46 protein-coding genes (2 of these 46 only partly in view) are annotated in these 57,671 nt (G+C 57.0%); 32 read left to right on the top strand and 14 right to left on the bottom strand.

The features are described 5' to 3' along the window. The 10 genes from FQB27_RS11935 to lpxB all read left to right on the top strand — a co-directional run. Window positions 1-395, top strand: the 3' portion of a protein-coding gene (locus FQB27_RS11935; RefSeq protein WP_169561262.1) for a phosphatidate cytidylyltransferase. The gene continues 418 nt to the left of window position 1, outside the view; 395 of the gene's 813 nt are visible here — the last part of the coding sequence; its start codon lies off the left edge, out of view; it ends in the stop codon at window positions 393-395. Between the two features lies 1 nt (window position 396). Beyond that, window positions 397-1,602, top strand: a complete 1,206-nt coding sequence (dxr, locus tag FQB27_RS11940; RefSeq protein WP_169561263.1) for a 1-deoxy-D-xylulose-5-phosphate reductoisomerase — start codon at window positions 397-399, stop codon at window positions 1,600-1,602. Between the two features lie 27 nt (window positions 1,603-1,629). Then, window positions 1,630-2,781: an RIP metalloprotease RseP gene (gene rseP / locus FQB27_RS11945; protein ID WP_169561264.1), complete on the top strand. Its 1,152-nt coding sequence runs from the start codon at window positions 1,630-1,632 to the stop codon at window positions 2,779-2,781. Window positions 2,782-2,867: 86 nt separating this feature from the next. Next, complete coding sequence (gene bamA, locus FQB27_RS11950) at window positions 2,868-5,123, top strand: outer membrane protein assembly factor BamA (RefSeq protein WP_206374611.1); 2,256 nt, start codon at window positions 2,868-2,870, stop codon at window positions 5,121-5,123. A 1-nt stretch (window position 5,124) separates the two neighbouring features. After that, the gene (locus FQB27_RS11955; RefSeq protein WP_169561265.1) at window positions 5,125-5,694 is read left to right on the top strand and encodes an OmpH/Skp family outer membrane protein; all 570 of its coding nucleotides are present in this window, start codon (window positions 5,125-5,127) and stop codon (window positions 5,692-5,694) included. Between the two features lie 2 nt (window positions 5,695-5,696). After that, complete coding sequence (gene lpxD, locus FQB27_RS11960; protein ID WP_169561266.1) at window positions 5,697-6,725, top strand: UDP-3-O-(3-hydroxymyristoyl)glucosamine N-acyltransferase; 1,029 nt, start codon at window positions 5,697-5,699, stop codon at window positions 6,723-6,725. Beyond that, window positions 6,722-7,186, top strand: coding sequence for a 3-hydroxyacyl-ACP dehydratase FabZ (gene fabZ, locus FQB27_RS11965; protein WP_169561267.1), 465 nt, complete (start codon window positions 6,722-6,724; stop codon window positions 7,184-7,186). The genes lpxD and fabZ overlap by 4 nt, the downstream gene beginning before the upstream one ends. Window positions 7,187-7,297: 111 nt before the next feature. Further along, window positions 7,298-8,083 (top strand): acyl-ACP--UDP-N-acetylglucosamine O-acyltransferase, encoded by a 786-nt coding sequence (lpxA, locus tag FQB27_RS11970; RefSeq protein WP_169561268.1) that lies wholly within the window; start codon window positions 7,298-7,300, stop codon window positions 8,081-8,083. Then, the gene (locus tag FQB27_RS11975) at window positions 8,046-8,966 is read left to right on the top strand and encodes an LpxI family protein (protein ID WP_169561269.1); all 921 of its coding nucleotides are present in this window, start codon (window positions 8,046-8,048) and stop codon (window positions 8,964-8,966) included. Before lpxA ends, FQB27_RS11975 begins: the two co-directional genes overlap by 38 nt. Further along, window positions 8,963-10,120: a lipid-A-disaccharide synthase gene (gene lpxB / locus FQB27_RS11980; RefSeq protein ID WP_169561270.1), complete on the top strand. Its 1,158-nt coding sequence runs from the start codon at window positions 8,963-8,965 to the stop codon at window positions 10,118-10,120. Before FQB27_RS11975 ends, lpxB begins: the two co-directional genes overlap by 4 nt. A 202-nt stretch (window positions 10,121-10,322) precedes the next feature. Here the strand turns inward: lpxB and gltA are convergent, their stop codons facing one another. Both gltA and gltX read right to left on the bottom strand, forming a co-directional pair. Next, a complete protein-coding gene (gltA, locus tag FQB27_RS11985) occupies window positions 10,323-11,627 on the bottom strand; it encodes a citrate synthase (RefSeq protein ID WP_169561271.1) in 1,305 nt (434 codons plus the stop codon). A 112-nt stretch (window positions 11,628-11,739) separates the two neighbouring features. Then, window positions 11,740-13,155: a glutamate--tRNA ligase gene (gltX, locus tag FQB27_RS11990; RefSeq protein ID WP_169561272.1), complete on the bottom strand. Its 1,416-nt coding sequence runs from the start codon at window positions 13,153-13,155 to the stop codon at window positions 11,740-11,742. A 150-nt stretch (window positions 13,156-13,305) separates the two neighbouring features. Here gltX and FQB27_RS11995 point away from each other — a divergent pair, with 150 nt between their 5' ends. Continuing rightward, entirely contained in the window at window positions 13,306-15,393 is a 2,088-nt protein-coding gene (locus FQB27_RS11995; protein WP_169561273.1) for a ComEC/Rec2 family competence protein, read from the top strand. A gap of 112 nt (window positions 15,394-15,505) precedes the next feature. Here the strand turns inward: FQB27_RS11995 and lexA are convergent, their stop codons facing one another. The 6 genes from lexA to FQB27_RS12025 all read right to left on the bottom strand — a co-directional run bounded on the left by lexA (window position 15,506) and on the right by FQB27_RS12025 (window position 20,486). After that, window positions 15,506-16,276, bottom strand: coding sequence for a transcriptional repressor LexA (lexA, locus tag FQB27_RS12000; protein WP_169561274.1), 771 nt, complete (start codon window positions 16,274-16,276; stop codon window positions 15,506-15,508). A gap of 92 nt (window positions 16,277-16,368) precedes the next feature. Further along, a complete protein-coding gene (locus FQB27_RS12005) occupies window positions 16,369-17,583 on the bottom strand; it encodes a molybdopterin molybdotransferase MoeA (protein ID WP_169561275.1) in 1,215 nt (404 codons plus the stop codon). After that, window positions 17,580-18,056 (bottom strand): cyclic pyranopterin monophosphate synthase MoaC, encoded by a 477-nt coding sequence (moaC, locus tag FQB27_RS12010; protein WP_169561276.1) that lies wholly within the window; start codon window positions 18,054-18,056, stop codon window positions 17,580-17,582. Before moaC ends, FQB27_RS12005 begins: the two co-directional genes overlap by 4 nt. 11 nt (window positions 18,057-18,067) lie before the next feature. Continuing rightward, complete coding sequence (gene trpC, locus FQB27_RS12015; protein WP_169561277.1) at window positions 18,068-18,859, bottom strand: indole-3-glycerol phosphate synthase TrpC; 792 nt, start codon at window positions 18,857-18,859, stop codon at window positions 18,068-18,070. After that, window positions 18,856-19,893 (bottom strand): anthranilate phosphoribosyltransferase, encoded by a 1,038-nt coding sequence (gene trpD, locus FQB27_RS12020; protein WP_206374613.1) that lies wholly within the window; start codon window positions 19,891-19,893, stop codon window positions 18,856-18,858. Before trpD ends, trpC begins: the two co-directional genes overlap by 4 nt. After that, window positions 19,893-20,486: an anthranilate synthase component II gene (locus tag FQB27_RS12025; RefSeq protein ID WP_169561278.1), complete on the bottom strand. Its 594-nt coding sequence runs from the start codon at window positions 20,484-20,486 to the stop codon at window positions 19,893-19,895. Before FQB27_RS12025 ends, trpD begins: the two co-directional genes overlap by 1 nt. A 388-nt stretch (window positions 20,487-20,874) precedes the next feature. Here FQB27_RS12025 and FQB27_RS12030 point away from each other — a divergent pair, with 388 nt between their 5' ends. Then, the gene (locus FQB27_RS12030) at window positions 20,875-21,921 is read left to right on the top strand and encodes a divergent polysaccharide deacetylase family protein (RefSeq protein ID WP_338090307.1); all 1,047 of its coding nucleotides are present in this window, start codon (window positions 20,875-20,877) and stop codon (window positions 21,919-21,921) included. On the opposite strand, the gene trpE is transcribed toward FQB27_RS12030, so the two are convergent. Both trpE and FQB27_RS12040 read right to left on the bottom strand, forming a co-directional pair. After that, complete coding sequence (gene trpE / locus FQB27_RS12035) at window positions 21,918-23,435, bottom strand: anthranilate synthase component I (RefSeq protein ID WP_169561280.1); 1,518 nt, start codon at window positions 23,433-23,435, stop codon at window positions 21,918-21,920. The genes FQB27_RS12030 and trpE overlap by 4 nt on opposite strands. Before the next feature lie 3 nt (window positions 23,436-23,438). Then, window positions 23,439-25,325, bottom strand: a complete 1,887-nt coding sequence (locus tag FQB27_RS12040; protein ID WP_338090305.1) for a SurA N-terminal domain-containing protein — start codon at window positions 25,323-25,325, stop codon at window positions 23,439-23,441. A 201-nt stretch (window positions 25,326-25,526) separates the two neighbouring features. Here FQB27_RS12040 and tpiA point away from each other — a divergent pair, with 201 nt between their 5' ends. The 16 genes from tpiA to FQB27_RS12120 all read left to right on the top strand — a co-directional run bounded on the left by tpiA (window position 25,527) and on the right by FQB27_RS12120 (window position 49,951). After that, complete coding sequence (gene tpiA / locus FQB27_RS12045; protein ID WP_169561282.1) at window positions 25,527-26,285, top strand: triose-phosphate isomerase; 759 nt, start codon at window positions 25,527-25,529, stop codon at window positions 26,283-26,285. A 122-nt stretch (window positions 26,286-26,407) separates the two neighbouring features. After that, window positions 26,408-26,728, top strand: coding sequence for a preprotein translocase subunit SecG (secG, locus tag FQB27_RS12050; protein ID WP_169561283.1), 321 nt, complete (start codon window positions 26,408-26,410; stop codon window positions 26,726-26,728). Between the two features lie 85 nt (window positions 26,729-26,813). Then, window positions 26,814-28,445, top strand: a complete 1,632-nt coding sequence (locus FQB27_RS12055; protein ID WP_169561284.1) for a CTP synthase — start codon at window positions 26,814-26,816, stop codon at window positions 28,443-28,445. A gap of 24 nt (window positions 28,446-28,469) precedes the next feature. Next, window positions 28,470-29,300 carry a 3-deoxy-8-phosphooctulonate synthase gene (gene kdsA, locus FQB27_RS12060; protein WP_169561285.1) on the top strand — a complete coding sequence of 277 codons (831 nt, stop codon included), beginning with the start codon at window positions 28,470-28,472 and terminating at the stop codon, window positions 29,298-29,300. 39 nt (window positions 29,301-29,339) lie between these two features. Next, the gene (eno, locus tag FQB27_RS12065) at window positions 29,340-30,611 is read left to right on the top strand and encodes a phosphopyruvate hydratase (RefSeq protein WP_169561286.1); all 1,272 of its coding nucleotides are present in this window, start codon (window positions 29,340-29,342) and stop codon (window positions 30,609-30,611) included. A 154-nt stretch (window positions 30,612-30,765) separates the two neighbouring features. Then, on the top strand, window positions 30,766-33,234 hold the full coding sequence (locus tag FQB27_RS12070) for an ATP-binding protein (RefSeq protein ID WP_169561287.1): 2,469 nt from the start codon (window positions 30,766-30,768) through the stop codon (window positions 33,232-33,234). A 737-nt stretch (window positions 33,235-33,971) separates the two neighbouring features. Continuing rightward, the gene (locus tag FQB27_RS12075; protein WP_169561288.1) at window positions 33,972-36,248 is read left to right on the top strand and encodes an autotransporter family protein; all 2,277 of its coding nucleotides are present in this window, start codon (window positions 33,972-33,974) and stop codon (window positions 36,246-36,248) included. A gap of 211 nt (window positions 36,249-36,459) precedes the next feature. Then, window positions 36,460-39,636 carry an autotransporter family protein gene (locus tag FQB27_RS12080; protein ID WP_169561289.1) on the top strand — a complete coding sequence of 1,059 codons (3,177 nt, stop codon included), beginning with the start codon at window positions 36,460-36,462 and terminating at the stop codon, window positions 39,634-39,636. 283 nt (window positions 39,637-39,919) lie between these two features. Beyond that, complete coding sequence (locus tag FQB27_RS12085) at window positions 39,920-42,424, top strand: autotransporter family protein (protein ID WP_169561290.1); 2,505 nt, start codon at window positions 39,920-39,922, stop codon at window positions 42,422-42,424. A gap of 210 nt (window positions 42,425-42,634) precedes the next feature. Further along, window positions 42,635-42,949: an FtsB family cell division protein gene (locus tag FQB27_RS12090; RefSeq protein WP_169561291.1), complete on the top strand. Its 315-nt coding sequence runs from the start codon at window positions 42,635-42,637 to the stop codon at window positions 42,947-42,949. 296 nt (window positions 42,950-43,245) lie between these two features. Continuing rightward, window positions 43,246-44,262: a pyruvate dehydrogenase (acetyl-transferring) E1 component subunit alpha gene (gene pdhA / locus FQB27_RS12095; protein ID WP_169561292.1), complete on the top strand. Its 1,017-nt coding sequence runs from the start codon at window positions 43,246-43,248 to the stop codon at window positions 44,260-44,262. Window positions 44,263-44,311: 49 nt separating this feature from the next. Continuing rightward, window positions 44,312-45,709 carry a pyruvate dehydrogenase complex E1 component subunit beta gene (locus FQB27_RS12100; RefSeq protein WP_169561293.1) on the top strand — a complete coding sequence of 466 codons (1,398 nt, stop codon included), beginning with the start codon at window positions 44,312-44,314 and terminating at the stop codon, window positions 45,707-45,709. A gap of 13 nt (window positions 45,710-45,722) precedes the next feature. Then, window positions 45,723-47,033 carry a pyruvate dehydrogenase complex dihydrolipoamide acetyltransferase gene (locus FQB27_RS12105; protein WP_169561294.1) on the top strand — a complete coding sequence of 437 codons (1,311 nt, stop codon included), beginning with the start codon at window positions 45,723-45,725 and terminating at the stop codon, window positions 47,031-47,033. Between the two features lie 10 nt (window positions 47,034-47,043). Further along, window positions 47,044-48,447, top strand: a complete 1,404-nt coding sequence (gene lpdA, locus FQB27_RS12110; RefSeq protein ID WP_169561295.1) for a dihydrolipoyl dehydrogenase — start codon at window positions 47,044-47,046, stop codon at window positions 48,445-48,447. A gap of 46 nt (window positions 48,448-48,493) precedes the next feature. Further along, window positions 48,494-49,444: a lipoyl synthase gene (lipA, locus tag FQB27_RS12115; protein ID WP_169561296.1), complete on the top strand. Its 951-nt coding sequence runs from the start codon at window positions 48,494-48,496 to the stop codon at window positions 49,442-49,444. Window positions 49,445-49,480: 36 nt separating this feature from the next. Then, window positions 49,481-49,951: a type II toxin-antitoxin system RatA family toxin gene (locus FQB27_RS12120; protein ID WP_169561297.1), complete on the top strand. Its 471-nt coding sequence runs from the start codon at window positions 49,481-49,483 to the stop codon at window positions 49,949-49,951. On the opposite strand, the gene FQB27_RS12125 is transcribed toward FQB27_RS12120, so the two are convergent. The 4 genes from FQB27_RS12125 to FQB27_RS12140 form a co-directional block, all read right to left on the bottom strand. Further along, window positions 49,928-51,175 (bottom strand): APC family permease, encoded by a 1,248-nt coding sequence (locus FQB27_RS12125; RefSeq protein WP_169561298.1) that lies wholly within the window; start codon window positions 51,173-51,175, stop codon window positions 49,928-49,930. The genes FQB27_RS12120 and FQB27_RS12125 overlap by 24 nt on opposite strands. 93 nt (window positions 51,176-51,268) lie before the next feature. Beyond that, window positions 51,269-51,769: a CinA family protein gene (locus FQB27_RS12130; protein ID WP_169561299.1), complete on the bottom strand. Its 501-nt coding sequence runs from the start codon at window positions 51,767-51,769 to the stop codon at window positions 51,269-51,271. Continuing rightward, window positions 51,766-52,245, bottom strand: a complete 480-nt coding sequence (locus tag FQB27_RS12135) for a phosphatidylglycerophosphatase A family protein (protein WP_169561300.1) — start codon at window positions 52,243-52,245, stop codon at window positions 51,766-51,768. Before FQB27_RS12135 ends, FQB27_RS12130 begins: the two co-directional genes overlap by 4 nt. Then, window positions 52,242-53,384 (bottom strand): bifunctional 2-C-methyl-D-erythritol 4-phosphate cytidylyltransferase/2-C-methyl-D-erythritol 2,4-cyclodiphosphate synthase, encoded by a 1,143-nt coding sequence (locus FQB27_RS12140; protein WP_169561301.1) that lies wholly within the window; start codon window positions 53,382-53,384, stop codon window positions 52,242-52,244. The genes FQB27_RS12135 and FQB27_RS12140 overlap by 4 nt, the downstream gene beginning before the upstream one ends. 130 nt (window positions 53,385-53,514) lie before the next feature. Between FQB27_RS12140 and dusB the strand changes: the two genes are divergently transcribed. From dusB to FQB27_RS12160, 4 genes are all read left to right on the top strand, one after another. Further along, window positions 53,515-54,501: a tRNA dihydrouridine synthase DusB gene (gene dusB / locus FQB27_RS12145; RefSeq protein WP_169561302.1), complete on the top strand. Its 987-nt coding sequence runs from the start codon at window positions 53,515-53,517 to the stop codon at window positions 54,499-54,501. A gap of 1 nt (window position 54,502) precedes the next feature. Then, window positions 54,503-55,639 carry a two-component system sensor histidine kinase NtrB gene (locus FQB27_RS12150; protein ID WP_169561303.1) on the top strand — a complete coding sequence of 379 codons (1,137 nt, stop codon included), beginning with the start codon at window positions 54,503-54,505 and terminating at the stop codon, window positions 55,637-55,639. A gap of 2 nt (window positions 55,640-55,641) precedes the next feature. Further along, window positions 55,642-57,087, top strand: a complete 1,446-nt coding sequence (gene ntrC / locus FQB27_RS12155; RefSeq protein ID WP_169561304.1) for a nitrogen regulation protein NR(I) — start codon at window positions 55,642-55,644, stop codon at window positions 57,085-57,087. Between the two features lie 113 nt (window positions 57,088-57,200). Further along, window positions 57,201-57,671 carry the beginning of a sensor histidine kinase NtrY-like gene (locus FQB27_RS12160; protein WP_240953507.1) on the top strand. The gene runs 1,731 nt beyond the window's last position, so 471 of the gene's 2,202 nt are visible here — the first part of the coding sequence; it begins with the start codon at window positions 57,201-57,203; its stop codon lies off the right edge, out of view.

Below are 57,671 nucleotides of genomic sequence, written 5' to 3' on the forward strand. Positions count from 1 at the left end.
CCTCGCTGTTTTTCATCATCTGGGCAACGGATATCGGGGCCTATTTTTCCGGCAAGACCATTGGCGGCCCGAAAATCATGGTTTCCATCAGCCCCAACAAGACGTGGGCGGGCCTGATTGGCGGTATGACCTCTGCCGCTGTGGTGGCGGTTTTGTGCCTGCAAATGCTGGATACGGTTCCCTTCAATGCGGTGGAAATGGCCTTGGCAGGTGCCGCCATGGCGGTTTTGGCCCAGATTGGTGATTTTTCGGAATCCGCATGGAAACGTCATTTCGGCGTCAAGGATGCCAGCAACCTCATTCCGGGACACGGGGGCGTTCTTGACCGGCTGGACGGCGTGCTCTTTGTCGCGCCTGCACTATATGGTCTGGTAGTGCTTGCAAATGGGAACTGACATGAATATTGCCACGCCGCATCCCCTTGCCGTTGCCGAGGAGGGGACGACCCCCCGGAAAATATCCGTGTTTGGGGCGACCGGCTCCATCGGGGTCAGTACCCTGAACCTGATCCGGGAGCGCCGTTCCGCGTTTCAGGTGGAAGTCCTGACGGCCCATCGCAATGTGGATTTACTGGCAGAGCAGGTCCGGGAATTCTGTCCGCGACTGGTGGTGATCGGGGATGACGCACGGTTTCAGGACCTGAAGGATCGGCTGGATGGTTTCCCGGTCGAGATCGCCGCGGGCAGGGAGGCTGTTATCGCCGCCGCCCGGGAGCCGGTTGACTGGTTCATGTCGTCCATCGTTGGTGCGGCCGGACTGGCCCCGACCCTTGCGGCGATCCAGACCGGAACGACAGTGGCGCTTGCCAACAAGGAGTCGCTTGTTTGCGCCGGGGATATCATGCTGTCCAATGTGCAGAAATACGGTGCGACCCTGCTGCCCGTGGACAGCGAGCATAACGCCATTTTCCAGGTGCTGGACGATACCCAGATGGACAAGGTGGAACGCCTGATCCTGACCGCGTCAGGCGGCCCGTTTCTGGATCGCAGCCGGGCGGACATGGCGAATGTGACGCGGGAACAGGCACTGGCCCATCCCAACTGGGATATGGGGGCCAAGATCTCCATTGATTCCGCGACCATGATGAACAAGGGCCTTGAACTTATTGAGGCCGTTCACCTTTTTCCCGTTGGCGGCGATCAGGTGGATATCATCGTTCATCCGCAATCTGTCATTCACAGCATGGTCGAGTATCGCGACGGGTCTGTTCTGGCCCAGATGGGAACCCCGGACATGCGGACCCCGATCTCCTATGCGCTCGGCTGGCCGGAACGCCATGCTTTCAAGTCGGAGCGGCTGGATTTCAGGACCCTTGGTTCGCTTGAATTCCGGGACCCGGACCCGGTGCGCTTTCCCGCCCTGCGTCTGGCCCGTGAGGCGTTGGAGGCCGGCGGATCGGCACCGACCATCCTGAACGCTGCCAATGAGGTGGCGGTTGCAGGGTTCCTTGCAGGCGATATCGGGTTCCTGCAAATTGCGGAAGTGGTTGAAAGAACGCTGCAAAAGACAGAAATTATCGAGTATTCGGAAATAGATGACATATATAGTCAGGATAGAAAGGGGCGGGAGGCCGCCCTGCAAGTCATAAAGACACTTTCCTGACCGCTAGAAGAAAGAACGGACTGACATATGGGGTTTCTTGCTGAAAACTGGATTTATCTGCCGGCATTTGTCGCGGTTATCACCGTATTGGTCTTCGTTCACGAATACGGCCATTACAAGGTGGCGCGGCTGTGCGGTGTGAAGGTGGATGTGTTTTCCATCGGTTTCGGCAAGGAGCTGTTTGGCTGGTATGACCGCAATGGCTGCCGCTGGAAGGTCAGCGCCATTCCCTTTGGTGGCTATGTGAAGTTCCACGGCGATGCCGGGGTTGCCAGCAATGCCGACAAGGACATTGCCGACATGCCCGAGGAAGAGCGCCGTATTTCATTTCACTTCAAGCCGCTTTGGCAGCGGGCGGCCATTGTTGTCGCTGGTCCGGCAGCCAACTACCTGTTTGCCATTGTTGCCATGGCCATCCTGTTCATGGCCTTGGGGCAGGCCCAGACACCTGCGGTTGCCACCAGTGTTCTTGAGGACAGCGCCGCCGCCGAGGCTGGCTTGCTGCCCGGGGATCGCATCCTGTCCGTGGATGGTGATGACATTCACAGCTTCGAGGAACTGCGCCAGCATGTGATGGTGGGACTGGACGAGCCGCTATCCATGGTTGTTGAGCGGGGCGGGGAAACCCTGACCCTGAGCGTGACCCCGAATGTCATCGAATATACGGATGGGGACGGCAATACCCAGAAGGTCGGGCAGCTTGGCATTCGGTCCGATCAGCGGGAATTTGTCCAGCATGGTCCCATTTCCGCCCTGTCCAGTGCGGTGGACCAGACCTGGTTCGTCACCACGGCGACCCTGAAAGGGGTCGGGCAGATGATTTCCGGCGCCCGTGATACCTCGGAACTGAGCGGTCCGCTTGGTATTCTGAAGATGTCCGGCGATGCGGCCAAGCGCGGGGAAAGCCTGACGGACAACCTGTTGTCCCTGTTCAACTTCATGATTTTTGTTTCCATCAGCCTTGGTCTGATCAACCTGTTCCCGGTTCCCATGCTGGATGGCGGACACCTTGTATTCTATCTGTTCGAAGCCGTTCTCGGAAAACCGGTCAGTGAAAAATATATGGAATTCGGTTTCCGTATTGGACTAACCCTTGTTCTAATGCTAATGATATTCGCCACGTGGAATGACCTGAATAAACCATGGATCAAGGATTTCTTTACGGGGTTGTTTTCTTGATCTTTCAGGCACCTGAAACGATCAAAAAGTTATAGTTCAGTATCCGCTTGGGGGGTGGAGAATTGCGAGTATTCCTTACTGCTTGTTTGCTTCTGGTTACAGGGGCGACAGCAACGCACACAGACCGCGTTGCCTACGCTCAGACTGCCGGTACCATTTCCGAAATTCGGGTTGAGGGAAACCGCAGGATCGAGGCATCAACAGTCCGTTCCTACCTTCTGTTCTCCGTCGGATCTCCCTATCAGCGTGGCCGTGTTGACCAGTCCCTGAAGGCCCTGTTCAATACCGGCCTGTTTGCCGATGTGTCCATCGCACGGGACGGCAACGCCGTGGTCGTCAAGGTCATTGAAAACCCCATCATCAACCGTCTGGCCTTTGAGGGTAACCGCCGTATTCAGGATGATGTCCTGAACGCCGAGGTGCAGCTTCGCCCCCGCGTTGTCTATACCCGTGCACGCGTCCAGAATGACGTACAGCGGATCATCACCGTTTATCGGCGCAGCGGACGTTTCGCCGCCGTGGTGGAACCCAAGGTTATCCAGTTGCCGGAAAACCGCGTTGATCTGGTGTTCGAAATCAACGAAGGCGAGGAAACCGGCATCAAGAAAATCCGGTTCGTGGGCAACAAGGTTTTTCCTGACAAACGCCTGCTGAGCCAGATTTCAACCGATGAGTCCCGCTGGTACAACTTCCTGTCGGATTCCGATACCTATGATCCGGACCGTCTGACCTATGACCGGGAATTGCTGCGTAAATACTATCTCAGCAAGGGCTATGCGGATTTCCGTGTTGTGTCCGCCATTGCCGAACTGACGCCGGACCGGGATGGGTTCTTCATTACCTTTGCCTTGGATGAGGGGCAGCAATACCGCTTTGGCAAGATTGACGTGGCCAGCGAGATCAAGGATCTGGAGCCGGAGGTTATTCGCTCCCTGCTGACCACCTACGAAGGCGAGACCTATAACGCCGATGCCATCGAGGAAAGCATCCAGAACATCACCTTCGAGCTTGGCAAGCTGGGCTACGCCTTTGTGAATATTCGTCCCCGTGTCGATCGGGACAAGGATAACCTGACCATTGGCCTGACCTATGAAATCAACAAGGGCCCGCGGGTTTATGTGGAACGGATCAATATTACGGGGAACGTACGGACCCTTGATCATGTGATCCGCCGCGAATTCAAGCTGGCCGAAGGCGATGCGTTCAATACATCGCTGCTGCGCCTGTCCCGTTCCAAGATCCGCAGCCTCGATTTCTTTGAAAAGGTCGAGATCACACAGGACGAGGGGTCATCCCCGGACAAGACCGTGATCAATGTGGATGTGCAGGAAAAATCAACGGGTGAACTGAGTATCGGTGCCGGTTTCTCTACGGAAGATTCTATCTCTGGTGACCTTCAGATCCGGGAGCGGAACCTGCTTGGCCGCGGTCAGGACCTGCGTTTCAAAATCTCGCTCGGCGCCGAGAACCAGCAGATCGACCTGGGCTTTACCGAACCGCACTTCCTTGGCAAGGACCTGCAGGCCGGTTTCGATATCTACAGCCTGCGCCGGGATTTGCAGAACCAGAGTAGCTATGATCTGGAACGGACAGGGATCAACCTGCGTACAGGGTTCCCCATCAAGGATCATATCACTGCCGGTTTGCGCTATTCACTGGTGCAGGAAAATATCAGCGATGTCGGCCCCGGTGCGTCCAGCATTATTGCGCGTTCCGAAGGGGAACTCCTAACCTCCTCCCTTGGTTATACCCTCAGCTTCAACTATCTGGATGACAACATCCTGCCGACAGAAGGAAACCGGTACACCTTCGGTCAGACCTTTAGTGGTGTGGGCGGGGATGTCTATTCCGTGGCGACGACGGCCGGCTATACCCACTTCTTCCCGGTTTATGAAGATGATGTGGTATTCAGTGTTGGTGGTGATGCCGGGTATATCTTTGGTCTTGGCGAGGATGTGGTCCTGCAACAGCGCTACAATATCGGCGGTCGAACCTTCCGTGGTTTTGAAAAATCCGGTATTGGCCCCCGTGACGAGGTCACCGGTGACGCCCTTGGCGGTAACGCCTATGTGGTTGGTAAGGCCGAACTGCGCTTCCCCATGGGCTTCCCGGAGGAATTCGGGCTGCTGGGCCGGACATTTGTCAATGTTGGTACCCTGACAGGGATCGATGATAATGATCCGGTCATTGTTGACAGCGCTTCCATTCGCGGTTCTGCCGGTTTTGGTGTAAACTGGACTTCACCTTTCGGTCCGCTTCAGGTCAATATCTCCTATCCGTTCCTGAAGGAAGACTACGACAAGGATGAGGTATTCCAATTCGAATTTGGTACACGTTTCTGATATGCATAAATTTGTGAAAAAAGCCGTCCGTTTCCTGTCTGTCCTTGGTCTGTCCGCGTTTCTTGTCGGGCAGGGTGGTCAGGCGGCCTTTGCCAAGGATATTATCCTGTTTCTGGACCTTGGAAAGATCCTGTCTGAATCCGCCGCCATGAAGGATATCGGGGCACAGGTCAAGGCCATGGAAGAAAAGCTGCGCACCGATACGGTTGCGCAGGAACAGGTTTTGCGTCAGGAACAGGATGAACTGAGCCGGCAAAAGGTGGTCCTGCCGCCGGAAAGTTTCCGGCAAAAACAGGAAGCCTTTAACCAGAAAGCCCGCAAGGCGGCCCTGGATGTACAACTGAAAAGGCAGCAGCTTGCCCAGAGCCGCGCCGCCGCCATTGCCAAGGTTGAAGGGGAAATGGCTCCGATCGTCCTTGAGATTGCAAAGTCTATGGGGGCTGCGTTGGTCATTGAAAAGAAGGACCTGATTTTCGCGGAGAAAACGCTGGAAATCACGGACCAGATCATTGACCGCCTGAATGCCAAAGTAACCAAGGTCAAGGTGACCCTGGTCCCGATCAAGAAGTAATTATGGCCGATCGTGACTTTTTCGATAACAAGGGGCCGTTTCCCTTGTCCAAGCTGGCTGAACTGACCGGATCCCGTCTGGAAGCGCAGCCTGAACAGGATATCGAGATTGTGGATGTGGCCAGCCTGGACAGCGCAGGCGAGGGGCAGATTGCCTTTCTCAGCAATCCCAAATATGCAGACGCCTTTGCCACCACCAAGGCGTCCGCCTGTATCGTGGCAGAACCATTTGTGCAGATGGCCCCCAAGGGAATGGCGCTTCTTGTCAGCGACAATCCGTACAAGGCCTATGCCCGCATTTCGGCGCTGTTTTATCCCGCCAATGCTGGTGATGGCAGCATTCACCCGACCGCCGTGGTGTCCCCGGATGCCACCATCGGCAAGAATGTCAGCATCGGTGCCTATTCCGTTATTGAAAGCGGTGTGACCATCGGAGACGGCACGGTCATTGGCCACCATGTGGCGATTGCCCGCAACTGCCGGATCGGTATGGGGTGCAACCTGCATTCACAGGTAACCGTTCAGTGCGCCCATATCGGCGATAATGTGGCCCTGTATTCCGGGGCCCGGATCGGTGAGGACGGCTTTGGTTTTGCGCCTGATCCGGCGGGACATGTGAAAATTCCCCAGTTGGGCCGGGTGATCATCGGCTCCAGCGTCGAGATCGGCGCCAATACCACCATTGACCGGGGCGCAGGCCCGGACACCGTGATCGGGGACGGATGCTGGATCGATAACCTGTGTCAGATTGGGCATAATGTCCGGTTGGGAAGGGGCTGTATTATCGCCTCGCAATCGGGCATCTCCGGTAGCACGGTTGTCGAAGACTTCGTGGTGCTGGGCGGGCAGGTCGGTGTTGCCGGACATCTTCGCATTGGTATGGGCGCCCAACTCTCCGGTAAATCCGGGGTGATCTCCGATATTCCCGCAGGACAGGTTTATGCCGGTTTCCCGGCCCGTCCGCGCAAAGAATTTTTTAGAAATATGGCCGTTCTTCGGAAGCTGGCCAAAGGCAAGGGACATGTTAAATGACTGAACAAACAGAAAACGGAACCATCGCGCCTGTTGAGATTATGGAAATTCTCAAGATGCTGCCCCACAGATATCCGTTTCTGCTGGTAGACCGGGTTGAGGATATCATTCTGGATACAAGTGCGGTCGGTATCAAGAATGTCACCATGAACGAGCCCCAGTTCACCGGTCACTTCCCGGAAAATCCGATCATGCCGGGCGTGATGATTGTTGAAGCCATGGCCCAGACCGCTTGCGTGCTGGTCCTGAAAACGCTGGGCGAGGAAGATTCTGGTAAAAGCGTTCTGTTCATGTCCATCGACAAGACCCGGTTCCGTTCTCCGGTGCGTCCCGGTGACGTAATGCGTATGAAGGTCACAAAGCTGCAGAACCGCCGCGCGGTCTGGAAATTCTCCGGTGTGGTTGAGGTCAACGGCAAGAAGGTCGCGGAAGCCGAGTTCTCGGCCATGATTACCGACTGATCTCCCTGGCTCCTTTCGAGGGAAACGGGTTGTAACAAAGCGTGACTTGGCAAGGCCTTCGGGTCTTGCTAGCTATATCTGCAAGTAAAAGTACTCTAACTGTGGTGCCTGATGGCTAATATTCATCCTACTGCCATTGTCGAAGATGGTGCAGTCATTCACGAAGCGGCTGAAATCGGGCCTTTCTGCGTCATCGGTCCCGAGGTCAGCATCGGTTCCGGGACGGTCCTGAAATCCCATGTGGCCGTTGCCGGGAAGACCTCTCTTGGCGTGGGCTGTACGGTTTATCCCTTTGCCTCGCTTGGCCATGCGCCGCAGGACCTGAAATTCCACGGCGAAGCGTCCGAGGTTCAGATCGGTGACAACGTGGTAATCCGCGAACATGTCACCATCAATCCGGGCACGGAAGGCGGCGGGTTGCTGACACGGGTTGGCAATAACTGTCTTCTGATGATCGGGGCGCATGTGGCCCATGACTGCCTGATTGGCAACAATGTCATTCTGGTCAATAACGCGACATTGGGCGGCCATGTGGAAATTGATGATTTCGCCATTATCGGCGGTCTTTCCGCCGTGCACCAGTTCGTGCGCATTGGGGAACATGCCATGATTGGCGGTGCGTCCGGCGTGGAAACCGACATCATTCCGTTTGGTTCCGCCACCGGAAACCGGGCCACCTTGCAGGGCCTCAACCTGACAGGCCTCAAACGGCGCAATTTCCCGCGGGAAGAAATCCATGCGCTTCGGAAGGCCTATAAGGAATTGTTCGCGGATGAGGGAACGTTCCAGGCGCGGGTCGCGGATGTTCAGACGAATTATCCTGACTCCACACTTGTCGGGACCGTCCTCGACTTCATCAATGGTGAGACCAAGCGTGGGTTCTGTCAGCCCGAATAAAGCCGACCGGAAGCGGATCGGCATTATCGCAGGGCGCGGGGAGTTGCCCGTTAATCTGGCGCAATCCCTGAAGGCCCGGGGCGAGAACCCGTATATCCTGTTGGTGAAGGGCGAAGCCCGCGAAGAGGATTTCGCCGATTTCCCCCATGAAAGCATTGTCATTACCAAGGTCGGGAAATTCCTGAAGGCTCTCAACCGGGAAGGCTGCGGCGTGGTGACACTGGCTGGGCCGGTAAACCGTCCTGATTTCAGGAACCTGATCCCCGATATGGAAGGCTTGCGTCTGCTGAAGCGGATTGGCGGGGCGCTCAGCAAGGGCGATGATGGCCTGATGCGCGCCATTACCGGATATCTGGCGGACAAGGGGTTTCAGATCATCGGGGCCCATGAACTAAGCGGCTCGCTGGTCGCAGAGCCCGGCCTGATTGGCAGCATTGAACCGGAAGCCGAGGATTGGCAGGACATTCACGAAGGCTTGCAGATCGTCAAGGCGGTTGGCGCCCTTGATATCGGGCAGGCGGCGGTCATTCGCCGGAAATATGTTCTGGCTGTGGAAGCGGCGGAAGGAACCGAGGCGCTGATCCGTCGGTGTGGTGATTTCGCATGGGACTATCCGGCGGGGGTGCTGGTGAAATTGTCCAAGCCGGGACAGGAACTTCGGGCCGACATGCCCACCATCGGGCCGGATACGGTTGAACAGATACAGGCGGCCAACCTGAAAGGCATCGCCGTTGAAGCAGGCAAAACCCTGATCGTCAACCGGGAGCGGATCCGCGAGTTGGCGGACCGGGCCGGGATTTTTGTCGTTGCCGTGACCGCCGATCAGAATTTGGACCAGACCCAGACCCTAACTCAGACCCCGAAAGGGACCGATCCTTCATGACCGCGCCCCTTTCCGTATACCTGATCGCCGGGGAGCCTTCCGGCGATGCCCTTGCCGCAAGGCTGATGGCTGGCTTGAAAGACCGCCTTGGTGAAAAGGGTGTGGTTTTCAAAGGGGTTGGCGGCCCGCTGATGCAGGCCGAAGGACTGACCAGTCTGTTCCCCATGGAAGACCTGACCGTCATGGGCCTGATGGAGGTGTTGCCGAAACTTCCCCTGTTGATCAAGCGGATCAATCAGGCGGCCCGCGATGCCCTTGCGGCGAAGCCCGATGTGTTTATTACCGTGGATGCGCCGGATTTCAGTTTTCGGGTGGCAAAAAAGCTGAAAGACGCGCCCTTTCCGAAGGTGCATTATGTGGCCCCATCCGTCTGGGCGTGGCGGCCGGGACGGGCGAAGAAAATCGCCGCGCTGTATGATCACCTGCTGACCCTTCTGCCGTTCGAGCCGCCCTATTTCGAGAAGGAAGGGTTACCCGCGACCTTTATCGGTCATTCCGTCATCGAGACGGGCGCCGACGCGGGTGAGGGGGATCGGTTCCGTGCACAGCATGATATCGGCAAGGATGAACGGGTCCTGATGGTTTTGCCGGGAAGCCGCCGCGGCGAGGTGGAGCGTCACCTTCCCGTGTTTAGGGAAACATTGTCGCGCCTGCATGACCTTATGGGGGATTTTGTCGTGGTCACCCCGGTTGTGGGCAAGGCCGCCGATCTGGTGCGGGCTGAATTGGCCGACTGGCCGTGGAAAACCATCATCATTGACGGCGTTCAGGAAAAATATGACGCCATGGCCGGTGCCGATGCGGCGCTTGCGGCATCCGGGACCGTGGGTCTGGAACTGGCGTTGGCGCGCCTTCCGGCCGTGATTGGATACCGGATGAACGGCCTGACCGCGTGGATCGCCCGCCGGGTGGTGAAGACCCCATATGTGAATCTGGTCAATATTCTTGAAAAACAGGAAGTGGTACCGGAACTTCTTCTGGAAGACTGTACCGCAGAAAATTTGTCTGCGGCGCTTGCAGACCTGTACCGCGATGAAACCTTGCGACAGCAACAGGTTGCGGGATATGAGCACGCTGTACAGGCGCTTGGATATGGCGGGGAAAAACCCGGACACCGGGCGGCCGACGTCATTTTGACGCTGACGGATCGCTGACGTCTAGAAATACCAGAGCGCGATCAGGAAGAGCAGGGCGCAGACAGGCGCCAGATAAATCAATCCCCATTTCAGCCGAACGGGAAACGGCGAACGATTGTCGTTCGCCGCTCTCAAGAACAGTTTTTTGCCACGCGTCCGGTCGCCAGTCCCGGTTCGGGACTGGCCATTTTGGTCCTTTTCGCGTGAGCGAGCCAAGGGATTACCGCTTGTTGATCGGAACGAACGGACGCTCGGCGTAACCTGTGTAAAGCTGACGCGGACGACCGATTTTCTGTCCCGGATCTTCCATCATTTCGTTCCACTGAGCGACCCAACCGACGGTGCGGGCAAGGGCGAACAGAACGGTGAACATGCTGGTCGGGAAGCCAAGGGCCTTCAGGATGATACCGGAATAGAAGTCCACGTTCGGGAACAGCTTCTTCTCGATGAAATATTCGTCTTCGAGGGCAATGCGTTCCAGTTCCATGGCCAGTTTGAGCATCGGCTCATCCTTGATGCCCAGTTCGTCAAGAACCTCGTGACAGGTTTCCTGCATGACTTTCGCACGCGGGTCGTAGTTCTTGTAAACCCGGTGACCAAAGCCCATCAGACGGAACGGATCGTTCTTGTCTTTTGCCTTGGCAATAAATTCCTGAACCCGGTCAACAGAACCGATTTCTTCCAGCATGGTTAGAACGGCTTCGTTGGCGCCGCCATGAGCCGGACCCCACAGGCAGGCGATACCGGCCGCGATGCAGGCAAACGGATTGGCACCGGAAGAGCCAGCCAGACGAACGGTAGACGTGGAGGCGTTCTGCTCGTGATCCGCATGCAGGATGAAGATACGATCCATGGCGCGGGCGATGGTCGGGGAAATCTTGTATTCCTCGGCCGGGACGCTGAAGGTCATGTGCAGGAAGTTTTCTGCATAGGACAGGTCATTGCGCGGATAGACAAAAGGCTGACCCACGGAATATTTGTAGGCCATGGCCGCAATTGTCGGCATTTTTGCAATCAGGCGATAGCTGGCAACCATCCGCTGGTGCGGATCGTTGATGTCCGTGCTGTCGTGATAGAAGGCGGACAGGGCGCCAACAACACCAACCATGACGGCCATCGGGTGAGCGTCCCGACGGAAGCCGCGGAAGAACTGGATCAGTTGCTCATGCAGCATGGTGTGGTAGGTGATGTCAGTGGAGAACTTGGTCTTTTCCTCTTCGGTCGGCAGTTCGCCTTTCAGAAGCAGGTAGCAGACTTCCATATAGTCGCTGGAAGCGGCCAGTTCCTCGATTTTATAGCCACGGTGCATCAGGACGCCCTGGTCACCGTCGATATAGGTGATGGCGGAGTCACATGAAGCAGTGGATGTGAAACCGGGATCATATGTAAAGTGGCCTGTTTGCGCATACAGTTTCCTGATGTCGACAACCTTCGGGCCAACACTTCCATCGACAAGGGGGAGTTCAATAGTGTCCTTGCCTTCTTCGGCAAGATTTACGGTACCGGTAACTTTTGATCCACTCATTCAATCTATCCCTATTCTGATTAGGGCCAGCGGGAGCTGGCCCGGATTATTCCCGCCCTTGTGACAGGGCGACCATTTCAATAATGGAACCGCGTGTGCGATTTATTACATTTTAAGTTGTCGGCTCACTTTTCGCGGCATCCCTGATACGGCCGATTGCCTCGTCCCGTCCAAGAACTTCCAGCACGTCAAAGATACCGGGTGATACGGTTGTACCAGTCAGGGCAGCCCGCAAAGGCTGTGCGATTTTTCCCAGTTTAAGTCCTTCGGATTCCGCGCACTCGCGTACTGTTGCTTCCAGCATTTCCTTTTCCCACCCAGACAGCCCTTCCAGGGCGTCTGCAACCCGAGATAAAATCGCGGCAGCATCGGCATCGAGGAGTTTTTCTGCTTTTGAATCCAAGGCCAAAGGACGTTTGGCGATTAAGAAAAGCGAACTTTCTGCGAGGGATATTACTGATTTTGCTCTTTCTTTCAAGCCGTTCATCGCTTTTTCAATGAGGGAAATTTGCTCATCCGTCACGTTTTCCCCTGTTTTCTGCGCCAAAACAGGCCGCACAAGGGAGGCGAGATAGGCATTGTCGCCTTCACGGATATAGTGTCCGTTCAGGTTTTCCAGCTTGTCAAAATCAAATCGGGCCGCAGATTTCCCAATATTCTCAAGGTTGAACCACTCGATCGCCTGCTCGGTTGAGATGATTTCGTCATTGCCATGGGACCAGCCAAGACGCAGAAGATAGTTCCGCATGGCTTCGGGCAGGTATCCCATGTCGCGATAGGCCTCAATGCCGAGGGCGCCGTGACGTTTTGACAGTTTTGCCCCGTCAGGACCGTGAATCAGCGGGATATGGGCCATGCGCGGCGCGTCCCATCCAAGCGCATGATAGAGCTGGAGCTGACGGGCGGCATTGGTCAGGTGATCGTCGCCGCGAATGATGTCGGTAACGCCCATGTCATGGTCATCCACGATCACGGACAGCATATAGGTGGGGGTGCCGTCGGCTCGCAGCAGGATCAGGTCATCAAGCTGGGCGTTGGCGATGGTCACATTCCCCTGAACCGCATCCTGAATAACGGTGCTGCCTTCATTGGGGGACTTGAAGCGGACAACCGGGGACACGCCTTCCGGCACTTCGGACGGATCGCGATCACGCCAGCGGCCATCATATCCCGGAGGACGGCCTTCCTCGCGCGCTTTTTCCCGCATTTCCGCCAGTTCTTCCTTGCTGGCATAGCAGTAATAGGCGTTGCCGTCGGCCAGCAGTTGATTGGCGACCTCAACGTGGCGGTCGCGGCGGGAGAACTGGTAGACAGGATCCCCGTCCCAGTCCAGACCCATCCATTTCATTCCGTCCAGAATGGCCTGAATGGCTTCGTCCGTGGACCGCTCCCGATCCGTATCTTCAATACGAAGCAGGAATTTGCCGCCGTTATGCCGGGCATACAGCCAGTTGAACAGGGCGGTTCTGGCACCACCAATGTGCAGGAACCCGGTTGGTGAAGGGGCAAATCGCGTAACAACGGTCATGGTAATTTACTTTACGTCCTATTCTAGTATAGGTTTAGGGCAAGCCTGATGCCTGACTTTTCCCGGCATTTTTACTCTTTGTGACTGTCAAGAGCAAGCCTGCGATGTTTCCGCATGATGAACACGGATAGTAGCACAGTCTTTTCGCGAATGCTTGCGGCATTGCAATCGGACAGGAAGCGTTGGTTCCACTGGTTTCCGGTTTTGATGGCCTCTGGAATCGGGCTTTATTTCTCGCTTGACTGGCAACCGGAACTCTGGTGGCTGGGGCTTCCGCTGCCCCTGATCCTGCTATACGGGCTGGCCGGTCGGACCCCCTTGGTCAAGGGGGGGATTCTCGCCTTGCTGCTGGTGGTCATCGGGTTTGATGCGGCACTGATCCGGCAGGCTCTGGTCGCCGCACCGGTCCTTCAGAAACGCCTCTATACGGACATCACCGGTACCCTTCTTGAAATCAGTGCCGGAACGGGTGGGCGGCGCCTTGTCATCGCCCCCGATCGCAGCCGTGACGGTGACGCATCAAAACCGCTGCCTGAAAAGGTCAGGGTGACGGCCCGGCAGGATATCAGCCATCTTGTCCCCGGTCAGACCATCCGGGCAACGGCTGTTTTGTTGCCGCCGCCCTTGCCTACCTATCCCGGGGCCTATGATTTTCAGCGCGATTTCTATTTCAAGGGGATTGGGGCGGTTGGCTACCTGACCCGCGTGCCGGAGGTGCTGGCGGATGCGGGGCAGGGCGATCAGAACCATTTTGGGCTGAGCCGCCTTTCGGCGGCGGCGCGAGACCGGATCAATGATTATGTGATCCGCAATGCCGCGCCGGAGACCGCCGGCTTTGCCATGGCCATCATGACCGGGGACAAGGGGGGCCTGTCGAAAGACGACCTTGAGGCCATGCGCCGGTCGGGTCTTGCCCATCTTTTGGCCATTTCAGGACTGCATATGGGCATGGTCGGGGGGCTGATCTTCTTTTCCCTGCGCCTGCTGGGGAGCCTTTGGCCTCGGCTGGCCCTGAATTTCCCGATCAAGAAAGCGGCTGCCCTATGTGCCCTTGTGGGCATGGCGGGCTATCTTTTTATCAGTGGGATGTCCGTGTCTGCCGTGCGGGCGTTTATCATGGTGGGCCTGATGTTTCTGGCGATCTGTTTTGACAGGACGGCGCTGTCCCTTCGAAACCTGACCATGGCGGCGATCCTGATTTTGGCGATCCGGCCGGAAAGCCTGCTGGGGGCCAGTTTCCAGATGTCCTTTTCAGCCGTATTCGCGCTGATTGTGCTTTATGAACGGTTCGGTCACGGGATCCGCGTCCGGGCTGGGATTGGCTCTCCGCTCAGGGGGGCGGCTCTCTATCTGGTGGGGGTGTTGTTCACGTCGCTTGTTGCCAGCGGCGCAACGGCCCTGTTTGCCCTGTATAATTTTGGGCAGGTTTCCGGCGCCGGTGTGCTGTCCAATCTGGTGGCGGTGCCGCTGATGGGGCTGTGGATCATGCCGTGGACCCTGTTATCCCTGTTGGCGCTTCCCTTTGGCGACATCCCGTTCTTTCTGGAAATGGCGGGCCTTGGCATTCACGCCGTCCTTGAAACCGCCCATTTCGCAAGCGGTGTGCCGGGGGCAGTGCTGTCGCTTCCCCTGTTTCCTACGGGAACGCTTGTCACTTTGGTTCTGGGCATCCTCTGGTTTGTATTGTGGCGGGGCACTGTGCGGTGGATGGCCCTTTGTGCCGTTCCCTTGGCGGCCTTGTTCCTGCTGGCGGAGAAGCCGGATATCCTGTTTGCAGAATCCGGAAACCTGTATCTGGTTCGGGACCGGGACGGGGGTTTTTTCGTTCCCACCTTGCGGGCCGACCGGTTCGAGCGGGAACGCTGGCAAATCTATTACGGACAGGACCGTTTCACAAAAATCGGGACGGCGGCAACTGATGGGCCTTTTTCCTGTGACCGGGATGGATGTGTCTTTACCGGATTTGAGCGGACCATCGCCTTTCCCGATACCTGGATGGGGATTGAACAGGATTGTGATCGGGCCCATCTGGTCCTGAGTCGGCAGCCCGTGACCGGCAGGTGCCGCAGTCCGGCGCTTGTGATTGACCGGTTTGACCTGTGGCGGGGGGGAACCCATGCCGTTTATCTTCAACAAGACGGGCGCATCCGGGTGGAAAGCGTCAATTCAGTCCGCGGCAACAGACCCTGGGTGCCGGAGCGCTTTCTGGACCGCGCAAAAGGCCAACCATCAGGTTAAAAAAAAGCCCCCACCAATATGGCAGGGGCATATTCTTCATGATACTGGATATCCGGTCGCCCCATATGGAACCGATGCCCTCAGAAGCCGGGAGAGGGGGCCTGTACCGGGATCAGTATTTCCGGAACAAGCCGACCAGTTGCCCCTGAACCTTGATGCGGTCCGGCCCAAAAATGCGGGTTTCATAATCGGGATTTGCGGCTTCAAGTGCGATGGTGCTGCCCTTGCGGCGTAACCGTTTCAGGGTCACTTCCTGATCATCGATCAGGGCCACAACGATGGAGCCGTTTTCGGCAGTTTTGCCTTCGCGGATAATGACCGTATCGCCGTCGTGAATACCTGCATCAATCATGGAATCCCCGGCAACCTCAAGGCAATAATGGTCCCCGGATGCCAGCATGGTCGGCGGAACATCCACAAAACTGGTGGGATCGCGCAGCGCCTCAATGGCCGTACCGGCGGCAATGCGCCCATAAAGCGGCAGGGTAATGCTGGTTTCCGCAGGAGAGGAAGGGGGGCGCGCAGACGCCGCACCGTCCCCGGTTTCCCCATGAGACGGGCCATGAGCATGGGCGTGGGGATTATTGGAGAAATCCGCCTGAACCACGTTAAATTCACCCCCGTCGGCGGCAGGATGGTGACGCTTGGTAATTCCGGTAGGCAGAACCGCATCCGGCAGTTTCAGGATTTCCAGCGCTCGTGCCCGGTGGGGCAGGCGGCGGATAAAACCCCGTTCTGTCAGGCCGGTGATAAGCCGGTGAATTCCCGACTTGGATTTCAGGTCCAGCGCCTCTTTCATTTCATCAAAGGACGGGCACACACCCTTCTTTTCCAGATAGGTGTGAATATACATGAGAAGTTCATGTTGCTTCTTGGTTAGCATCGACCCCGCCTCGAGAACAAAACAAAAACATTATGTATGTTCTACAAAAGTTCTCCTTTAGGGTCAACCCGGAATCTGCATAAAAACCGCCCCTAGCAGGGCGGAAAATCCGTATCCAGCAGGATAACCTCCACAGCTGCCCCTTCGGACAGGGCCGGTGCAAAGGGCGGCCGTTTCAACAGGCAATCCGCCCCCGACAGGGCCGACAGAAGGGAGCTGTCCTGATTGGGGACTGTCTCGATCACGGGGATGCCGGTCTTCTGGCCGGTGATGCGGGCGCGCAGGTAATCCTCGCGCCGGTCATTTTCATTCAGCGGGTTGCCAAGAATGGCCGGGGTTGTTTTCGGCAGGCGGGGCGGTTGCCCCAGCATGGCCAGCATGGCGGGAAGCAGGAACAGATAGCTGCACATCATGCTGGAGACCGGATTTCCCGGCATCCCCAGCATGGGAATACCGTTTAGGTCCCCAAACATCAGGGGCTTTCCGGGGCGCATGGCAATCCGCCAGAAGTCGATTTGCAGGCCTTCCTTGCCAAGGATGGACTGGACCAGATCATGATCCCCGACGGAGGCCCCGCCAAGTGTAACCAGCATATCGGCGGAGCGGGCCCCGGCTGCCATCTGGCGCAAGGATTGTTCATTATCCTTGGCAATGCCCAGATCAATCGCAATTCCGCCTGCCTGTTCGATCATGGCCGCCACCAGCAGAGTGTTCGAGGAAATGATCTGGTTCGGGCCGACCGGCTCGCCAGGGCGGACCAATTCGTCGCCTGTGGCCAGCAGGGCAATGCGGGGCTTGCGATAGACGGACACCCACGGCACATTCATGGCCGCCAGAAGACCGATATCCCGGGGCGTGAGTTTCCGGCCGGCCGCCAGTCCGGTTTGCCCCTCGGTAAAGTCGAGACCTTTTTTGCGGACATACCGCCCCGACGCTACACCTTCCAGCACGGTAACCCGGTCCCCCTCGCGGGTGGTGTCTTCCTGAATGACGATGGCGTCGGCCCCTTCGGGCAGCGGACCGCCGGTAAAAATCCGCACGGCCTGTCCGGCGCCCAAGGGGCTGTCGTAACTGCCCCCGGCAGGTGCTTCGCCCACCACATTCAGGGTGACGGGAACCGTTTGAACATCCGCCGCCCGCACCGCATAGCCGTCCATGGCCGATAAATCTGCCGGGGGCTGGGTTCGTCTCGGGGTGATGTTCTCACTCAGGTAACGCCCGCAAGCCTCTGATATACTGACAGTTTCAGAGGTGAGGGGAGAGAGGGCGGACAGGATATTTTTGCGGGCTTCTTCAACGGAAATCATGATGCCTGATAGGTTCCTGACTTGCCACCGGTCTTTTCAAGAAGACGGGTTCCGGTGATTTGCATGCCCTTGTCCACGGCCTTGCACATGTCATAAATGGTCAGGCCCGCCACTGACGCGGCGGTCAGGGCTTCCATCTCGACACCGGTTTTGCCGCGCAACTTGCAGGTGGCGAAAATGTCGATGGCGCTGGCCTCCCGATCCACGGAAAATTCTACCGTGACATTGGTCAGGGCCAGCGGGTGACACAAGGGGATCAGGTCCGGCGTTTTCTTGGCGGCCATGATCCCGGCCAAGCGGGCAACCCCCAGAACATCGCCTTTTTTGGCTTGTCCCTGTTCGATCAGCGTCAGGGTTTCCGGCTTCATCAGGACACGGGCCGTGGCAGTGGCACTGCGTTCGGTAACGTCCTTGGCGCCCACATCCACCATATGGGCCGCGCCCTTGTCATCAAAATGCGTGAAACCGGTCATGCCGCCTCCTGTCAGTTGCGCTTGAGAAGGGCGCGAACCGCCTCGGCCACATCGTCCTGCCGCATCAGGCTTTCACCCACAAGGAAACAGCCACAACCGGCCTTTTCCATCCGTTGCAGGTCTTCTGGTGTGTACAGGCCGCTTTCACTGACGGGCAGGCAATCCGCTGGCAGCCCTTTCGACAGGGCCTCGGTGGTGGCGATATCCACCTCAAGGGTCTTCAGGTTGCGGTTGTTGATCCCGATCAGCGGACTTTTAAGGACAGAGGTACGCTCCAGTTCCTCGGCGTCGTGAACCTCGATCAGGACATCCATGCCATACTGGTGGGCCGCCTGTTCCAGCTCAATGGCCTGTTCATCGGACAGGGCCGCCATGATCAGCAGGATGCAGTCCGCCCCAAGGGCGCGGGCCTCGACCACCTGATAGGGGTCCAGCATGAAATCCTTGCGAAGGGTGGGCAGGGAAACGGCGCTCCGGGCCGCGACCAGATATTCGTCCGCACCCTGAAAATACGGAATATCGGTCAGGACGGACATACAGGTTGCCCCGCCATCCTCATAGGCTTTTGCCAGTTTCGCCGGATCGAAATCAGCGCGGATCAATCCCTTGGACGGAGAGGCCTTCTTGACCTCGGCGATCAGGCCATAGCGGCCTTCGGCGCGGGCCTGACGAAGGGCAGCGATAAATCCGCGCGGTGCCGTGGCCTCTTTCGCGAGGGTGTCCAGATCTTCAAAGCTGCGCTCTGTCTTGCATTTTTCGATATGAACGCGCTTGTCGTCGCAGATTTTGGCAAGAATACTCATTGGTTCGGGATACTCATATTTGTAATACGTTTCAACTCTTCCATGGCGTGCCGCGCGCGGCCGCTGTCAATGGAGTCTGCGGCAAGGCGGATGCCTTCCTCAACCGTGTCGCACTTTCCGCCGATCAGGATGGCCGCCCCCGCATTCAGCAGGGTGACATCGCGATAGGGGCCGGTCTTGCCATCCAGAAGGGCTTCAAGATGACGGGCGTTTTCCTCTGGTGTGCCGCCTTTCAGCGCCGCCAGCGGAACCCGCTCAAGCCCGAACTGTTCCGGCGTGATTTCGAATTCCGTGATGGTTCCGTGTTTCATCTCCACCACATAGGAGGGGCCGGTGGTGGTCAGTTCGTCGAGCCCGTCCGATCCATGCATGATCCACACATGTTCCGACCCCAGTTCTTTCAGGGTTTCCGCCATGGGGCGCATCCAGCGGCGGTCATAAACCCCGGTCAGTTGCCGTTTGACGGCGGCGGGGTTGGACATGACGCCCAGCAGGTTGAAGATGGTTCGGATCCCCAGCTCCACCCGGGTCGGTCCCACATGGCGCATGGCCCCGTGATGACGATAGGCGACCATGAAGCCGATCCCGGCCTCATGAACGGCTTTTTCCGTCAGGGACAGGTCGCATTCCGTATTGATGCCGAGGACCGCCTGAACGTCTGCCGTACCGGATCGGGAAGAGGCGGCCTTGTTGCCATGTTTGGCGACAGGAACGCCAGCCCCGGCCACAACGAAAGCCGCAGCGGTCGAGATGTTAAGGGTGCCGTGACCATCGCCGCCGGTTCCCACCACGTCGATGGCGCCTTCCGGGGCGGTGATATATTTCGCCTTTTCCCGGAGTACCGACACCCCACCGATCAGTTCATCGACGGTTTCACCGCGAAGGTGCAATCCCATCAGGAACGCCCCCATCTGGGACGGGGTCGCATCGCCGGAAAGAATGATATTAAAGGCCCGTTTCGCCTGATCGATATCAAGGGTTTCCCCGGCTGCGATTTTTGCAATCAGGGCCTTGAAGTCCAGCATTCCGCCCATTATGCCGCCGCCTTGTCGGTTGTTCCTGTCATATCGAGGAAGTTTTTCAGCAGCGCATGACCATGTTCAGAGGCAATGCTTTCCGGGTGGAACTGAACCCCCTGTATAGGCAGGGTCTTGTGCTGCAGGCCCATGATGATGCCATCCTCGGTTTCCGCAGTGATTTCAAGACAATCGGGCAGGGAGGACCGCTCCACGATCAGGGAATGATACCGGGTGGCCGTAAAACCTTGTGGCAGGCCCTTGAAGACGCCCTGACCCGTATGCTGGATGGGCGAGGTCTTGCCATGCATCATTTCGGGGGCGCGAATGACCTTGCCCCCAAATGACTGACCGATGGTCTGGTGACCGAGACACACACCGAGAAGGGGAAGGTTGGTCGTGGCGGCCTTCTTTACCATGGCGAGGCAAATCCCCGCCTTGTCGGGATCGCACGGCCCCGGAGACAGGACAATGCCCTCCGGCTTTTCGGCCAGCACCTGATCCGGCGTGATAACGTTATTGCGGTAAACTTTTACCTTGGCCCCAAGCTCGCCCAAAAAATGGACAAGATTGTATGTAAAGCTGTCATAATTGTCGATTAACGTTATCATTTTCAATGTCTTGTCAGGTTATGTTTATAAATCACATTAAATTCAGGCGGGAAATCTTCCTGAACCCTCGGGTTAACGCTAGTTTCTATTGTTTTTCGCAGGCGTCAAGTCCACATTTTGTGAATTTCCGCACGTCTGCCAAAATATCCCAACCTCCCCGAACCGGCGACATGCTCCGTAAAAATCTGTATTCTGGTGGAAACATACGGCACCATGTCGTAGAACCGGGTCAGTACCCTTTTGCAAGCATACAATGAAGCGCGGACCCATGACACGGAAATCCACCGGCAAAAACAGGCAGGCCGGAAAAAAAAGATCAGGGAAGAAGGCTGAAAACGCCTCTGCCCACTGGACAGAAAATCTGCTGGCGTCCCCGGTTCGTTTGACAGTGTTTTGCGGCGCGGTTCTGGTGGTCAGTCTTGCCGGCGGCATGCTGATCGGCGGCGTGGTCAAGAATAATGGTAGCGCTGACGGGAAGGTGGCAGACGGTACCCCGCTGGCGGCCGCTGTTCCGCCGACCACTCCTGCCCAGCCAGAAAAGGGGTATCAGCCTTACCGCCCGGCGGACAGGGAACTCTATTCCCCCGAGCCGGAAAAACCCGCGCCTGAACCGGATTTGGCCTCTACCCAGAAGGGGCAAGAGAAGGTGGCGAGCCTGCCGCCTGCGGTAAAAACACCGCCCGCCACTGGTTTGGAAGGCGGGCTTCCCACATGGCGGCGCTATGCTGCTGCGGCTGTTCCGGCGAACGGTCAGCCGCGCATTGCCATCGTGATTGATGATGTGGGCCTGAACCGGCAACGGGTGCGCGATCTGGCGGCCTTGCCTGAGGTGGTGACAATGGCGTTCCTGCCTTACGCCAACCATCTGGAGGATAGCGTGGCCCTGATCCGGTCCGAAGGGCATGAGGCCATGCTGCACCTGCCCATGGAACCGTCAAACGCGTCGGTTGATCCGGGACCGGATGCCCTGCTGGATCGCTTGAGCCCCGCCGAAATCCGGGAGCGTACAGTGCGCAATCTGGACCGGTTTGGCAGTTATGTCGGGGTCAACAACCATATGGGCAGCAAATTCACCGCTAACGAAGACAATATGCGCGTGGTCATGGATATTCTGGCCGAGCGGGGCATGCTGTTCCTTGACAGCAGGACGACCCCCAATTCGGCCGGGGCACGGTTGGCGGCGGCCCGCGGGATGCCAACCGGCGTTCGCGATGTCTTCATTGATAACGTGATCGAGGTTCCGGCTATCCTCAGCCAGTTGGAGGAGGCGGAGCGCCTTGCCCGCCGGAACGGGCTGTCCATTGCCATTGGTCATCCGCACAAGGCAACGATTGAGGCGTTGAGAGAGTGGCTGCCCAAGGCCGCTGCGAACGGGTTTGTTCTGGTCCCGATCAGTGCGGCCCTGGCGCCGGAAGGAAAGGGCGCGCGCGGCTAACGGTTGCCGCCGCGCTCCGATGCGAAGCGAACTGCTTCCTGTGCGGCCCGGACAAGGGCCTTCGCCTTGTTGACGGTTTCCTGATATTCTGATTCCGGGTCGCTGTCGGCGACAACACCGCCCCCGGCCTGAATATAGACCTTGCCGTCCTTCACCACAGCGGTCCGAAGGGCAATACAGGTATCCATGGAACCGTTGGCCGAGAAATACCCGACCGCACCGGCATAGATGCCGCGCTTGGACTTTTCCAGCTCATCAATGATTTCCATGGCCCGGACCTTTGGTGCGCCGGAGACGGTCCCCGCCGGGAAACCGGCCTTCAGGGCATCGATGGCTGTCAGGCCGTCCTCGATCTGGCCTTCCACGTTGGACACGATATGCATGACGTGGGAATAGTTCTCGATGGTCATTTTCTCGGTCACGGTGACGGAACCAATCCGGGCAACGCGGCCCACATCGTTCCGCCCGAGGTCCAGCAGCATCAGATGCTCTGCCAGTTCCTTGGGATCGCTTAAAAGGTCCTCGGCCAAAGCCTTGTCCTCGGCCGGGGTTGCGCCGCGCGGGCGGGTGCCGGCGATGGGCCGGATGGTGACTTTCTCGTCGCGCAGCCGAACCAGAATTTCCGGGCTGGACCCGACCACAGAAAAATCCCCGAAATTCAGGTAATACATGAACGGGGAGGGGTTGGTCCGCCGCAAGGCCCGGTACAGGGACAGGGACGGCAACTCGAACGGCATCTCGAACCGCTGGCTGGGAACCACCTGGAAGATGTCACCGGCGCGGATATATTCCTTGGCCTTCTCCACCATGGCGAAATATTCATCCTTGGTGGTGTTGGAGACCGGCTCCGGCAGATCGCCAAGCGAGGCATCCGCAGATGTGCCATGCGGCAAACTGCGCGTGAAATCGTTGACCGCATCGGACAGGCGTTCCGCCGCGTGGTTATAGGCCGTCTGGGCAGAGCGACCGTCGCCATACCAGACCGGCGTCACGATGGTGACCAGATCCAGAATGCTGTCAAAAATGGCCATCACGGTCGGGCGGATGAACATGCCGTCCGGCAGGTCCAGATCCTTCGGGTTGCTGTCCGGGATATGCTCCATCAGGCGAACCGTATCATAGGACATATACCCGACCAGTCCTGCGGCCATGGGCGGCAGGTGCGGGGGCAGGTCGATATGGCTTTCGTCAATCAGGTCCTGAAGGCTGTCCAGAACCGGCTTGTCGCAGGCGATAAAGGCTTCCGGGTCGAACCGGGCTGTCCGGTTGATCCGGGCCTGTTTGCCATCACACCGCCAGATCAGGTCCGGCTTCATTCCAATGATGGAATAGCGCCCCCGAACGGCTCCCCCTTCGACAGATTCCAGAAGAAACGAATTGGCCTTTCCTTCCGCCAGTTTCATCATGGCGGAAACAGGCGTTTCCAGATCTGCCACCAGTGTCGTCCAGAGAATTTGAGACTTTCCTTGATCGTATGCGTCGCGGAAGTCGGAAAACGCCGGCAGAATGGTCATGGCTTAAAGATATTCCTGAATAAGGTTGGTTTTTACGGAAACCCCGATTTCTTTTTCAAGATAGGTTTCATACTGGGACAGCAGGTCCTGCTGCAGGGATTGCCCGATCTGCTGGCTCATGGTGTCGGCAAGAACGGCATCCTTGTCCGCATCGGCGGCAATGACGCTGTCAACACCATAGACAATATAGCCGGTCCCCGTTGTGTTTTCACCAACAGCGAATTCACCGTCTTTCAGGGTGAACAGGGTTTCCTGAACGTCCGGTGTCAGGCCGCCAGCCGGACCGCTGCGACGGATTGCATCGCTGGTGCGCAGGCTTGAAACCTGATCAGAAGACAGGGTGGCCAGCAGGGTGCCCTGCTTGGCTTTTTCCAGAATGCCATCGGCAATGGTCTTGGCCTGCTTGTGGCGCCAGTCAGCTTGCCACGCAGCGGTTGCCTGTTCGCGAACCGCATCCAGTTCCTTCAGTTCCGCGTCCCGAACCTCGGTCACGGCAACGGCGTAATAGGTGCCGTTCTGGGCTTCGGTCAGGTGGGTTTCGTCGCCAACGGATTTGGCAAACAACTCACCCAGGAACTGGGCCGGGGCGGGAAGACCATCGGTGGCCTTGCCATCAATGCCCTTGCCGGTGCGGTCGATCCAGTCTGTGGTGACAGCGGTGGCACCAACTGCCTCGGCCGCTTCCTCAACGGAGGCACCGCCAGCGAAGACGTCCATCAGCGCCGTGGAACGCTCATAGGCCAGATCAGCACCGAGGCGAAGGGCGATATCCTGCTTCAACTGGTCCTTTACATCGTCCAGAGACTGTGTCGCGGCGGGTTCAATGTTGGTTACCTTGACAAGGTGCCAGCCAAGAACCGTCTTGATCGGTGCGGAAACCTCGTTGGCTGTCAGGGCAAAAACAGGGGCCTGCAATTCGTCCAGCAGGTCCGTTTTGGTAACCTTGCCAAGATCGATGTCGCTGGCGGACAGTTGCAGGTCTTCCTGAGCCACAACATCAAAGGCGGCGCCCTCGGTGATGCGGGCCTGTGCTGCCTTGGCGGCGTCTTCGGTTTCGAAGATCATCTGCTGGATGGCGCGGTGTTCCGGGGTCTGGAATTCACTGGTCCGTCCATCATATTCCGCCTGCAATTCCTCGTCGGTTACCTCAACCTGACCGATAAAGTCGGCTGCGGACACAGACAGGTATACGGCTTTGCGGTATTCCGGGGCCGTGAACGGGCCGGGGTTTTCCGTAACATAGGCAGCAAGTTGCTCGTCTGTCGGGGCGGGGACATCATGGATGGTTGCATCCAGAACTTCCACATAGGCGGCGCGGCGCTGTTCCGCCTGATAACCGAAAATGGTGTCGGTCAGCACGGCCGGGGCGGTGCCACCCGGAACTGTCAGGCTTTGCACCAGTTGCTGGCCTTTCAGTTCGTTGCGCAGGATTTCCACATATTCATTTTCGCTGTAACCGTTCTGGCGCAGGACCTGCTGGAACATGAAGCGGTCGAACTGCCCCAGTTCATTGCGGAAGGTCGGACCATTGCGGATGTCATCCAGAACCGCCCCATCGCCAAGTCCAAGGTTCAGCTGATTGGCGCGAACCTCGACCAGAAGGCGGGACTGAAGGGTCTGGATTGTCATTTGCGGCAGGCCGAACTGGCGGGCCTGATCTGCGGAAAGCTGGGTCTGCAAACGCTGTGACCACAGGTTCACATTGCGTTGGTATTCCCGTTGAAATTCGCCGATGGTAACAGTTTTGTCGCCCACCTCGATCACATCGCTGCCGACCGAGCTGCCAAGCATGTCACTTCCAATTCCCCACACCGCAAAACTTGCGACCAACAGAATTAAAAGTCCTTTTGCGAGCCATCCGCTGGCTCCCTTACGCATTGCGTGAAGCATAGTATACCATCAGTTAATTTGTCGTTTTTAAACCTCGTCGCCATGGAAAAGCCCCCCCACAGCGGTGCGACATGATAGGAGGAGGGGACCGGCGGGGGCAACATGGAATTTGAGATACCCCTATCTTTCTTTGGCAAAAGATGGCATATGGGCGGAAATTCACGTCTCACACGATCAAACTAGTCCAACCCGAGGTGAACAATGAGCAAATCCGTAACTCCCCTGATCGCCGGCAACTGGAAAATGAACGGGCTGGCCCGTGAATCAGCCGCCGAACTGACGGCCCTTGTTGAACGGATGAAAGCCGTTGCACCTGCCGCCTGTGACGTCCTGATTTGCCCGCCGGCCACACTGGTTCGGGAAATGGCCACCCTGGCCGAAGGGTCCGGCGTTGCCATTGGCGGACAGGATTGCCATGCCAATGAAAGCGGAGCGCATACCGGTGATATTTCTGCGGAAATGCTGAAGGATGCCGGGGCAACCTATTGCCTGGTCGGGCATTCCGAACGGCGCACGGATCACGGCGAAAGCAATGACACCGTCAAGGCAAAGGCCGAGGCCGCGCTTCGCGCCGGTCTGATCGCGGTTGTTTGCGTCGGCGAAACCTTGGATGAGCGGGAGCAGGGCCGGACCCTTGATGTCATCGCAGAGCAGGTCACGCACTCCCTTCCGTCCGGGGCCACAGCCGCCAATACGGTTGTTGCCTATGAACCTGTCTGGGCCATTGGAACCGGCAAGACGCCAACCCCGGCCGATGTGGCTGAGGTTCACGCTCATATCCGCAGCACCCTTGCGGGCAAGGCCGACGCCTCCGACGCCATGCGTATTCTTTACGGTGGGTCCGTCAAGGGCAGCAATGCAGCGGAATTGATGGCCCTTGAAAATGTCAATGGCGGCCTTGTTGGCGGTGCCAGCCTGAAGGCTGCGGATTTCTGGCCAATCGTTGAAACAGGCCTCTAATCCGGTTGGTGAAAAACCGGATTTAGGTCTGGCAATCCATGAGGATGTAGTGTAGAACGCCCCTCAACTCTGCTGATAAATTCGAGCGGCAATGCCGTTCTATGTTCGGGATAATTAGGATCATGGAAACAATACTGCTGGTCATTCATGTGTTGATCGCGATCTTTCTGATCGGTGTGGTTCTGCTGCAGCGGTCCGAAGGCGGTGCCCTTGGCATCGGTGGTGGCGGTGGTGGCGGTGTCATGACCGGCCGGGGCGCAGCAAACCTGCTGACCCGGACAACGGCCATTCTGGCGGCTGCTTTCATGGTGACAAGCATCATTCTTGCAATCCTGAGTGGAAGCCATTCCGCCCCGACTTCAATCCTGGATACGCCCGCGACGGAAACGGCGCCTGCGGCTCCCGCTGCACCAGCAGAACCTTCGGCTCCTCTCTCCAACTAAGAGGCAGCAAAAAAAATCGTGAGGCGGCAGAATTGCCGCCTCTTTTACTTCACGTCAAAATAAAGTTTGGTTATAGTGTAATTCCATGGCTCGGTTTATTTTCATTACCGGTGGTGTGGTTTCCTCTCTAGGCAAAGGTCTTGCCGGGGCAGCGCTTGCGTCCCTGCTGCAGGCCCGTGGCTATAAAGTCCGCATGAGGAAGCTGGACCCATATATCAATGTCGATCCCGGCACTATGAATCCCTACGAACACGGGGAATGTTACGTTACCGATGACGGGGCAGAAACGGACCTCGACCTCGGTCACTATGAGCGTTTTACCGGCGTGGCGTCCAAACAGACAGACAACGTTACCACAGGCCGAATCTACCAGACGGTGATCCGCAAGGAACGCCGCGGGGATTACCTGGGTGCGACGGTTCAGGTCATTCCGCATATCACCAACGCGATCAAGGAATTTGCCACCTCCGATATTGAGGATGAGGATTTCGTCCTTGTCGAGATCGGCGGCACCGTTGGCGATATTGAAAGCCTGCCGTTCATGGAAGCCATCCGCCAGCTTGGCTACGAGCTTCGCAATGACGCCATTTTCATTCACCTGACCCTGATTCCGTATATCGCGGCGGCAGGGGAACTGAAAACAAAGCCGACACAGCATTCCGTGAAGGAACTGCGCTCTATCGGTATTCAGCCGGATATCCTTCTGTGCCGGAGCGAGCAACCGATCCCCGATGGTCAGCGCGCCAAGATCGGTCAGTTCTGTAACGTCCCGACCGAGGCGGTCATTCCCGCCCTTGACGTTCGCACCATTTACGAGGTGCCGCTCAGCTATCACAAGGAAGGGTTCGACGTTCAGGTCCTGAAGGCATTCGGGATCACCGATGCGCCGGAACCGGACCTGTCGACCTGGGAAGATATCGTTGATCGTGTCCTTCACCCGGAAGGCGAGGTCAATATTGCCGTTGTCGGTAAATATATCGAATTGCAGGATGCCTACAAATCCCTGACCGAGTCCCTTTATCATGGCGGCATCGCCCACAAGGTGAAGGTCAATATCGATTGGATGGAATCCGAGGTTTTCGAAAAAGAAGACACGGATATCGCCAGCCGGATGCAGGGCATTCACGCCATTCTGGTGCCCGGTGGTTTTGGCGAACGCGGCGCGGAAGGCAAGATCAAGGCCGTCCAGTATGCCCGTGAGCACAAAATTCCCTTCTTCGGAATTTGTTACGGCATGCAAATGGCCGTGATTGAAGGCTGCCGTCATCTGGCGGGCCTGCCCAACGCGGGGACATCCGAATTTGGCAGTTCCGATCCCAATGTTGTCGGCCTGATGACCGAATGGACACGGGGCAATGAAACCGAGACACGCAGCGCCGAGGGTGATCTTGGCGGAACCATGCGTCTTGGTTCTTATCCGTGTGACCTTCTGGAAGGCACGAAGGCGTATGAAATCTATGGTGCCAAACAGGTACAGGAACGCCATCGCCACCGTTACGAGGTCAATATCGCCTATCGGGATATTCTCGAAAATGTGGGCTATAAGTTCTCCGGTCTGTCTCCGCAGGGTGATCTGCCGGAAATTGTCGAGATTCCTGAGCATCCGTGGTTCATCGGCGTACAGTTCCATCCGGAACTGAAATCCAAGCCGTTTGACCCACACCCGCTGTTCAAGAGTTTTGTAAAAGCAGCCCTCGACAAGTCCCGGCTGGTCTAGGGGCGTGATGATAAGGATTTGAAGATGACTATTCCCAAGCGTGTCAAAATCGGCAACTTCGAGGTCGGGAATGACCTGCCGCTGGCAATTATCGCCGGACCGTGCCAGATGGAAAGTGAAGATCATGCCATGGACATGGCCGGACGCCTTCACGAAATGACACAAAAACTGGGAATGGGGCTTGTCTACAAATCCTCATTCGACAAGGCCAACCGCACATCGATCAGCACCAAGCGGGGATTGGGTCTGGAAGCCACGCTTCCGGTTTTCGAACGTATCCGCAAGGAATTTGATATTCCCGTCCTGACCGATGTGCACGAACCCTATCAGTGCGCCGAACTGGCCACGGTTATTGACGTCCTGCAAATCCCGGCCTTTTTGTGCCGCCAGACCGATCTTCTGATCGCGGCGGCCAAAACCGGGAAGGTCGTCAATGTGAAAAAGGGGCAATTCCTTGCCCCTTGGGACATGAAAAATGTCGCCAACAAACTGATTGAAAGTGGCAATGACCAGGTTCTCCTGACCGAGCGCGGCGCCAGCTTTGGCTATAACACGCTGGTCAGTGACATGCGCGGCCTGCCGATCATGGCAGAAACCGGATTGCCGGTTGTCTTTGATGCGACCCATTCCGTGCAGCAGCCGGGCGGGCAGGGAACCACATCGGGCGGTCAGCGGGAATTCGTTCCGGTTCTGGCCCGCGCCGCGGTGTCCGTCGGGGTCGCCATGGTCTTTATGGAAACCCACGAAGACCCGGACAATGCGCCCTCTGACGGGCCGAACATGGTCCCGATCCAGCAACTGGAAAAACTTCTGACAGACCTTCAGGCTTTTGACCGTCTGGCAAAAAGCCTTTGATCCCCCCCACCTAATAGATTGATTGACGGGAAATCTAACATGAGTGCAATTCTTGATATTATCGGTCGCGAAATTCTGGACAGTCGCGGCAATCCAACGGTTGAAGTTGACGTTATCCTGGAATCCGGTGTCATTGGTCGCGCCGCTGTTCCTTCCGGTGCCTCAACCGGCGCTCATGAAGCTGTTGAACTGCGGGATGGTGGGGACCGTTACAAAGGCAAGGGCGTCCTGAAAGCCGTTGAAGCCGTCAATGGTGAAATCTTTGACGCCATCGCCGGTATGGATGCGGACGACCAGATCGCCATCGACCGGGTCATGATGGAACTGGATGGAACCCCGAACAAGGCGCGCCTTGGTGCCAACGCCATTCTGGGTGTCAGTCTGGCCGTTGCCAAGGCCGCAGCCGATGATACGGGCCTGCCGCTTTATCGGTATGTTGGCGGGGCGTCTGCCCGCACGTTGCCGGTTCCCATGATGAACATCATCAATGGTGGCGAACATGCGGACAACCCCATTGATATTCAGGAATTCATGATCATGCCGGTTTCCGCCAGCAATATTCGTGAAGCCATTCGCATGGGCGCCGAGGTGTTCCACACCCTGAAGAAACAGCTTTCCGACGCCGGTCACAACACCAATGTGGGTGACGAGGGCGGCTTTGCCCCGAATATCGGCGGTACCCGTGACGCCCTTGATTTCATCATGAAATCCATCGAAGCCGCCGGCTACAAACCGGGCGAGGATATCTATCTGGCACTGGATGCGGCATCCACTGAATTTTACAGCGACGGTAAATACAACCTGAAAGGCGAGGGCAAGGTTCTGTCCGCCGAGGAAATGGTTGAGTATTACGCTGAACTGGTCAACGACTACCCGATCATCTCCATCGAGGATGGCATGTCCGAAGATGACTGGGATGGCTGGAAGCTGCTGACCGACCGGATTGGCGACAAGGTTCAGCTCGTCGGTGATGACCTGTTCGTTACCAACCCGGCCCGTCTTGCGGACGGTATCCAGCAGGGCGTCGGCAACTCCATTCTGGTCAAGGTGAACCAGATCGGCAGCCTGACAGAAACACTGGAAGCTGTCGAAATGGCCCATAAGGCTGGCTATACCGCCGTCATGTCTCACCGCTCCGGTGAAACCGAAGATGCCACCATTGCCGATCTGGCCGTTGCCACCAACTGCGGTCAGATCAAGACAGGCAGCCTTGCCCGTTCCGACCGGTTGGCCAAGTACAACCAGCTTATCCGTATCGAGGAAATGCTGGGCACTGCAGCGGAATATGCCGGGCGGTCCATCCTGAAATAATTCAGGACAGTTCGGCAAAAAGCACACGGGGCGGCCTCAGGGTCGCCCCTTTTTTTATGGGGGTTCGGGGTTACACCAAATAATATCTTTATTGATATACTAAATTAGACTAAGGTGGTATTGGCGCAAACGGTCATCACTGCAAGGATCAGACATGACAGAGGAAACGCGTGCTACTATGGCGAGGCTGACACCCATCCTGATCATTCTCGCCTTTACCGGTCTCTCCATCGCTTGCTGGTCCTATCTGGAAAACGGATATCGGCAACAGGCCCAAAGCCGGATGGAAGCTGAGGCCGGGTCGGTTGGCACCCTGATCAAGCTGGATCTTGAAAGCGGTATTCCGGCATTGAAACGCATGGTCAGCCGGTGGGAAACCAATGGCGGCCTGAAAGAGCGCGAATTTATCAGGGATGCTGAAAACTATGTCCGGGATATTCCCGGATTGCAGGCGATCGAGTGGGCCGACCCGGATTTTGTCATCCGCTGGGTGGCCCCCCTGCAAGGGAATGAGGCTGCCGTCGGGCTGAATGTGAAGTTTGAAAAGCGGCGGCGCGAAGCCCTTGAAAATGCCCGCCTCAGTGAATTTCCCACCCTGTCCCAACCCATCAATCTGGTACAGGGCGGGAAAGGCATTATTTCCTATCTGCCTGTTTACACCCAGTCCGGTTTTGATGGCATGATCATTGCCGTGTATCGCACCGACAAATGGCTGTCCAACCTGCTCGAAAAGCACTGGGAGGGGGCGGGGCGGCTTGGCATTTCCGTTCACATGAACGATACCACCATTTATGAAGATCCGCTTTATGCCGCTGCCAAGCCGGACGAGGGGCCCCATACCCGCACCACAGAAGTCTATGGCCAAACCTTTTCAATCTCTGTTGTTCCGTCATCAGGGCTGGCCACGGGCCCGTACCCGTATCTGTCCTATCAGGTGGCGGGGGCCCTTTTCCTTGTCGGGCTGCTCATTGCCTTTGCGGCCTATCGGATGTATCCCCTGAAACGCCAAAATCTGGAATTGCGACGCGAAAATACATTGTTGCTGCGCCAGAGCCGGGAAAATTACCGGGCGGAAAACATGGCCCGAACAGCGAACGAGGCCAAGACCAAGTTTCTGACCGGCATGTCCCATGAAATCCGCACACCGTTAAATTCCGTCCTTGGTATCCTGCAACTGGTGGAAAAGGAAAACCTGCCGGCGGATGTGGCGCAGAAACTGGCCTCCGCCCGCAAGTCAGGGTTTTACTTGCTGAACCTGATCAACCAGGTGCTTGAATTTACAAAAATTGAAAACAAGACAGTCGAGCAACTGGACGAGGATTTCACCGTCAGCAACCTTGTCCGGGATGTGCACGCGACTTTCAGTGCACAGGCCAAGAGGAAAGGGATCAATTTCGATTACCGGTTCATCGGGCCAGAGGATGAACGCCTGCACGGGGACTATAATCATATCCAGCAGATCCTGTTCAATCTGGTATCCAATGCGGTCAAATTTACGGAAATGGGGACGGTGTCCATTCTGGCCCGGATTCACCAGATTGCCGAGGATCGGTATCGCCTGTTGTTTGAAATTGTCGATACCGGACCGGGAATTCCCGAAACTGACCTTGAGGCCATTTTTGAGGATTTCTGCAAGTCTGATGCGGGCATCAATGATGGCGGCGGGTCCGGCCTTGGCCTTAGCATTTCAGAGGAACTGGCCCGGATGCTGGGCGGGACCATCACGGTTGAAAGCACGGTCGGAACCGGGTCCGTCTTCAAGTTCTCCGTAGAGGTCCGAACCGCCTCGGAACGGCAGCATGTGGATACGGAAAGCCCGGTCGCCAACAACCCGATCCCGCCAAAATCCATTCTGGTGGCAGAAGATAACAACACCAACCAGATGATCATTCGCGAAATGCTGAAAATGGATGGGCATTCAGTGGTTGTGGTCAATGATGGCATGGCGGCGGTTGAGAAAATCCAGGAGAACCCCGCCGGCTATGATCTTGTTTTCATGGATATTCAGATGCCCGTCATGGACGGGGTGGAGGCAACAAAGGCCATCCGATCCATTGTGCCTGCCGCCAGTGACCTGCCCATTCTGGCACTGACGGCCAATGTCTATCCTTCCCAGATCGATCAATATGCCGCTGCCGGAATGCAGGACACCCTGACCAAGCCCATTGTCCAGAACGAGTTGCGCGCCGTTCTGAATACCTATCTTGGGGCGTCGACAAAAAAAAGACAGGATGCTGACACAGGAACCGAGGGACAATTGGGCGATGTCATTGACCTTTCCGTCCTTGGTAACCTGTTGGACATGATGAACAACCGGGCGGGCAGGGCACTTATTCATTCCATCCGCCGCAACCTGCAAAAAGACGCGGCCCGTCTCCGCTCAGAGGATTTGCCAACGTCCGAAATTGTCATGATCAGCCACGACATCGCCGGGCTGGCGGCGAATACCGGCATGAAACGGCTGGCCGCCCATGCGAAAAATGTTGAAATTGAAATCGAGGAAACCCAAACACCGCAAGCCCTTGTTGCGCCCCTGATCCTTGAGCTTGAACTGGCCCTGTTCGAACTATCGAAAGCCCTGCCATCCCTGTTCACCGATGAAGGGGAACAAAAGACAGGCTAACGCACCAGCCTTCAACAAGGTTTCCGACCACCTGACTGATCCTGCCTGACAAATCAGAGGCCTTCGCTCCGCTGGGCCTTCTGATCCACCGCATCAATATGTGAAAAACGCCGCCCCGGAACAGATATTTTCGGGGCACCCCAGTTACATCATAAGGGTTAAACCCTTTTTTCTATAGAATATTTACCTAAAATATGATCAAACTTCACGAAATATTGGGTTGTTCAATCAAAATTGACGGACCGTAACAGGGGTGGATTACTGGCAGAAGCCTTCAGGTGGGGACAGATGGCGTATCGTTCCAGACTGGCATTACGACACCCGGAACATGATGCGAAAACAGCACTGAGAGCCTCGAAATGATGCACAAAAACCGCCGCATGGCTAAATCCACCGTCAGCGCCCTTGCCATTCTGGGCGCCCTGTCGTCGTTGCCTCTTTCCCATACCCAGGCAAACGCGACCCCTTCCTATTCCTGTACCCCAACAATGGTAATCTCGGATACAAAAACCTCGACTTTTTCCACTCCTACCGGGGCATCCCTTCATATTACGGCAACGGGAGTATTGGAAAAGGGGTTGATGGCAATTTCGGCAAATCCATCTTATGGCTGTATCCAGAATGACGGTATTATCAACAGCTTGGCACCTCCTATCAATTCTGCAATCTTTTTATCTAAAGTTGCAGAAGGCTCCATTATTAACAATGGCACAATTACTGGCACCACAAATGGCATTATGGCGAATTCGGCTCTTGTGAAAAAATCCCTTGTTAATACAGGGACCATCAATGTGTCCCAAAGCACAGGCCTTGGGATTCGGCTGCAAGGTGGGACAACGATCGAAGGTGATATTTACAACAGTGGTACCATGAATGCGGGGGTTGAGTTTTTAGATGCCTCCAACCTGCATGGCGACTTGATCAATACGGGGACCATTACCCAAAAGGGGTCCGGTATCAAACTTGTTGGCTCTACCATTGGGGGGACCCTTCGAAATGCGGGAACCATCAACTCCTCAACCATGGGCGGATACGGGATTTCCCTTGAAGGCAGCACTTCCGTTGGCGCTGTGGAAAATAGCGGGACCATCACAACGGGGGTTTATGTTGCCGGGGCAACGGTTGCAGGCGGGATCGTCAATACGGGAAGCATTTCCGACGAGGGGTCAAGCGCCGATTTCGGCATCAAAATCACCAGCAGTTCAACGGTTGGCAAGATCGAGAATGAGGGCGTCGTTTCCGGCAGCAATTTCAGCCTGTGGGTCGATGGCTATGCGGATGACATCACCATCCGCGGTACCGAAGCCCGGCTTGTCGGCGATGTGATGGCTGGTCAGGCCATGCTGGTCCTTGCCTCCGGAAGTGAATTCACCACTGAAAATGCCTTCTTTGTTCGCGGCGTCACCGTGGAGGATGGCGCCACCCTCATCCTGAACGATCAGGCCAGTTCCAGCGGCTCAATACAGAGCGGCACCTTTGCATCAAGCGGGGTCGCCAATGCCGGTATTATCGTGGTGCCCGCCGGAACCCGGGCCATGATCCGCGGGGATTACACCCAGACGGGGGCGCTGCAGGTCGGAGCCAACAGCGCCGCCGACTATGGCCAACTGGAGGTAACAGGCACGGCCACCGTGGGCAATGACATGAAGATCATTGTGGATGTCAGCACGGGCAATACCCTGCTGGAGGGGGATGCCCTGTCCGATATCCTCACGGCGGGAACCCTTGTCGGCGCCAACAGCTTTACGGTCACCGACACTTCCTACCTGTTCGATTTCGAGGCGACCCGCGATGGCAATACGGTAGACCTAAGCGTGACTCTTCCCCCGGCTCCCGTTGATCCGACAGAGCCGGAAGACCCCTCCACCATGGGCGGAACCGTCAGTGGGGCAACCCGCGGCGAGGGCAACCTTCCGGCGGGCGGCGCGGCCCGGGTGATGGACGATTTGATTGACCGCTTTGTCAGCAATGGGACCAGTGGCAACCCCGAGATGGACCGGGTCATTGGCCAGCTTGGCACCCTTGGCAACCGTAAACAGGTTTCGGATGCGGCCAGCCAGATGCTGCCAGCCCATCATGGTGGTCCGTCGCGGGTGATTGGCGGCACCATCCGCGGCACCAGCCAGAGCGTTCAGGCCCGGCTTGGCGGGCAAGGGGGGCAGTCCAGCGGCGAAGCCCTGCTGGAGGATCGTCATTTCTGGGCCAAGCCGTTCGGCAGTTGGACAGATCAGTCCGACAGGAGCGGTGTCTCCGGCTATAGCGCCACCAGCTATGGCATGGTCTTTGGCGCCGATGCCGAGGTGGCGGACAGCACCCGCCTTGGGCTTGCCTTTTCCTATGCCAACAGCAATGTGGACGGCAACTCCAACGTGGCCCCGCAAAATATGAGCGTGGACAGTTATCAGCTGACAGCCTATGGCGCTTACGCCCTGACCGGTGCGACCCAGCTTGATCTGCAGGCGGATATGGGGCTGCATCAGAATGACGGCAGCCGCCATATTGGCTTCATGGGGCAATCAGCCAAGGCAGATTACAACAGTTGGAGCGGCCATGTGGGCGCGGGCGTCACGCACCGCCTTGATATTGCGGAAGGCACCCGCCTGACACCGGGCCTCCGCGCCGATTACACCCGGATCCATGACCAGTCCTACCGCGAAAGCGGGGCAGGGGCGCTGAACCTGCGGGTTGATGACAACCGCACCAGTGCGTTTCTGGTGACACTGGAAACCGGGTTCGAGCAGGACCTGACTGACCGGGTCACCCTGACGGCCAATGCGGGTGTGTCCTATGACATGATCAATGACCGGGCCAGTATTACCTCTGCCTTTGCCGGAGCGCCGGGCGCCAACTTCACCACGCAAGGGATCGATCCCAGCCCGTGGATTGGCCATGGCGGCCTTGGGCTGGATGCCAAGCTGACCGATACCATGACCCTCAGCGTCAACTATGATCTGGAAGTCCGCGAGGATTTCAACAGCCAGAGCGCCTCCGCCAAGCTCCGCTGGGCCTTCTGATCCACCGCATCAATATTTGAAAAACGCCGCCCCGGAAAGTCACTTTTCCGGGGCTTTTTTGTATGGACTGTTGCTGCCTCAAAAATGTCACGTTCAAATTTTATGAAAATAAATCATGTTGAAATCTAAATATTTAATCCTTAATTCCTATATATACCGGCCGGGATGACCGTCGGTGTAAAAGTTGAGTAATCTGTATTAGGTGAGTTTTATGAATAGCGCGTTTTATAAAAAGAAAAATAAGCAATTCCGCGAAAATTGTGCCTTTTCAACAATTCGCCGAACGGCCAAGTCCAGTTCCAGTTTTGCCGTTCTGTTGATGGCGGCGGCCGTCGCAAGCCTTGCCCCCGGTGATGCCACCGCAGACAGCTGCCCGACCCCGACAACCATATTAGGCACCAGCAGCACGGACACCTGTACGCTGACCACGGGCGAGTCCGTATTGATCACCGAAGATGGCAAGATTGTCACAAGCGGAACCGACGATGGTATCGTTTTTGTCGATGGGGCGGATCGCATTGAAAACCGCGGCACAATTCACAGTGCCGACAAGGGGATTTACGGGCATACCATTGTCCTGACCGGCGACCTGATCAACTCTGGTCTGATCCAGTCTGACAGCGATCATGCCCTTCACTTTTATCTTTCGGACATTCAGGGCGATATCAACAACTCCGGCACCATTGATGCTGTCGAGCGGGGCATCTATGGCTTCCAAAGTTCGCTGTCGAACATTTTCAATTCCGGCCTGATCACGTCAGACACGAACCACGGGATCTATGTCAACGTTACAGACGTTCGGGGAGACATTATCAATTCCGGCACGATCGACGTTGCTATTAACGGCATTCACGCCAAAGACAGCCAACTGACCGGTCTGATTGAAAACACCGGGACCATTGAAGCCCTGTCGAATGGCATTTACCTGTTGAGGAGTGATATTACTGGCGGCGTCACCAATACGGGCGACCTGCTGACGGGCGCAAACGGGATCTATCTGGAAGAAAGCACTGCCGGGGGCAGCGTCACCAGCAGCGGAACCATTGATGCCGATAGTGATGGTTTTTATATCAAAAACGCCACGATCAAGGGGGACCTGATCAATACCGGGTCGATCACAGCCTATAATGAAGGGTATGATATCGACAGGCAGTCCACCATTGAAGGCAAGGTCGCCAACGAAGGAAGTATTATCGCCGAGGATGGTCAGGGCATTGAGGTGGATGAAGACTCCCATGTCCATCAGGGCCTGTTCAATACCGGAACCATTCAGGCAAATGAAGACGGGATTGCGGTTTCCACAAATTCCATCGTGGATAAGGGCCTGCACAACAGCGGAACCATTCGATCCGTCGCAACGGGGGTTCCGGGCCTGCAACATAATGCTATTCGAATTTATGCAAATGGTCAGGTTAACGGCGGCGTGCATAACAGTGGCACCCTGCAGGGGGACATGATCGGTGTTGCCCTTGAAACAGGCGGCACGATTGCGGGCGACCTTGTCAATACCGGCACCATCGAAGGCCAGACCATTGGTGTGTCAATCGACGCGGGCGGGAATATCACTGGTAAGCTCGTCAACAGAGGGACCATCCAGGGCGGCATTGCCGCCGTCCAGTTTGAACCGGCTTCCTATCTGGGGAACCCGGCAACCACCACCCCGATCGAGGTTGACGGGAGCGATGCCCGTTTCATCGGTGATGTCTTTGCCCCGGATGCAGGCATGATCCTCAAGACGGGGACCGATCATGCCATGGAGAGCGCCTATTACCTGAAAAGCCTGACGGTCGAGGAGGGGGCCACCTTTACCCCGGACAATGCGACTTCCACTTTCGCGGGGAACATCCACCCGACCATCATGGCAGCGGAAGGGTTCGATCTGGCGTCATCGCTGAACATCTCCGGTGGCCTGAATAACGCGGGTACCGTTGTGATTAAAGCGGGTCCGACCATTCGCCTTCATGGCGGGTATACCCAGAGCGGTGTGTTCCAGGTTCAGATCAGAAGCGCCAGCGATCATGGCCAGCTTGCCATCAGCGGTGCGGCAGACCTTGGACCTACCATGAAGATTGATGTGGATGTCACCGCCGATAACAGTCTGTCCGTCGGCGAGGGGATCGACGATATTCTGGTCGCGGATGGCGGTATTACCGGGGCCGATGCCTTTTCTATCACCGACAATTCCGCCCTGCTTGATTTTACGCCGGCCAAGGATGGGAATACCATTGATCTGGTCGTTGAAAAGGGACTTAGCGTAGAAGAGGCCATCACCAACGAGGGCAATACCCCCGGGGAAGGCGCCGCCCAGGTGGTGGATGACCTGATTGACGAGTTCATCGAAAACGGCACAACCGGAAATGCGGAAGTGGATCAGGTTCTGAACACCTTGGGAAGTCTGGCGACGCAAAAGGAAGTCTCTGACGCCATTCGTCAGGTGCTCCCCCTGCATGCAGCCAGTCAGCCACAGGTGGTTATTGGCTCTATCCGCAAGACCGGACGTATCATTCAGGCCCGTCAGGAAGGGCAGCTGGGTCATTCCAGCGGTGACAGCCCGATCAGCAGCGAACATGCGTGGGTCAAGCCCTTCGGTAGCTGGACCGACCAATCCGACCGAAACGGCGTTTCCGGTTTCAGCGCCAACAGTTATGGCCTGTCGCTTGGTGCCGATGCCATGATTGGCGAGCGTTCCCGGCTTGGTGTGGCGTTCTCCTACACCAACAGTAATGTGAACAGCAATTCTACTGTCGCCCGGCAGAAGTCCGACATGGACAGCTATCATCTGGCCGTTTACGGCAGCTATAGCCTGACAGGCGCGACCCAGTTGAACCTGCAGGCGGATGCCGGGTTGCATGACAATGAGGGGACCCGTCAGATTGACTTCATGGGACAGGCGGCCAAGGCCGATTACAATAGCTGGAGCGGTCATTTGGGGGCCGGTGTCGCCCATCGCCTTGAGGTTGCGGAAGGGACCACCTTCACACCGGGCATTCGCGCCGACTATATTCATATTTACGACCAGTCCTATCGCGAGAACGGGGCCGGGGCCCTGAACCTGCATGTGGACAGCACTCATACTCAGGAATTTCTGCTGACAGCGGAAGGCAAGGTTGTTCACGACCTGACCGACCGGGTCTCCCTGACGGCCAATGCGGGTGTGTCCTATGACCTGATCAACGATCAGGCCAGCATCACCTCTGCCTTTGCCGGGGCGCCAACGGCCAGCTTCACCACCGAGGGGCTTGATCCCAGCCCGTGGATTGGCCATGGCGGCCTTGGGGTGAGTGCCAAGCTGACCGATACCATGACCCTCAGTGTCAATTATGACATTGAGCTGCGCGAGGATTTCAACAACCAGAGCGCCTCCGCCAAGCTCCGCTGGGCCTTCTGACCCTTGAAAACTGCCCCTGAAAAGAAGCGCCCCGGAAGAAATCACTTTTGGGGCGCTTTTGATTTGCGGCGAAAATACGGCCTATTCCTTATTTTCTGTTTGCAGAAAGTGAATGTTCGTCATATTGAAAGTTGATTGAAATATATTTGAGTACCTATCTTTACGATGGTTTGAAGAAGCAGGTAGCGTAGGGGTTCTTTTCTGCCTGTGGGGAATTTTTTACATGAGAGTTGGGCAAATGGCCGCGTTCCAGGACGGAAGAAAAAAATCAACGTCATCCACGATGAAAATCAAAACCCTTGGCAAGTCCTCTTGCAGTCTTGCTGCCCTGCTGGTGGCCATGACCGCCTCCGGCATGGCCGTTGCGGGCCCGGGAGAATCCTGCATTGGAACCACGACAACGATTACGGGGGCCGTCACAGAGGGGTGTATTCTGGAGGTCGGCGAGTCTCTGATCATTGAGGAAGGGGGCAGCCTCAGTGCCGTAGGCCAACCCAATATTTTGGTTTCAACAAATGATGGTGCACGGCAGATTGACAACTACGGCAGAATTGAAGGACCGGTACACGGAATTATCATTGATCGGGCTGTTTTTGATGGAGACATAAACAACTGGGAAACCGGTGTGATTTCCACAGGACTCCGAGCAGTTGATATACAGGACAGTACCCTCAACGGAAACCTGAATAATGCTGGACTGATAGAATCAGGGATTTCCGCTATTCATCTGGAAGAGAGTATCCTAACCGGAAGCATCAATAACAGCGGCACCCTGCGCGTTTATGAAGATGAGGACCCATCACTGTTTATCGGGCACAGTCAGGTCAAGGGCGATATTGTCAATTCCGGGACCATCTCCGGTCCTATCGGGATCATGATGAATGGGATATCTGTTGTTGAAGGGGATATTATTAACAGTGGCACCATTGACGGTGAAGAAGTGGGAGTGGGGATCGCCCCGGAATCAGAACTCCGCGGCCGCCTAATCAACTCCGGGACTATCAAGGGTATGGCAGCCTTATATTTTATCGGTGGGATGCCTGGTCTTGATCTGGAAACGGCGCCCATTGATATTGTCGGCACCGACGCGCGTTTGGTTGGTCTGGTAGCGGCGCCCGGATCGGACTTCACCCTCAAGTCCGGTGCCCATTTCACCCTTGAAAACCACCATAGTGTTGCCAGTGTTCTGGTTGAAGAAGGCGCCACGTTCGTTCTAAGTGAAGTAGCGGACAATCCCATTCTGGATGATCCACTCTCTTCAGTGTATTTGGGAATGAAGAATGGTGACGACGTTACAACCAAGAACGGCTTTACAAACGCCGGTACGGTTTATATCCCCGCGGGTCAAGTGGTTACGCTCAACAGTGACTATGTCCAGACCGGCGTGCTGCGCATCGGGGCCGACAGCAAAACCAATTACGGCCGTCTGGTGGTCCTGAAGTCCGCCAATCTTGGGCAAACCATGAAGATCGATGTGGATGTGACCACAGGCAACAGCCTGTCCGTCGGCGAAGGACTTGCGGATATTCTGGTGGCCGATGGCGGTATCACCGGGGCAAACAGCTTTGCTGTCACCGATAATTCCACCCTGTTCAATTTCGCGGCGGTCAAGGATGGCAACAGCATCGACCTGACGGTTCAAAAAGGCCTGACCGCAGAAGAAGCGGCTAATAATCAGGACAATACACCGGGGGCCAATGCGGCCCGCCTACTGGACAACCTGATTGCCGACTTCATGGCAACCGGCACGACCGGCAGCCCGGAAATGGATCAGGTGCTGAACACTTTCGGCAGCATGACCACGGAAAAAGAAGTCTCTGACGCCATCCGTCAGGTGCTGCCGCTGTTGACCGGCGGTCAGTCACAGGCCACCGGCGGCGCCATTCGCAAGACCGGCCGTATCATTCAGGCCCGTCAGGAAGGGCAACTGGGTCATTCCAGCGGTGACAGCCCGATCAGCAGCGAACATGCGTGGGTCAAGCCCTTCGGTAGCTGGACTGACCAGTCCGACCGGAACGGCGTCTCTGGCTTCAGTGCGAACAGCTATGGTCTGGCCCTTGGTGCCGATGCGGCAATTAATGACCGCAGCCGGATGGGCGTGGCGTTTTCCTACGCCAACAGCAATGTGGATGGCAATTCCACTGTCGCCCGCCAGAAATCCGACGTGGACAGCTATCAGCTGGCCGTTTACGGCAGCTACAGCCTGACCGACGCGACCCAGATCAACCTGCAGGCGGATGCCGGGCTGCATGACAATGAAGGCTCCCGTCAGATTGCCTTCATGGGACAGGCCGCGAAGGCCGATTACAATAGCTGGAGCGGCCATGTGGGCGGCGGGCTGACCCACCGTCTTGATGTGGCGGAAGGCACCACCTTCACGCCGGGCATTCGCGCCGACTATACCCATATCTATGACCAGTCCTACCGCGAAAGCGGGGCCGGGGCCCTGAACCTGCATGTGGACAGCAACCATACACAGGAACTGCTGCTGACAGCGGAAGGCAAGGTTGTTCACAGGCTGACCGACCGGGTCTCCCTGACGGCCAATGCGGGCGTGTCCTATGACCTGATCAATGATCAGGCCAGCATCACCTCGGCCTTTGCCGGGGCGCCAAGCGCCAGCTTCACCACCGAGGGACTTGATCCCAGCCCGTGGATCGGCCATGGCGGTCTTGGGGTTGAGGCCAAGCTGACCGATACCATGACCCTCAGTGTCAATTATGACATTGAGCTGCGCGAGGACTTCAACAACCAGAGCGCCTCTGCCAAGCTCCGCTGGGCCTTCTAAGCCCCGGCGATCGAGAAAGGCAAGACACAGGCCACGGAAGATAGCTCTTCCGTGGCCTTTTTTGTTTCTGCCTCTAAGGGGTGCAGCAGGGCCAGGCAGCAGGTGAGGGGTGTGCTTTTATTCTCTCCATAAAAGGGGACCGGTCTTAAAATCCGGGGCGTGATCCATAATTCGGTTGACCGGGACCGGTGAATTTGATTCAGTAGTGTCATGAGCATCCGTTATGAAATACGCAAGCGTGTGAAGGCTGGCGCGGCCCCCATTCTGGGGCTGCTGGCCATTTCGTATTTCAGCTATCACCTTGTCGAGGGCGACAGGGGGTTGTTTGCCTATCTCAAGCTGCAACATGAGATCGAGAAAGCGGAAGCCGAATACCAACTGACCGAGATTGAGAAGAAACGCCTTGAAACACAGGTGAATCTGCTGCGTGCCGAGAATCTGGATCTGGACATGCTGGAGGAGCGGGCCCGCCATGTCTTGGGGCTGGCTCATCCGGATGAAATTGTCATCTACAAAGACAAATAAGCCTGTTGTCGCGTAAAATACCGTTTGTTGCGTTCTTTCGTTCCTGTTGTTTTCCAAAATTACAATCCGTCCCGTTTTGCGGGACAGCTTGTTTCGTCGGCAGGATTATTTTCTGGAAATTGTGGATTTTTTGCTGCATCGCCACATAATTAACCCGATTAACTGTAATTTCGTTAATAACGTTCATTCCCTTGCCAGACCAGTCAATTTGATCCACATTCCTGCCCATGACACCCTGTTCGCGGACAGGTAAATGGTTGCTTGCAACACAGCAATATTCAGACGAGGGAGATATCATGGCACCCAAAGCCACGACCACTGGTACCACCACCCGCAAACGCAGAACCCCCGCCAAAATCGACAAGGAACAGGTCCAGAAATACTATCGGGACATGCTTCTGATCCGCCGCTTTGAGGAAAAAGCCGGCCAAATTTACGGCATGGGCCTGATTGGCGGTTTCTGCCACCTGTATATCGGTCAGGAAGCTGTGGTTGTCGGCATGCAATCCACCATCACACCAGACGATGCCGTGATCACCTCATACCGCGATCACGGGCATATGCTGGCTTGTGGCATGGACCCGAAAGGTGTCATGGCGGAACTGACCGGACGGGAAGGGGGCTATTCCAAGGGGAAGGGTGGCTCCATGCACATGTTCTCGAAAGAGAAGAATTTCTATGGCGGTCACGGGATTGTCGGGGCCTGCGTTCCGCTTGGAACCGGTCTTGCGTTCAGCCAGAAATATCAGGGTACCAACAACATCACCCTTTGTTATATGGGCGATGGCACGGTCAACCAGGGTCAGGTTTATGAAAGCTTTAACATGGCCGAACTTTGGAACCTGCCGGTTGTCTATGTGATCGAGAATAACGAATACGCCATGGGAACGTCGGTCAAGCGGGCCTCGGCCCAGACCGAACTGTACCGGCGCGGCGAAAGTTTCAACGTTCCCGGCGAACAGGTGGACGGCATGGATGTATTTGCCGTTGCCGAAGCGGGCCGCAAGGCCGTTGAATGGGTCCGCAGCGGAAAAGGACCCTATATCCTTGAAATGAAAACCTACCGTTACCGCGGTCACTCCATGTCTGATCCGGCGAAATACCGGTCCAAGGAGGAAGTCAACAAGAAGCGCGCCGAGAGTGATCCCATCGAGCGGGTTCGCGAGCGTCTTCTGAACGACAAGGTCTATACCGAGGACGAACTCAAGGAAATCGACCGCGAGGTCAAGGCGATTGTTGCCGAAGCTGTCGAGTTTGCGCAGGAAAGTCCGGAACCGCACCCGGACGAACTGATGACGGACATCGTCGCCTGAAGACAGCACACCAGAGAGCAACACAGTAGTAACGAGGGGAAATCCTGACATGCCAACAGAGATTTTGATGCCGGCCCTGTCGCCGACAATGACAGAAGGTAAACTGGCTCGCTGGATGGTCAGCGAGGGAGACACTGTTTCTTCCGGCGACGTTCTTGCCGAAATTGAGACAGACAAGGCCACCATGGAAGTGGAAGCCGTTGACGAAGGCGTCGTCGGCAAGATCCTTATTCAGGCGGACACGGACAATGTGGCCGTCAACACACCGATCGCCCTTCTTCTGGAAGAAGGCGAGGACGCCTCTGCCGTGGAGGGCTTTTCCGCAAGTGCAGCACCGGCGGCACCACAGACAGAGAGTGCACCGGAAGCGGCATCCGCACCGGCCCCCGCTGCGGCTGAGGTTATTATTGAGGCCCGCGGCGATGCCTATGACGCCAGCGGCGAAATTCCGGCTGGAACCGAAATGGTGAAAATGAGCGTCCGCGAAGCCCTTCGCGATGCCATGGCCGAGGAAATGCGCGGTGATGAGCGAGTGTTCGTCATGGGTGAGGAAGTCGCCGAATATCAGGGCGCCTATAAGGTAACGCAAGGGCTGCTGGATGAATTTGGCGCCCGCCGGGTGATCGACACCCCGATTACCGAGCATGGTTTCGCCGGGATCGGCGTCGGGGCCGCCTTCCACGGCTTGCGCCCGATTGTGGAGTTCATGACCTTCAACTTCGCCATGCAGGCCATCGACCAGATTGTCAACTCTGCGGCGAAAACCCGCTATATGTCCGGTGGCCAGATGGAAAGCCCGATCGTGTTTCGCGGGCCGAACGGCGCCGCCTCCCGCGTGGGCGCGCAGCATTCCCAGTGTTATGCCGCATGGTACGCCCATGTGCCCGGCCTGATCGTGGTGGCCCCCTATAGCGCCGCCGATGCCAAGGGCCTTTTGAAATCCGCCATTCGGAACCCGAACCCGGTTGTCTTCCTGGAAAATGAAATCCTGTATGGACAAACCTTTGATGTGCCGGTTCTGGACGATTTCACCGTTCCGCTTGGCAAGGCAAAAGTGGCCCGCCCCGGAGAGGATGTGACCATCGTATCCTTTGGCATGGGCATGTCCTATTCCCTGCAGGCCGCGGAAAAACTGGCGGAAGAGGGCATTCAGGCAGAAGTGATTGATCTTCGCACCATTCGCCCGATGGATATGGATACAGTTCTGGCATCGGTACGGAAAACAAACCGCTGCATCACCGTCGAGGAAGGCTGGCCGCAGCATGGTGTGGGATCGGAAATCGCCGCCCAGATCATGGAAAAAGCCTTTGACTATCTGGATGCGCCGGTCATTCGCGTCTCCGGCAAGGATGTTCCCATGCCTTACGCCGCGAACCTTGAAAAGCTGGCCCTGCCCAGCGTCAAGGAAGTCATCGACGCCGTGAAATCAGTCACCTACACGTCATAAGGGGAATTCAGGGATGCCTATCACCATTACAATGCCAGCCCTGTCGCCCACCATGACCGAGGGCACGCTTGCCAACTGGCAGGCCAAGGAAGGCGACCAGATTGCCTCCGGCGATGTCATTGCCGAGATCGAAACGGACAAGGCCACCATGGAAGTGGAGGCCGTCGATGAAGGCCGCCTTGCCAAAATTCTGGTAGCGGGCGGCACGGAAAATGTCGCCGTCAATACGCCCATCGCCATTCTTCTGGAAGAAGGCGAGGATGAAAGCGCGCTTGAGGGCTACGCCGTCGGCGGCGGTACCGCCAAACCTGCGGAAGAGGCCGCACCGGTCACAGCCACCGCAACAGACGCACCCGCTCAGGCACCGGCAGCACAGGCAGCAGCCCCGCAAGCCACGTCAAGCGCCGCTGGCGGGCGGGTCTTTTCCAGCCCGCTTGCCCGCCGCATTGCCAGCGACGCCGGCATCGATATTAAACAGGTTTCCGGCACCGGCCCCCACGGCCGGATCGTCAAGGCGGATGTGGAGCAGTTCATTGCCGTCGGTGGCAAAGCCCCGGCAGCGGCCGCACAGGCGGCAGCCCCGCAAGCCCCTGCAGGCGCGGCCCCCGCACTGGCTACATCCCAGACACCGCCCCATGCCGGGGAGCATGTGGAAATTCCGCTGTCCAGCATGCGGAAAACCATCGCCAAGCGCCTGACCGAAGCCAAGCAGACCATCCCGCATTTCTATCTGACGATCGAATGCGAACTGGATAATCTTCTGGCCACCCGCAAGGAATTGAACAGCCGGTCTGACGATTACAAGATTTCCGTCAATGATTTCATCATCCGGGCGGCGGCACTGGCCCTGAAAAAGGTCCCCCACGCCAATGCCATCTGGGGCGGCGACAAGATCCTGCAATACAAGGATATTGATATTTCGGTGGCGGTGGCCATTGACGGCGGCCTGATTACGCCGGTTGTCAAGACCGCCGACCAGAAGGGCCTTGCCTCCATCTCAAACGAGATGAAGGAACTGGCCGGACGGGCCAAGGACGGCAAGCTGATGCCGGAAGAATATCAGGGCGGATGTTTCTCGATCTCCAACCTCGGGATGTTCGGGATCAAGGAATTCTCTGCCGTTATCAACCCGCCGCAATCCGCCATTCTGGCCGTCGGGGCAGGGGAGCAACGTCCCGTCATCCGCGATGGCGCCGTTGCCGTGGCAACCGTCATGAGCTGTACCCTGTCCTGTGATCACCGGGTGATCGACGGGGCGGTGGGCGCGGAACTGCTGAAATATTTCAAGGGCTATATCGAACAGCCCCTGACCATGATGCTGTAAGGAGAGCCCCATGTCTGACAAGAATTTTGATCTGGTCGTCATCGGCTCTGGCCCGGGCGGCTATGTGGCCGCCATTCGCGCCGCCCAGCTTGGCCTGAAAGCCGCGGTGATCGAACGCGAACATCTGGGTGGCATTTGCCTGAACTGGGGCTGTATCCCCACCAAGGCGCTGCTGCGGACCGCCGATATTTTTACCAATATCAAGCATGCGGAAAGCTTCGGCATCAAGGTCGAGAAGGCCAGTGTCGATCTGGCCGCCACGGTGAAACGTTCTCGTCAGGTGGCGGCGCAGCTTTCCGGCGGTGTGTCCGGTCTTTTGAAAAAGAACAAGGTCACGGTGATCGACGGTCACGGCAAGCTGGCTGGTAAAGGCAAGGTTGAGGTCTCCCGGAACGGGAAACCGGTCGAAACCGTGTCCGCCCAGCATATCATTCTTGCAACCGGTGCCCGCGCCCGGACCCTGCCGGGTCTGGAGCCGGACGGAAAGCTGGTCTGGACCTATAAGGAGGCGCTTGTCCCGGATACGGTTCCTGAAAAACTGCTGGTGGTTGGCTCTGGTGCTATCGGGATCGAGTTTGCCAGCTTCTTCAACGCCATCGGGTCAAAAGTGACCGTGGTCGAGGTTATGGATCGCATCCTGCCCGTGGAAGATGCCGACATTTCCGCCCTTGCGGAAAAAAGCTTCAAGAAGCAGGGCATGACCATTCACAAGGCCACCACGGTTTCCGCCCTGAAGAAATCGGCAAATTCCGTCACCGCCACCTTCAAGGACAAGAACGGCAAGACCAGCGAAGACACCTTTGATCGGGTCATTCTGGCCGTCGGGATTGTCGGCAACGTCGAAAATCTGGGCCTTGAGGGCACGAAGATCAAGGTGGATCGCACCCATATCGAGGTGGATGAGTTCTCCCGGACCGGGGAGCCGCGCGTTTATGCCATTGGCGATCTGACCGGTCCGCCGTGGCTGGCCCACAAGGCATCCCACGAAGGGGTCATCTGCGTCGAGAAGATTGCCGGCGAAAAGGATGTTCACCCGCTGAACACCGCCAATATTCCGGGATGTACCTATTGCAATCCGCAAGTGGCCTCCGTCGGGATGACAGAGGAAGCGGCGAAAAAGGCAGGGTATGAGCTGAAAGTCGGCAAGTTTCCCTTTATCGGCAACGGCAAGGCCATCGCCCTTGGGGAACCGGAGGGCTTGATCAAAACCATCTTTGATGCCAAAACCGGCGAGATGCTGGGCGCGCATATGATCGGAACCGAAGTTACAGAGTTGATTCAAGGCTACGGCATTGCTAAAACCCTTGAAACAACGGAGCTGGAGCTGATGCATACCGTCTTCCCGCATCCGACCTTGTCAGAGATGATGCACGAATCCGTGCTTGATGCCTATGGCAAGGCACTCCATTTCTAAAGGAGTGACAAACCTTTTTATTGAGACCATGTAGATTGGCACCATCATGAGTGATACCGCACCGATCCAGCCTCGGGTAAGACATCCTGAGAAAGCGCATAAACCGGACAACCCGATCAAGCGCAAGCCGTCCTGGATTCGTGTCAAGGCACCGGTTTCCAAGACCTATCACGAAACCAAGGAATTGATGCGGGACCTGAACCTGACCACTGTGTGTGAGGAGGCCGCCTGTCCCAATATCGGTGAATGCTGGGCGAAAAAGCATGCCACCATGATGATCATGGGGGAAATCTGCACCCGCGCCTGTGCCTTCTGCAATGTCTCAACCGGCAAGCCCAATGCCCTTGATCCGTTCGAGCCCTTCAATGTGGCGAAAGCGGTCAAGACCATGGGGCTTGAGCATGTGGTCATCACATCCGTTGACCGGGACGATCTGGCCGACGGCGGTGCACAGCATTTCGCCGAGGTCATTCAGGCCATTCGCGAGGCGACCCCGAACACCACCATTGAAATCCTGACACCGGACTTCCTGAAAAAGGACGGTGCACTTGAGGTCGTGGTCGCCGCCAAGCCCGATGTGTTCAATCACAACCTTGAAACGGTTCCGAAACTCTATCCGTCAGTGCGGCCGGGGGCCCGCTATTTCCATTCCTTGCGTTTGTTACAGCGGGTCAAGGAAATCGATCCGGGCATGTTCACCAAATCCGGCCTGATGGTCGGACTGGGCGAGGAGCGAGACGAAGTTCTACAGGTGATGGATGACATGCGCGTTGCCGACATCGATTTCATTACCATCGGGCAGTATCTGCAACCGACCATCAAGCATCACGCCCTTGACCGGTTCGTCACCCCCGAAGAGTTTGCCGCCTATGAACGTCAGGCCTACAACAAGGGCTTCCTGATGGTCTCGTCATCGCCTCTGACACGCTCCAGCCACCATGCCGGCGAGGATTTCGCCAAGCTGCGGGCCGCCAGAGACAAGGCATTGTCGAAGTAAGTTCCGTCCATTGTTTCCGGGTTGACGAGTAAATTCATGCCGACACATGCCGAACAACGTATCCTGCCCTACACACCGCAGCAGCTTTTCGATCTTGTGGCTGCGGTGGAGAAATACCCGGAATTCCTGCCGTGGTGTGTGGGTGCGCGGATCAAGGAAAACCGGAATGATATCATTTTGGCGGACCTTGTTATCGGCTTCAAGATGTTCCGCGAACGCTTCACATCCCGCGTCACCCTGAACCGGGACGACAACCATATTGATGTGGAATATATGGACGGGCCGTTTCATTACCTGAACAACCACTGGAAATTTGAGGAGCATCCGGAGGGCTGCAACATCGATTTCTTTGTGGATTTCGAGTTTCGGTCCGCGATCCTGCAAAAGACCATCGGCCTTTTGTTCAACGAGGCCGTGCAGCGCATGATTGCCGCCTTTGAACACCGGGCAGAGGCCCTTTACGGCGAACAGACCGCCGCTTGGCTAGCCCGCCAGGAAACGCGCTGAAATAAGACCGACACAGGTCAGTGTTCCCAGCACCGGGACCAGCATCGGAACCGTATAGACCGTTTCGGCCACCGGTTCCGTCTGCCGGATTTTCAGCAGGATCAGGGCGATATTCACAAAAAAGAAAACTGTCAGCACGATCAGTGAGGTCGTTTCGGCCAGTCGTCCAATGGGCAGGAAATAGGCCAGAAACAGAATGATGCCGACAACCACCAATGTGGCATGGATCGGTGTTCTGGTGACCGGATGAACTGCCGCGAACCATTCGGGCAGGGTTTCCTGCTTGCCCATGCCGTATATGACCCGCGATGCCATGATGGTCTGGATCAGGACCCCGTTCAGGGTGGCAAAAAACGCAACGGAACCAAAGAATTTGGCAACCCAGACCGGCCCGGACGCAAAGATCAGGGCAAGCGGGGCTTTTGATCCGGCAAGGTCCGCCAAGGGCACGACCAGAACCGCGACGGACACCACCAGAACATACAGGATCGTGGCAACAATCAGGGTCAGGAAAATCCCCCTTGGCATTGTTTTATATGGGTTTTTCACTTCCTCGGCCACATTGGCGATATCCTCGAACCCGACGAACGCAAAGAAGGCCAGAAGACCCGCACTGAGGATACCACTCCATGCGGCGGCCTCGAACGGCGGGATCAACTTGCCCACATCCTTGATACTGTCCGGCTCTAACGACACGCCAAAATAAATAACCATGATCAGGCCACCGATTTCCACCAGCGTCACCAGCGAAGCGACCGACACCGATTCCAGAATACCCCAGATGGAAATCAGCCCGACGGACAGAATGATGGCGCCAAGAAGCAACCAATGGGGAAGGGGGATCAGGGTTTGAAGATAGGCTGCGGCCCCAAGGGAGACAGCCGCCGACGACACCACCCCGGACGCCACCACCAGAATGCCGATCAGGGCAGACAGGCGGGACGACCGGAACCCGTCCTTCACATAGGCCGCTTCACCCGCACTGACCGGATAGCGGGTCGCCAGTTCCGCATAGGAAAAGCCCGTAAAAGCCACCACAATGGCCGCACAGACAAACGATATCGGCGCATAATATCCGGCCTTGCCAGCGGTTTCCCCCACCAGCACATAAATTCCTGCGCCAATGGTGACCCCAAGCCCGTACAGAACCAGCAACGGCAGGTTCAACCGGCGCTGTAAGGCAGGCTGTTCCCCGTGGTCTTCTGATACCGGTTGCGTCCCCATATTTCCTTTGCTCCCCCTGCAAAACAGGATCTTCAAGAAATATTAGGGTACTTTCATAATCAGGAAAATTCTTTTAACGCGGCAGCAAGCGGATCAGGTCTGCCGCGCCGCCTTCAGCAGCATTTCAAGGGCGGTCTTGACCGTGGCCAATCGCACTTCCGTGCGGCCAATATCGCCGTAATCCATCTGCCTGTGTTCGGCCACGCCGTCCCGCGTTGCCGTGGCCAGATGCACCCGGCCCGCCGGTTTGTAGTCACTGCCCCCCGGACCGGCAATCCCGGTCACGGCCACCGCCAGATGGGACGACGACTTTTGAATGGCGCCAGTGGCCATTTCACGGGCGGTTTCCTCGGCCACGGCCCCGACGGACCGCAAGGTTTCCGCGCGCACGCCCAAAACCTGCATCTTTGCCTTGTTGGTATAGGTGATAAAGCCGCGATCCACCACGGCGGATGACCCGGCAATATCTGTCAGCGCCCCGCCAATCAGGCCGCCCGTACAACTTTCCGCCGTTGCCACGAACCAGCCCCGTTCCTTGCACGCATCCAGAACCTCGGTCGCCAGAGCCACAATATCATCCGGGTAGATACTCATCCCATCACCTGTTTCAGAATATAGACACACACCGCCGCAAAAAGCCCGGCAACCATATCGTCGGCCATGACACCAAATGCCCCCTTCAGGGACCGGTCCATCCAGCGGATCGGCCACGGTTTCCAGATGTCGAACAGGCGGAAAAAGAGGAACGACGCCGCCCACAGGACAGGGTTCATTCCGGCAATCAGAAGCGGCACCCACTGACCGGCCACTTCATCCACGACCACTTCGCCGGGATCAGACTTGCCGGTTTCCACCAGATAGACATTGGTCGCCCATGTGCCGATTACGAATATGATGGGGATGGCAATGGCAAGGGCATTGGGTCCCCCCAGCCAGAAAATTCCGATCCCGAAGGGCAGGGCGGCCAGTGATCCTGCGGTCCCCGGTGCCCGGGGGCTAAGGCCGGACCAGAACCAGGTGGCAATGATGGTTGTCAGTTGAAATTTTCCGGCGGCGGCAGTCTTTGTCATTCCGGCAACCTCACTGTGGTGATGGCCTGTGCGGCGATGCCTTCCCGGCGGCCGGTAAAGCCCAGCTTTTCCGTGGTGGTGCCCTTGACCGAGACCCGTGACGGGTCCAGCCCGACAATCTCGCCGATGCGCTGTCTCATGGCCTCCCGATGGGGGCCGATTTTCGGGGCCTCGCACATGATTGTCAGGTCAATATTGGCTATCCGGCCGCCCCGTTCGGTGACAAGGCTGGCCGCATGGGCCAGAAACCGGTCAGACGAAGCCCCTTTCCACTGATCATCGCTTGGCGGAAAGTGGGTGCCGATATCCCCTTCACCGATCGCCCCAAGGATGGCGTCGGTAATGGCATGCAGGGCCACATCCGCATCCGAATGGCCTTTCAAGCCGCGTTCATACGGGATTTGAACGCCGCCAAGCCACATGTCCCGGTCATCGGCAAAGGCATGAACGTCAAAGCCAAGGCCGGTTCGAATATCCGTCAGTTCCTGTGAGGTAATAATCTTCACATCCTCCCGGGTGGTGATTTTCGTGTTGCCCGCTTCGCCCGCAATCCACTGCACCGGGATACCGGCCAATTCGGCAAGGGCGATATCGTCGGTTACCGGCCTGCCCCGGAAACGCTCATGCGCCTCCATGATCGGGCCATAGCGGAAACATTGCGGTGTCTGGGCCGCAACCACGCTGTCCCGATCCACTGTGCCGGTAATCCGGTCCCCGTCAACGGATTTGAGGGTATCGACCATGGGCTGCGCTGGCAGAACAGCCGTGTGATCCTTCAGCGCAGCAAGGCACCGGTTGATCAGGTCCGGCGTGAAAAAGGGGCGGGCCGCATCGTGAATGAGAACCTGATCCGGTGCCAGCGGGGCAAGGGCTTCAAGGCCGTTTCGCACGCTGTCCTGCCGGGTGTCGCCGCCGGGGGCAAAGGGCAGAAGGTCCAGCCCCGCGACGGCTTCCTTGTATAAATCCTCGTCCCGGGGGTTGATCACCACCAGAACATGGTCGATGCCGTCCGCGTCCAGAAACCCGCGAACGGTTCGGCGCAGCACCGTTTCCCCGGACATTTCAAGATATTGCTTCGGAAAGTCCAGACCGGTCCGGGTGCCGCTGCCTGCGGCCATGATAAGGGCTATGGTTGTCATGGGCGTGACATTAGAAGCGTCCTCCCCGCCGATCAACTAAAATGACATGACCGGCAGGAAACGGGTTGCTCACGGTTTAAACTCCTCTTATATTGCACAAAAGTTAGTCACATGGAATTCTGCACAATAAATGACCATTCAGATCGGCACTATCCCTCTTAAAATGCCTGTTCTTCTGGCGCCCATGGCGGGCATCACCGATTTACCCTTTCGGCGGATCGTGTCCCGGTTCGGGGCCGGGCTGGTCTTTACGGAAATGGTGGCCAGCAAGGCCATGGTGGCGGAAACCCGCCGATCCTTGCGCATTATCAAGGCCGATAAGGGCGATATGCCGGTGGCTGTCCAGTTGGCGGGCTGCGACCCCGAGATCATGGCCGACGCCGCCCGTATCAACGAGGAGATGGGCGCGGAAATCATTGATATCAACATGGGCTGCCCGGTCAAGAAGGTGACCTCGGGCATGGCGGGGTCATCCCTCATGCGGGATCTGGATCATGCGGGTAAAATCCTACGGGCGACCGCCGGGGCGGTGAATATTCCTGTGACCCTGAAAATGCGGACCGGTTGGGATGATGACAGCCGCAACGCCCCCGAACTTGCCCGCATCGCCGAGGATGCCGGGATCAGGATGCTGACGGTTCATGGCCGCACCCGCTGCCAGTTTTTCAAGGGCCGGGCAGACTGGTCCTTCATTCGCGAGGTCAAGAAGGCCGTCTCCCTGCCGGTTATCGCCAACGGGGATATCCAGACCCTTGAGGACGCCCGAGCTGCCCTTGATCAATCCGGGGCGGATGGCGTGATGGTGGGGCGGGGCGCCTATGGCCGCCCGTGGTTCGTCTCGCAGGTCGCCGCCTATCTTGAGCTCGGAGAAGAACGGCCCGATCCCACCTTCACCGAACAGAAGGACATTGTTCTGGAACATTACCGGGGCCTGATCGATCTGTATGGCGAACGGGTCGGAACCCGGGTCGCCCGCAAGCATCTGGGTTGGTATTCCGAACGCCTGCCAGAGGGCGAGGCCTTTCGCGCCCGTGTGATCCGCATGGATGACTGGCGGCAGGTGGTAGAGGAAATCCACGCCTTTTATGATGGCCTTTCCGGTCAGGAGGCGGCGTAGGATGTCCGTCGCGAACGATCTATCGGCCCCCCGTGACAAGCCCCAAAACGACCGGGCAAACACGGATGTCAACCCTTACGCCATTCTGGCGGCCATTCCCGATCCCATCATCGTGGTCGATCAGGACGGCTATATCCCTTACGCTAACCCGGCGGGGGAGGAATTTTTCAGCACCTCCATCAATATCCTGAAGAAAACCAAGGTGGACCAACTGGTCCCGTTTGGCAGCCCGCTTCTAACCCTGATCGAACAGGTCAGGACCAGCAACGACCGGGTATCGGAATATGCTGTCGATCTTGGTACGCCCCGAACCGGCACGAAAAACGTAAACATTCAGGTTTCCTCGCTGTTTACTGACGGGCAGGTGGTCGTTCATATCGAGGAGCGGACCATCGCCTCCAAGATGGACCGGCAATTGACCCATCGGGGCGCCGCCCGGTCGGTAACCGCCATGGCGGCCATGCTGGCCCACGAGGTTAAAAACCCTTTGTCCGGTATCCGCGGATCGGCCCAGTTGCTGGAAATGAACGCATCAGACAGCGACCGTGCCCTGACCCGGTTGATCTGTGATGAAACGGATCGCATTTGCGCCATTGTCGACCGGATGGAGGCCTTTTCCGATGATCGCCCCATCGAGCGGAACGCCGTCAATATCCACGAGGTTCTGGAGCATGTGCGCATGGTCTCCCATGCCGGATTTGCCCGCAAGGTGACCTTCAGGGAACAGTATGACCCGTCCTTGCCTTTTGTGTATGGCAACCGCGACCAGCTTGTTCAGGTCTTGTTGAACCTGATCAAGAATGCCGCTGAATCCGTCCCCGATGAAGGGGGCGAAATTACCCTGACCACGGCCTATCGTCCCGGCGTCCGGCTGGCGGTTCCCGGCAGCAAGGATCGGGTGCGGTTGCCGCTTGAGGTGGGCATTCACGATAACGGGCCGGGGATTTCCGATGAACTTCTGCCCCATATCTTTGATCCGTTTGTGACCACCAAAACCGGGGGAAGCGGGCTTGGCCTGGCGCTTGTCGCCAAGATCGTCGGCGATCACGGCGGCATCATCGAATATGACAATTCCACCGAGGGCGGACATTTCCTTATTCGCCTGCCGGTCTTCAAGGTTCCCAAAAAGAAAGCATGACAATGGCAGCCACAATTCTTGTAGCAGACGACGACAAGGGCATTCGCACCGTTCTAGAGCAAGCCTTGTCCCGTGCCGATTATGTGGTTCGATCGACCGGCAACGCGGCCACCCTCTATAACTGGGTGCTGGAAGGGGCAGGGGATCTGGTGCTGACCGATGTGGTGATGCCGGACGAAAACGGCCTCGACCTGCTTCCCAGAATAAAGAAAATCCGCCCGGAACTGCCCATTATCGTCATGAGCGCGCAAAACACCCTTCTAACGGCCATCAAGGCGACGGAACGGGGCGCTTACGATTATCTGCCGAAACCCTTTGACCTGAAGGAACTTCTGCAGGTGGTGGAACGGGCTCTGTCCAAGCCAAAGCAGGCCTCCAGATCGCCTCGCGAGGACGGCGACGATGAAGACAGCAAGATCCCGCTGATCGGCCGGTCGCCTGCCATGCAGGAAATTTACCGTGTGCTGGCCCGCCTGATGGGCACCGACCTTACCGTGATGATCACCGGTGAAAGCGGCACCGGCAAGGAGCTGGTGGCGCGGGCGCTGCATGAATATGGCAAGCGCAAGAACGGCCCGTTTGTGCCGATCAATATGGCTGCCATCCCGAAGGAACTGATTGAATCAGAACTGTTCGGCCACGAAAAAGGCGCCTTTACCGGAGCCGACAGCCGGGCCATTGGCCGTTTCGAGCAGGCTCAGGGCGGCACCCTGTTCCTGGACGAGATCGGGGACATGCCGCTTGAGGCGCAAACCAGGCTGTTGCGGGTTCTGCAGCAGGGGGAATATACCACCGTCGGTGGCCGCACCCCCATCAAGACCGATGTGCGGATTATTGCCGCCACAAACCGCGATCTGCGCCAGTTTGTCCGTCAGGGCTTGTTTCGCGAGGACCTGTTCTATCGCCTGAATGTGGTGCCCCTGCGCCTGCCGCCCCTGCGCGAGCGGACCGAGGATATCCCCGATCTTGTCCGGCATTTTCTGGATCTGGCGCAGGATGAGGGTCTGCCTGTCAAAAGCATCGATCAGGAAGCCCTTGAGGCACTGAAAAAGCACAAATGGCCGGGCAATGTGCGGGAACTGGAAAATCTGGTACAGCGTATGGTCGCCCTCTATTCCGAAGAGGTCATCGATGCCGCCATGGTCGCGCAGGAATTGCAGCCCGGCGAAGCCTCACCCCCCTCCGAGGCCCCGGCAGATGATGAAAGTCTGGGCGAGGCGGTAGAGCGCCATATCGCCAAGTATTTTGCGGCCCATCCCGGCAGCCTGCCACCATCGGGCCTGTATGAACGGATCCTGCGGGAAATTGAACGCCCACTGATCATACAGTCCCTTGAGGCAACCAACGGAAACCAGATCCGGTCTGCCGAATTGCTGGGCTTGAACCGGAATACCCTCCGTAAAAAAATCCGCGAGCTTGATATTCAGGTGGTTCGTGGCGTAAAGTGATGCTTAATTACAACATTGTGGTATTTTGAGCGTTATCAGATCGCCTTGGGGGCCAATATCTTAGACCTGTCACATCCGATTAAAACGACATCCGGGGGGACGTTGTGACCGACATGCGGCAAACCGCGCCGAAATCTGCCTTCTCGATCACTCGCTGGTCGAGAAAGATCGGTATCGGGCCAAAAACCTCGTTCGTTGTGGCATTGCTGGCCATTGCCAGCGGCATCGCCACCTATGGCTCCTTGACCGGGGATGACCCGTTTGTCACCCGCCGTCTGCTGGTGGTGGACCTTGTCATTCTTGTGATCCTGACCCTGATTATCTGCCATCGCCTGATCCGCATGTGGCGGAAAAAGAAGATTGGCGAAGGCAGCATCATGCACCGCCGGGTGGTCAAGCTGTTCTCGCTGATTGCTGTGGCGCCGGCCATTATGGTGGCGGTCTTTTCGGCCCTGTTCTTCAACATCTATTTCCAGAAGCATTTCTCTGATCCGGTGAACACCGCCGTTTCGGAAAGTCTGGTGGTGGCCGATTCCTATATCAAGGAGCATATCAACAACATTCAGGCCGACGTTCTGGCCATG

Origin of the sequence: Sneathiella chinensis (genome assembly GCF_012720115.1) — a bacterium.
GTDB lineage: Bacteria > Pseudomonadota > Alphaproteobacteria > Sneathiellales > Sneathiellaceae > Sneathiella > Sneathiella chinensis.

Excerpts from the sequence above, each read along its gene's own strand:
- lpdA (WP_169561295.1), top strand. The coding sequence starts at position 47,044 with ATGTCTGACAAGAATTTTGATCTGGTCGTCATCGGCTCTGGCCCGGGC.
- FQB27_RS11995 (WP_169561273.1), top strand. The coding sequence starts at position 13,306 with ATGCTTGCGGCATTGCAATCGGACAGGAAGCGTTGGTTCCACTGGTTT.
- secG (WP_169561283.1), top strand. The coding sequence starts at position 26,408 with ATGGAAACAATACTGCTGGTCATTCATGTGTTGATCGCGATCTTTCTG.
- FQB27_RS12100 (WP_169561293.1), top strand. The coding sequence starts at position 44,312 with ATGCCAACAGAGATTTTGATGCCGGCCCTGTCGCCGACAATGACAGAA.
- FQB27_RS12090 (WP_169561291.1), top strand. The coding sequence starts at position 42,635 with ATGAGCATCCGTTATGAAATACGCAAGCGTGTGAAGGCTGGCGCGGCC.
- moaC (WP_169561276.1), bottom strand. The coding sequence starts at position 18,056 with ATGACCGGTTTCACGCATTTTGATGACAAGGGCGCGGCCCATATGGTG.
- FQB27_RS12135 (WP_169561300.1), bottom strand. The coding sequence starts at position 52,245 with ATGACAAAGACTGCCGCCGCCGGAAAATTTCAACTGACAACCATCATT.
- FQB27_RS12080 (WP_169561289.1), top strand. The coding sequence starts at position 36,460 with ATGAATAGCGCGTTTTATAAAAAGAAAAATAAGCAATTCCGCGAAAAT.
- FQB27_RS11955 (WP_169561265.1), top strand. The coding sequence starts at position 5,125 with ATGCATAAATTTGTGAAAAAAGCCGTCCGTTTCCTGTCTGTCCTTGGT.
- FQB27_RS12085 (WP_169561290.1), top strand. The coding sequence starts at position 39,920 with ATGAAAATCAAAACCCTTGGCAAGTCCTCTTGCAGTCTTGCTGCCCTG.
- lpxB (WP_169561270.1), top strand. The coding sequence starts at position 8,963 with ATGACCGCGCCCCTTTCCGTATACCTGATCGCCGGGGAGCCTTCCGGC.
- ntrC (WP_169561304.1), top strand. The coding sequence starts at position 55,642 with ATGGCAGCCACAATTCTTGTAGCAGACGACGACAAGGGCATTCGCACC.
- trpD (WP_206374613.1), bottom strand. The coding sequence starts at position 19,893 with ATGGGCGGAATGCTGGACTTCAAGGCCCTGATTGCAAAAATCGCAGCC.
- FQB27_RS12005 (WP_169561275.1), bottom strand. The coding sequence starts at position 17,583 with ATGATTTCCGTTGAAGAAGCCCGCAAAAATATCCTGTCCGCCCTCTCT.
- rseP (WP_169561264.1), top strand. The coding sequence starts at position 1,630 with ATGGGGTTTCTTGCTGAAAACTGGATTTATCTGCCGGCATTTGTCGCG.
- fabZ (WP_169561267.1), top strand. The coding sequence starts at position 6,722 with ATGACTGAACAAACAGAAAACGGAACCATCGCGCCTGTTGAGATTATG.
- FQB27_RS12150 (WP_169561303.1), top strand. The coding sequence starts at position 54,503 with ATGTCCGTCGCGAACGATCTATCGGCCCCCCGTGACAAGCCCCAAAAC.
- gltX (WP_169561272.1), bottom strand. The coding sequence starts at position 13,155 with ATGACCGTTGTTACGCGATTTGCCCCTTCACCAACCGGGTTCCTGCAC.
- trpC (WP_169561277.1), bottom strand. The coding sequence starts at position 18,859 with ATGAGTATTCTTGCCAAAATCTGCGACGACAAGCGCGTTCATATCGAA.
- tpiA (WP_169561282.1), top strand. The coding sequence starts at position 25,527 with ATGAGCAAATCCGTAACTCCCCTGATCGCCGGCAACTGGAAAATGAAC.
- dxr (WP_169561263.1), top strand. The coding sequence starts at position 397 with ATGAATATTGCCACGCCGCATCCCCTTGCCGTTGCCGAGGAGGGGACG.
- gltA (WP_169561271.1), bottom strand. The coding sequence starts at position 11,627 with ATGAGTGGATCAAAAGTTACCGGTACCGTAAATCTTGCCGAAGAAGGC.
- lipA (WP_169561296.1), top strand. The coding sequence starts at position 48,494 with ATGAGTGATACCGCACCGATCCAGCCTCGGGTAAGACATCCTGAGAAA.
- FQB27_RS12075 (WP_169561288.1), top strand. The coding sequence starts at position 33,972 with ATGGCGAATTCGGCTCTTGTGAAAAAATCCCTTGTTAATACAGGGACC.
- lpxA (WP_169561268.1), top strand. The coding sequence starts at position 7,298 with ATGGCTAATATTCATCCTACTGCCATTGTCGAAGATGGTGCAGTCATT.
- FQB27_RS12025 (WP_169561278.1), bottom strand. The coding sequence starts at position 20,486 with ATGATAACGTTAATCGACAATTATGACAGCTTTACATACAATCTTGTC.
- pdhA (WP_169561292.1), top strand. The coding sequence starts at position 43,246 with ATGGCACCCAAAGCCACGACCACTGGTACCACCACCCGCAAACGCAGA.
- FQB27_RS11975 (WP_169561269.1), top strand. The coding sequence starts at position 8,046 with ATGGTGAGACCAAGCGTGGGTTCTGTCAGCCCGAATAAAGCCGACCGG.
- FQB27_RS12130 (WP_169561299.1), bottom strand. The coding sequence starts at position 51,769 with ATGAGTATCTACCCGGATGATATTGTGGCTCTGGCGACCGAGGTTCTG.
- FQB27_RS12120 (WP_169561297.1), top strand. The coding sequence starts at position 49,481 with ATGCCGACACATGCCGAACAACGTATCCTGCCCTACACACCGCAGCAG.
- lpxD (WP_169561266.1), top strand. The coding sequence starts at position 5,697 with ATGGCCGATCGTGACTTTTTCGATAACAAGGGGCCGTTTCCCTTGTCC.
- FQB27_RS12140 (WP_169561301.1), bottom strand. The coding sequence starts at position 53,384 with ATGACAACCATAGCCCTTATCATGGCCGCAGGCAGCGGCACCCGGACC.
- FQB27_RS12055 (WP_169561284.1), top strand. The coding sequence starts at position 26,814 with ATGGCTCGGTTTATTTTCATTACCGGTGGTGTGGTTTCCTCTCTAGGC.
- kdsA (WP_169561285.1), top strand. The coding sequence starts at position 28,470 with ATGACTATTCCCAAGCGTGTCAAAATCGGCAACTTCGAGGTCGGGAAT.
- FQB27_RS12105 (WP_169561294.1), top strand. The coding sequence starts at position 45,723 with ATGCCTATCACCATTACAATGCCAGCCCTGTCGCCCACCATGACCGAG.
- dusB (WP_169561302.1), top strand. The coding sequence starts at position 53,515 with ATGACCATTCAGATCGGCACTATCCCTCTTAAAATGCCTGTTCTTCTG.
- lexA (WP_169561274.1), bottom strand. The coding sequence starts at position 16,276 with ATGCTAACCAAGAAGCAACATGAACTTCTCATGTATATTCACACCTAT.
- trpE (WP_169561280.1), bottom strand. The coding sequence starts at position 23,435 with ATGACCATTCTGCCGGCGTTTTCCGACTTCCGCGACGCATACGATCAA.
- eno (WP_169561286.1), top strand. The coding sequence starts at position 29,340 with ATGAGTGCAATTCTTGATATTATCGGTCGCGAAATTCTGGACAGTCGC.
- FQB27_RS12070 (WP_169561287.1), top strand. The coding sequence starts at position 30,766 with ATGACAGAGGAAACGCGTGCTACTATGGCGAGGCTGACACCCATCCTG.
- FQB27_RS12125 (WP_169561298.1), bottom strand. The coding sequence starts at position 51,175 with ATGGGGACGCAACCGGTATCAGAAGACCACGGGGAACAGCCTGCCTTA.
- FQB27_RS12040 (WP_338090305.1), bottom strand. The coding sequence starts at position 25,325 with ATGCTTCACGCAATGCGTAAGGGAGCCAGCGGATGGCTCGCAAAAGGA.